Genomic DNA, 56,004 nt, shown 5'->3' with positions numbered 1-56,004 from the left:
ATCGCCGCCGGGTCGACGGGCTGTGGATGGACCGCGACAGCGTCGACCGCATGGTGGAGAGACTGGTCGGCTGGGATTTCCAGCAGCGTGTGGCCAATCCCTGCATTGGCGCCGATCGCGCCGATCTGGTGCTGGCCGGCTGCGCCATACTGGAGGCGATCCGCGCGGTTTGGCCGTCGGAGCGGCTGCGTGTCGCCGACCGTGGCCTGCGCGAGGGCATACTGAGCGAACTGATGGCCGATGACGGCGTCTGGCGCAATGATGGGCGTGGCAGAGCATGATCATGCTCGGACAAGAAATCAAGCGATGACCAAGAAACCGGAAAAGCCAGGAACGGCCGGCATTCGCGTGCTGAAGACGCGTATCAAGAAGAAGAGCGGCCTGAAGGAGTCCTCGCGCCGCTGGCTGCAGCGCCACATCAACGATCCCTATGTGCAGAGGTCGAAGGCTGATGGCTATCGCTCGCGCGCGGCCTACAAGCTGATCGAGATCGACGACAAGCATCATCTTCTAAAGCCCGGCATGAAGGTGATCGATCTTGGCGCTGCGCCCGGCGGCTGGTGCCAGGTGGCAGCCGCGCGCACGAAATCGACGGCGGAAAACCCGCATGTCGTCGGCATCGATTATCTGGAAATGGATGCCGTGCCTGGAGCGCCGGTGCTTTTGATGGATTTCCTGGACGTGGATGCGCCGCGCAAACTGTCCGAGGCGCTGGGTGGCGATCCCGATGTCGTGCTGTCCGACATGGCGGCACCGACCACTGGCCATAAGCGGACCGACCACATCCGCACCATGCATCTGTGCGAGGTGGCGGCCGATTTCGCGCTGTCCGTGCTGAAGCCGGGCGGACATTTCCTCGCCAAGACTTTTCAGGGCGGCGCGGAAAACGAGCTGCTGTCGATGCTCAAGAAGAATTTCCGCTCCGTCCACCACGTCAAACCGCCGGCTTCGCGCGATGAGTCGGTCGAACTCTATTTGCTGGCGAAGGATTTTAAGGGGCGCTCCCTTCCTTCTCCCCTTGTGGGAGAAAGTGGCGCCGAAGGCGACGGATGAGGGGTGTTCCAAGGAGCACCAATGTCTCACTCCGTCCAACACCCCTCAACCGTCTCGGCGCTCCGCGCCCGATCCGCCTTCTCTCGCGAGGGGAGAACGAAACGGCCGGACTCACTCCCCCGGCGATCTCGCCGGCTGCAGGTCCTTCGGTGTCGTCAGCCGGCCATGGCCCGACACGGCGTTGCCGGCATCCGGCGCCAGCCGCATGAAAGAGAGCGCCGCGGCGGCTGAGATCGCGGCGACGATGAAGAAGGCGGTGTGGAAATCCGTCAGCGTCAGCGGTCCGCCATGGACGCTCGTCGACACTTCCAATATGCCGCCGGCCACCGCCACGCCAAGCGCGATCGACAATTGCTGGAACACGGCGGTGATCGGCGTTGCCTTGCTGGTGTCCTCGGCCGAAACCTCGGCATAGGACAGCGCATTGACGCCGGTGAAGAACATCGAGCGGATGAAGCCGCCGACCAGAAGCACGGACAGCATCAGCAGGTAGGGCGTGTCGGGCGTGAACAGGCCGTTGATGGCGATCGATCCGGCGGCGACCAGCGAGCCCACGATCAAAACGCGGCGGAAGCCGACGACGCGGAAAATCAGCGCGGTGACGAATTTCATGCCGATGGCGCCGATTGCCGAGACGAAAGTGATCATGCCGGACTGGAACGGCGTCAGCCCGAAGCCGATCTGGAACATCAGCGGCAAAAGAAACGGCACCGCGCCGATGCCGATGCGGAACAGCGAGCCGCCGAGCACGGAGGATCGGAACACCTGGTTGCGGAACAGTTCGAGCGCCAGCAGCGGGTTTTTGGCGCGGCGCGCATGCATCAGGTAGAGCGCGCCCGACACCAGCCCGACGGCCACGGTGATGAAGCCGGTCGCCGGCGGCAAATAGGGCAGGCTGACCACCGACAGGCCGAACACGATCCCGGATGCCGCCAACCCGCTGAGCACGAAGCCGATGAAATCGAGCGGCGGCGTCTCCATGGATTCGGTCTGGGGCAGGAAGCGGGTGGCCAGCCAGATGCCGATCAGGCCGATCGGCACGTTGATCAGGAAGATCCAGTGCCAGGTGAAGTAGGTGGTGATGAAGCCGCCGATCGGCGGGCCCACCAGCGGGCCGACCAGCGCGGGAATGGTCAGCCACGACATGGCCGCGACCAGTTCGCTCTTGGGCGTCGCACGCACCAGAACCAGGCGCCCGACCGGCGTCATCATGGCGCCGCCGATGCCTTGCAGGAAGCGTGACACAACGAAGGCCGGCAGCGAACCTGAGAAGGCGCAGGCGACCGAACCGGCGATGAAGACCGCGATCGCGGCGCGGAAGATATTCTTGGCGCCGAAGCGGTCGGCCATCCAGCCGCTGATCGGAATGAAGATCGCCAGCGACACCAGATAGGCGGTCAGCGCCAGCTTGAGCGCGATAGGGCTGGTATGGATGTCGATGGCGATCGCCGGCAGCGACGTCGCGATCACGGTCGAATCCATGTTTTCCATGAAAAGTGCGACCGCCAGGATGAGCGGAATGGTGCGGTTCACGAGCGTGCCTGTTTCAGATTCTCTTTCCGGCCGGGGGCGAGCCGATACGAGGGGCGGGTATCACGGCCGGGCACCGATGTCGTGTTAATTTGCTGTCACTTTTGTGCGACCGCAAGGATGCCGACTTTCGCTTTGACATGCCCATGCCGGCAGAGATCATATCCGTTCCAGGCAAGGGACACCTTGCAGGGAGCGGTACACATCATTATTGTAGTGAATATAACTACTATGGGACATTATCATGGACAAAGCTGTTTCGGCAGCCGATGCCAATCGCAGGTTTTCTCTCCTGCTGCGCGGCGTTCGCGAAGGACAAAGCTACGTGGTGACCAGTCACGGGCGTCCGGTCGCTCGGATCGTGCCCGCGGATCATCAGGAGGGTGTGGCTGCCCGATCGCGCGCGGCGTTGTTGTCGCGCCTTGAGCGCCAGCCTGTCATGGATGCCGGGCGTTGGACGCGTGATGAACTCTACGAGGACGAGCATTGAAGATCGCGCTCGATACCAATGTCCTTGCTTACGCGGAAGGGGTGAACGGTGCGGAGAAGCGCGACGTCGTTCTCGAATTGCTGCGCAATGTCCAGCAAGATGACGCCGTTATTCCTGTTCAGGTTCTTGGTGAACTGTTCAACGTTTTGGTCCGCAAGGCAGGAAGACCGCCCGCGGAGGCACGGGATGCCCTTCTGAGCTGGAGCGACGCATTCTCCGTTGCCGCGACGACGCAAGATGTGATGATGATGGCCGCTGATCTGGCTGCCGATCACCGATTCAGCATTTGGGACTCGGTCATTCTCTCCACGGCCTCGCAAGCTGGTTGTCGGCTGCTGGTCTCGGAAGATCTGCAAGACGGCTTCACATGGGGCGGGGTCACTGTCGTCAGTCCTTTTGCAGCGCCACGTCATGCATTGCTTGATGCTCTGGCGGGGAAGTCTGGCGACTAGAACGCGGAACGCCGCAACGATCGGCTTTTCATCGGCGCCGCGACGTGTTACCAGCCAGCGCCAATCCTGAAAGGGAAGATGAGAGTCGGCGCTGCCCATTCTGGTCCAGCGCTTTTTCCGCATTCAAAGGGCTGGCCATGGCAAAGATCATCGAAACGTCCACCGGCGCGCTGGCGCTGACCTTTGACGACGTGCTGTTGCAGCCCGGCCATTCCGAGGTCATGCCCGGCCAGACCGACATCCGCACCCGCATCGCCGGCGACATCGACCTCAACGTGCCGATCCTGTCGGCGGCGATGGACACCGTCACCGAAGCGCGTCTCGCCATCGCCATGGCCCAGGCCGGCGGCATCGGCGTCATCCACCGCAATTTTTCGCCGGCCGAACAGGCCGAGCAGGTGCGTCAGGTCAAGAAATTCGAATCCGGCATGGTGGTCAACCCGGTCACCATCGGCCCCGACGCCACGCTTGCCGATGCGCTGTCCCTGATGCGCACCTACTCGATCTCCGGCATACCGGTGGTCGAGAATGGCGGCACTGGCGGCCACAAGACCGGCCGATTGGTCGGCATCCTGACCAATCGCGACGTGCGCTTTGCCTCCGATCCGGGGCAGAAGGTCTACGAACTGATGACCCGTGAGAACCTGATCACGGTCAAGGAGAATGTCGACCAGGACGAAGCCAAGCGGCTCCTCCACCAGCACCGGATCGAAAAGCTCGTCGTGGTCGACAAGTCAGGAAATTGCGTCGGCCTGATCACCGTCAAGGACATCGAGAAGTCGCAGCTGAACCCCCACGCCACCAAGGACGCGCAGGGTCGCCTGCGCGCGGCGGCCGCCACCAGCGTCGGCGACGACGGCTTCGAGCGCGCCGAACGCCTCATCGAGGCCGGCGTCGACCTTCTGGTGATCGATACCGCGCATGGCCACTCGCAGCGCGTGCTGGATGCGGTCGCGCGCGCCAAGAAACTCTCCAACTCGGTTCGCATCCTGGCCGGCAATGTCGCCACCGCCGAAGGCACGCAGGCCCTGATCGATGCTGGCGCCGACGCCGTCAAGGTCGGCATCGGCCCGGGCTCGATCTGCACCACCCGCATCGTTGCCGGTGTCGGCGTGCCGCAGCTTTCGGCCATCATGTCGGCGGTCGAGACGGCGCACAAATCGGGTGCCTCGGTCATTGCCGACGGCGGCATCAAATATTCCGGTGATCTCGCGAAGGCGCTCGCGGCCGGCGCCAGCGCCGCCATGATAGGCTCGCTGCTGGCCGGAACCGACGAAAGCCCAGGCGAGGTCTATCTGCACCAGGGCCGCTCCTTCAAGGCCTATCGCGGCATGGGTTCTGTCGGCGCAATGGCGCGCGGCTCCGCCGACCGCTACTTCCAGGCCGAGGTGCGCGATACGCTGAAACTGGTGCCGGAAGGCATTGAAGGGCAGGTTCCCTACAAAGGACCTGTGTCTGGCGTGCTGCACCAGCTTGCAGGCGGCCTGAAAGCCGCTATGGGTTATGTTGGCGGTCGCGATCTTGCCGATTTCCGCGAACGCGCCACCTTTGTGCGCATATCCAACGCCGGACTTCGTGAAAGCCACGCCCATGACGTCACGATTACCCGCGAAAGCCCGAACTATCCCGGCGGAGCCTGATTCCGACGGAATCGGGCGAAGCCTGACGGCGGCGGTCCTGCGGCTGTCACGTCACGCTGCCGCCCTCTGTTTCCTGTCGGCGGCGGTTTTCATTCTCATGACGGTGCTGGAGTTCTTCTATTTCCGCCAGTTGAGCGGCGGCCTGCCGTCGCTCGACATGCGCTATTTCGGTTTTACGCCCGATGAAGGCATGGCCTGGCTGACGGCGCTCGGCCGGCGCGGCGGCGAGATCATTCTGGTCTGGCACTATCTGACCTTCGACCTCTTGTTTCCGGCATTGCTATCGCTGACGCTGGTCAGCCTGATCCTGACGACCGGTCGTCGCCTGAAGAATTTCCGGGTGCTGCCAGGGCAGGTGCAGTCGATCTTCGCGCTGGTCCTGGTGCTGCCCTACACGATCGCCGACTATGCCCAGAACGTCACTGTGGCGCGGCTTCTGTCTGACTTTCTGTACGCCAACCCGGATTCGCTGGCCTTAGCCTCGGCGCTGATCGTCACCAAGTTCGCGCTTCTCGCCGTCCCGGTTACCATAATTGCCGTTTTTTGGGTGGCGGGCCTGAGACGCCAGGATTGATGACGCCAGAATTGATGCCGAACAGGGCAGGGACCACTTTATGAACCAGACGGCGATCTTCTGGCCGATGCTTGCGCACGTGCTGCTGATCTATATCGTTTACGCGGTCCTCGGCCGCCGCAGATTTTTTGCCGTCAACTCGGGTGAAGCCAAGGCCGGCCAATACAAGGTGCGCTCGACCGAACCAGCCTCCAGCGTTGCCAGCAATCTCATCAACCAATTCGAATTGCCGGTGCTGTTCTATGTGCTGTGCCTGGCGTTGCACCTGACCAATGGCGTCAACTATCTTACGCTGGCGCTGATGTGGATTTTCGTCCTGACGCGCTATGTCCAGGCCGGGATCCACCTGACGGGCAACAACCTGCTGCTGCGCAACCGTTCTTTCGTCCTCGGGGCGGTGGTTCTTTTGCTGGGGTGGATCTGGTTCGCCCTGCACCTGCTGCAAGTGGTTTGAGCCGCGCCGGCAGGCGCCTACAGATCGAACACCGCGATCTTGCGCTTGTCGAACTTGATGCCGATTTCGCCGCGCACCAGTTTCAGCGCCGCTTCGCCGAACACGGCGCGGCGCCATCCCTGCAGGGCCGGCACATCGGCATCTTCCCCTTCGGCCGCGATGCGGTCGATATCGTCGCTGGAGGCCAGCACTTTCGAGGCCACGCCCTGCTTTTCGGCAACGATCCTGAGCAGCACTTTCAACAGTTCCGCCGCGGCGCTTGAGCCTTCGGGGGGCTGAAAATTCTTCGGCAGTTTCGGCATCTGCTCCTTGGGCAAGGCCAGTGCCATATTGACCGCGCCAAGCAAGGCTGTCGCCGTCGAGGAGCGTTCCCAGCCCTTGGGCGTGGTGCGCAGCTTGGCAAGGGCCGCCGCATCGCGCGGCGCCTGCTGTGCCACTTCGTAGATCGCATCGTCTTTGAGCACGCGGCCACGCGGCACGTCGCGTTCCCTGGCCTCGCGTTCGCGCCATGCCGCCACGGCCTGCACGATCGCCAGCTCCTGCGGCTTGCGCAGCCGCATCTTCAGCCGCTTCCAGGAGTCTTCGGGATGCGGATCATAGGTCTCGCGCGAGGTCAGGATGTCCATTTCCTCATTCAGCCAGTGGGCGCGGTTTTCCCGCGCCAGCTCGGCGCTGAGGTGCTGATAAACCTCGATCAAATGGGTGACGTCGGCCAGCGCATAGTCGAGCTGCTTGTCGGAAAGCGGCCGGTGGCGCCAGTCGGTGAAACGTGACGATTTGTCGAGCCGCGCGCCGGTGATGCGCTGCACGAGCTGGTCGTAGGAAACACTGTCGCCGAAGCCGCAGACCATCGCCGCGACCTGTGTGTCAAATACCGGATGTGGGACGAGGCCGCCGAGATGGACGATGATTTCGATGTCCTGTCGGGCGGCATGGAAGACTTTGACCACTGCCTCGTTGGCCATCAGCCTGAAGAACGGGGTGAGGTTTATGTCGGGCGAAAGCGGATCGATCAGCGCCGTCACGCCGGGGGCCGCCATCTGGATGAGGCACAGGATTGGCCAGAAGGTCGTTTCGCGGATGAATTCGGTGTCGACGGTGACAAAATCCGACTTTTCGAAAGCGGCGAGAACGGTCTCGAGTTCTTTCTGGGTGGTGATGACGTGCATCAAATCGCTTTTGGCAGGAGTAGGGTCTTCCTAGATTTCAGCCGGGAAGGCTTTCGTCAAGCGTCGGCATTGGCGTCGTGAAGCGGCTGGGGCGCCGGAATCGCCGTTTTTCCCAGTCGGCCGAGCGAAAACTGGCCGAGATGCACAACAGAGCGGCGAAGCGAAAGACTTGGCCGCAGGAACATCCCCCGCCAAATTGATTTTCTGCCGGGAGGCGGTCACTCAATCTGTGTCGACATTCAGCGTCTTCACCGATGCCGCATACGCGACGAACGCTTCGATATTTCAGGCAATGCCGCTCAAGGTCCGGCAATGGCCCAAAGCCATCCGCTTGCCTTGACAAAGCCGGCCTCTCATGCGCTTTTCGCGCCAATTTCGAGCCGGGCCTCGGCCCGCACCCAGCATCCGGACTTTACCAATGACCATGCACCGCTACCGCAGCCATACCTGTGCCCAGTTGAGAAAGAGCGATGTGGGCAATTCCGTACGCCTGTCGGGCTGGGTGCATCGCGTGCGCGACCATGGCGGCCTGCTCTTCATCGACTTGCGCGACCACTATGGTTTGACCCAGATCGTCGCCGATCCCGATTCGCCTGCCTTCAAGGTCGCCGAGACCTTGCGTGGCGAGTGGGTCGTCCGCGTCGATGGCGAGGTCAAGGCACGCTTGCCCGAGACCGTCAACGCCAACCTGCCGACGGGAGAGATCGAGATTTTCGCCCGCGAGATCGAGGTGCTGTCGGCCGCCAAGGAATTGCCGCTGCCGGTGTTCGGCGAGCCCGACTATCCCGAGGACATCAGGCTTAAATATCGTTTCCTCGACCTGCGCCGCGAGACGCTGCACAGGAACATCGTGGCGCGCACGAAGATCATCGCCGAGATGCGCAAGCGCATGACCGATGTCGGCTTCACCGAGTTCTCGACGCCGATTCTCACCGCCTCCTCGCCGGAAGGCGCGCGTGACTTCCTGGTGCCGTCGCGTATCCATCCCGGCACGTTCTACGCGCTGCCGCAGGCGCCGCAGCAGTACAAGCAGTTGATCATGGTGTCCGGCTTCGACCGCTATTTCCAGATCGCGCCCTGCTTCCGCGACGAGGATCCGCGCGCCGACCGTCTGCCCGGTGAATTCTACCAGCTCGACCTCGAAATGAGCTTCGTCGAGCAGGACGACGTGTTGTCGACCATGGAGCCGGTGATGCGGGGCGTCTTCGAGACCTTCGCCAACGGCAAGCCGGTAACACAGAAATTCCAGCGCATTCCCTATGATGTCGCCATGCGCAAATACGGCTCCGACAAGCCGGACCTGCGCAACCCGATCGAGATGCAGGCCGTCTCGGAGCATTTCCGCGATTCCGGCTTCAAGGTGTTCGCCAACATCCTGGCCAACGACCCGAAGGCCGAGGTGTGGGGCATTCCTGCAAAGACCGGCGGCAGCCGCGCCTTCTGCGACCGCATGAATTCCTGGGCGCAAGGCGAGGGCCAGCCGGGGCTGGGTTACATCTTCTGGCGCAAGGAGGGCGAAAAGCTCGAAGGCGCCGGCCCGCTCGCCAAGAACATCGGCGAGGAGCGCACCGAGGCGATCCGCCGGCAGCTCAGCCTCGCCGATGGCGATGCCGCCTTCTTCGTCGCCGGTGATCCGAAGAAGTTCGTTTCCTTTGCCGGAGCGGCACGCACCCGCGCCGGCGAGGAGTTGAACCTCGTCGACCGCGAGCGCTTCGAACTGTGCTGGATCGTCGATTTCCCGTTTTTCGAATGGAACGAGGACGAGAAGAAGATCGACTTCGCCCACAATCCGTTTTCGATGCCGCAGGGCGGCATCGATGCGCTGAACGGCGAGGATCTGCTCGGCATCAAGGCCTTCCAGTACGACATGGTCTGCAATGGCTTTGAGATCGCCAGCGGTGGCATCCGCAACCATCTGCCTGAAACCATGGTCAAGGCGTTCGAGACCGTCGGGCTGGACCGCGCCACGGTGGAAGAGCGCTTCGGCGGCCTTTACCGCGCCTTCCAGTACGGCGCACCCCCGCATGGCGGCATGGCCGCCGGTGTCGACCGCGTCGTCATGCTGCTGGTTGGCGCCAAGAACCTGCGCGAGATCACCATGTTCCCGATGAACCAGCAGGCCTATGACCTGTTGATGAACGCGCCCTCGGAAGCCTCGCCGCAGCAGCTTCGCGAACTGGCCCTACGTGTCGCGCCGATCAAGAAGGACTGACGGCAGCGTTGCAACTGCCATTTCTCCCCGTCACTATACGAGGGAAATGTCCGGCAGGACAATGAGGGGCTGCGCGGGTGCTGGCGATTTGCGAGCGGTCGTAGCAGCTGAGGCCTTTTGACAGGCAATCGTTTCATTTCAGAATCGAATTCATATTCGCAAGCGTAGGCGCTGCCCCTCATCCGCCTGCCGGCACCTTCTCCCCGTATAGTGACGGGGAGAAGATAGCTAATTCGATCAGTCCTCGTTGGCCTTGACGGCCACGCCGAGCGTCTTCGGCAGGTCGAGGGGGTTGGACATGGCGCCCGCCATGATCAGCGCGAACGGCACCGATGCCGGCGGTTCGGCCGAGATTTCGAGGCTCTTGGGGTCGTCGAGATATTTGCTGACCGCCGCCGTAACCTGCGCCGTCAATTCGGGATTGTTGAGCTGCGCCATGCCGAACGGCACGATCGCCTTGGCCTGGTTGGCGACGTCCTTGGCCGACATGCCTTGCTGCTTGCCGACATAGTCCAGCACCTTGCCGGTCAGCGAATCGTCGTCGAAACGGATCGAAGCGCTGTTGAACGAAAGCTGCTGCAAGAGGCCGAGCATGGCCATGCCTTGCGCGGAATTGTCGGCGCCTTGGGGCTGTGCCGCCATCTTCTTCTGCATCTCCTGCAGTGACTTGATGAAGTCCAGCGTGTAGCCGCCGAGGTTGAAGGTCATGCCGAGCGTGCCGGCATTCTCGACGGAGATGTCGTATTTCGACAGGTCCATCTTGCCGTCGGTTGGCTGCCAGGTGCCAGCCATCTCGAAATTGCCCGAGATGTTCTGGTAGCCAAGCGCATCGATCACCTCTTTCGACTTGGGGTCATCGACCAGCGTCAGATCCGCGTGGAACTTTTCCGTGGTGCCGGTGAATTCCATAGCCTTGCCGTCGGCCGGTGGCGTAATCTCGATGGCGAGCCCGTCCATCGAGAAGGCGGTCTTGTCGGCGACCTTGACCGTCATGTTCGAAAGTTCGGCGGACTTGTACATCATCAGGGAGCCGAGCGGGCCCGTTGCGCCGTCGGCGGGAACCGCCATGTCATGGATGACGAAGGGGCTGAGATCGAGGGTGACGCCGTCCTTGCTGTGTTCGAAGGCCGATGTCGAAACGGTGGCGATGTCAAAGCCACCATTCGCCGCGGTAATGCCTTCGAGTTTGACGTCACCGATGGTGAGGGGCTCCTTTTCGGCCGCTGGCTTTACCGACACGCCCTGCAACACCATGCTGGTGTTGTCGCCGGTCACGCCGGTCCAGGAGACGTCGATGCCCTGCGCGGCCAGCGCCGCCTTCAGCCGATCGGCGACCGCCGTGTCCTGGGCAAGGGCCGCATTCAGCGGCAGTGTGAGCAAGAAGGTCGAAAGAGCGAATTTCCGGAGAGTTGAGCGTCTGATTGTCATCGCGGAGTTCCCTGAGATCCTGAAATTATTTTTCAATTCTTTGCGCCATCACCATTCCGTGACGAACTGGTCCGGAAAAAGGCATCTCCCGCCACAATGGTCAAAAATCACGGCGAAAGGCAAACCTGCCTCCGACGTCATCCGACAAAGCAGTGAATTTGGCATGAAGATCGGGCCACCCGGTATCATCGCGCTTCGCAATAGATGCGGCATGTAACAGATTGATGTTGGTCGGCAAGCCCGCCGTTGCCGTCCCGTGTTGCAGAAAGCGCGCAAGGCGGTCGGCGCGGTTCGCGCCTCTTGCCGCGAATCACCCGCTCGGCTAGTTCCAGCCCATGGGAAAAAGGCTTTTGCCACCTGAAGATGGCGGCGGCGACAACATTGAACCGGTCGATCTGAAGAAGGCGCTGGAAGAGCGCTATCTCGCCTATGCGCTGTCGACCATCATGCATCGGGCGCTGCCCGACGTGCGCGACGGACTGAAGCCGGTCCACCGCCGGATCATGCACGCCATGCGGCTGCTGCGCCTCAATCCCGACCAGGGCTTCGCCAAATGCGCCCGTATCGTCGGCGAGGTGATGGGCAAGTTCCATCCGCATGGCGACCAGTCGATCTATGACGCGCTGGTGCGGCTGGCGCAGGATTTTTCGATGCGCTATCCGCTGGTCGACGGCCAGGGCAATTTCGGCAACATCGACGGCGATAACGCAGCCGCCATGCGCTACACCGAAGCGCGCATGACGGACGTCGCGACCGAACTTCTCGCCGGCATCACCGAGGATGCCGTCGATTATCGGCCGACCTATAATGAGGAAGACGAGGAGCCGGTGGTGCTGCCCGGCGCCTTTCCCAATCTGCTCGCCAACGGCTCGTCCGGCATCGCGGTTGGCATGGCGACATCGATCCCGCCGCACAACGCGGCCGAACTCTGCGACGCCGCACTGCACCTGATCGAGCACCGGGACGCGCCGGTGGCAAAGCTGATGGATTTCGTCCAGGGCCCGGATTTCCCGACCGGCGGCATCATCGTCGACAGCCGCGCCTCGATCCTCGAAGCGTACGAGACCGGCCGCGGCGGCTTTCGTGTCAGGTCGAAATGGAGCCAGGAGGATCAGGGCAGGGGCACCTGGAGCATCGTCGTCACCGAAATTCCTTACGGCGTGCAAAAGGCCCGGCTGATCGAGAAGATCGCCGAACTGTTGATGGCCCGCAAACTGCCGCTGCTGGAGGATGTCAGGGACGAAAGTGCCGAGGACATCCGCGTCGTGCTGGTGCCGAAGAGCCGTTCCGTCGATCCGGGCATCCTGATGGAATCGCTGTTCAAGCTCACCGAGCTCGAAAGCCGGTTCCCCCTCAACATGAACGTGCTGTCGCGCGGCAAGGTGCCCAATGTGCTGTCGCTGAAGGGCGTGCTGCAGGAATGGCTCGACCACCGTCGCGACGTGCTCGTCCGTCGCTCGAGGCATCGCCTGGGCGAGATCGAAAGACGGCTGGAGATCCTTGCCGGTTACCTGATCGCCTATCTCAACATCGACGAGGTGATCAAGATCATCCGCGAGGAGGATGAGCCCAAGCAGGTGATGATGGCCCGCTGGTCGCTCACCGACACGCAGGCTGAAGCCATCCTCAACATGCGCCTGCGCGCTTTGCGCAAGCTGGAAGAATTCGAAATCCGCAAGGAATTCGACGGCTTGAGCGCCGAGAAGAAGCAGATCGAGGCGCTGCTGGCGTCCGATGCGAAGCAGTGGTCGACGATCAAGTGGGAAGTCGCCAATCTGCGTGAAAAATTCGGCCCGGAGACCGAGCTCGGCAAGCGGCGCACTCAGTTCGCCGATGCGCCCGAGCACGACCTGACCGACATCGCGCACGCCATGATCGAGCGCGAACCGGTCACCGTGGTGGTTTCGGAGAAGGGCTGGCTGCGGGCGATGAAGGGCCATCTGGCCGACCTTTCGATGCTGACCTTCAAGGAAGGCGACAGCCTCAAGGTCGCCTTCCATGCCCAGACCACTGACAAGGTGCTGGTCTTCACAACCGGCGGCAAGTTCTACACGATCGGTGCCGACCGGCTGCCGGGCGGGCGCGGTCATGGCGAGCCGATCCGCATCATCGTCGACATGGACAATGACCAGGATATCGTCACTGCCTTCGTCCATGATCCGAAACGCAAGCTGCTGCTGGCCTCGTTCGAGGCCAACGGCTTCATCGTGCCGGAGGAGGAAGTCGTGGCCAACACCCGCAAGGGCAAGCAGGTGATGAACGTCAAGGCGCCAGACGAGGCCAAGCGCTGCGTGCCGGTCACCGGCGATCACCTGGCTATCGTCGGTGAGAACCGCAAGATGCTGGTGTTCCCGCTCTCCGAGATTCCGGAGATGGGCCGCGGCAAGGGCGTGCGGTTGCAGAAATACAAGGATGGCGGCTTGCTCGACCTCAAGCCGTTCACGCTGGAGACCGGCTTGTCCTGGCAGGATTCGGCTGACCGCACCTTCACCCGTTCGCGCGAGGAACTGGCCGAATGGATCGGCGCCCGTGCGTCGGCCGGGCGCATGGTGCCAAAGGGATTCCCGAGGACGGGCAAGTTCGGATGACGCGCTGATCTCCCCCCTCGAGGGGGAGATGTCGCAGAAGGCGACAGAGGGGGCCGGTACGACCTGCCGTGATGCCCTCTTTGTGGTAAGAGAACAGGCCAGCACTTCCGCGTGGCCCTATGGCCTGCCGGCCATCTCCGCCCCGACGGGGCGATTTCCAATCATTTTGGAGTATCGTCACGATTGCTGCACTATATCAGTGCATAACTGACCGGATGGGCCGGGGAGAGCAGGGCATTTGAAGGAAGCGAGAATCCAAAAACCGGAACGGCAGCAGCGCCTGTTCGGCCTGTCGACGCCGCTGCGGTCAGCTGTCATTCCGCCGCTGTCGGCGGCACGCTGGCTGCTGGTGCTGATTGTCGCCGCCGGCGTCTATTTCTTCCACGGTTTCCTGTTCCCAGTTCTGGCGGCGCTCGTCATCGCTTTCGCAAGTTGGCCGCTCTACCGACGCCTGCTGGTCGGCGTTGGCGGCAACCGCACCATAGCCGCCACCTTTGCCATCCTGTTCATTCTCGCCTTCCTGGTCATACCGATCGCGCTTGCCGGCACCTATGCCATCAACGAGGTGCGCGAATGGGTCGGCTGGGCCATCGAAACCAACCGCCATGGGGCCGTGACGCCGCACTGGATCGCCACCATGCCTGTCGTGGGCGAATGGCTGAACGAGCAGTGGACCACCAATTTGGGCCATCCCGGCGGCATCGGCGAACTGATCCAGCTGGTCAGCGGCGCCAATATCGGCAGCATCTATCGCGGCGCGCTCGCCGCCGGCGGCAGTGCCTTCGGGCTGCTTTTGACGCTGCTGTTCATGATGATCGCGCTGTTCTTCGCCTACCGCGACGGCGAGCATTTTGCTGGCCAGGTCGACCGTCTGGGCGAGCGTATCTTGCCGACACGCTGGGAGCGGATTTCGCGCGTCGTGCCCGCGACCATCTCGTCGACCGTGACCGGCATGACCGTCATCGCGATCGGTGAGGGGCTGGTGCTGGGCATCGCCTACTGGCTGGCTGGCGTGCCGTCGCCGGTCACGCTCGGCGCCTTGACCGGCGTCATGGCGCTGATCCCCGGCGGGGCCCCGCTGTCCTTCACCCTGGTGTCGATCTACCTCGCCGCCAGCGGCTCGCCGATGGCCGGCCTGGCGCTGTTCATATGGGGCACGGTCGAGCTGTTTATCGTCGACAAGACGTTGCGTCCGAAGCTCGTCGGCGGGCCGATAAAACTGCCCTTCCTGCCGACCTTTTTCGGCCTGATCGGCGGCGTCAAGACCATGGGCTTCCTGGGTCTCTTCATCGGCCCGGTGCTGATGGCGCTGCTGGTCGCGATCTGGCGCGAGTGGCTGCGCGAGGTGGAACTTTCCGACGAGATGGCCGCCGACTCGGCGGCCGAGATCGAGGCCGGTCCACAGATCGAGATCTTGCCGGAAGCTGGCGCGGCCAAGAAGGCCAGCGCCTGACCCAAAGCCAGATACCCTTATACTGGCCCGGTTCTCCTACACCGGATGGTGCACAGCGAAGTCTACGCGGCGCTTGCGGCCGTCATGCAACTGCCAGAGCGAATGCGCGACCAGCGTGACGGTCAGGATTCCGCCGCCGATCAGGCTGTTGCGGGTCGGCGTCTCGGCAAAAATCATCCACACCCAGACTGGCGCCAGCACGGTTTCGAGCAGGTAGAACATCGCCACTTCCGGTCCTGAAATGTATTTCGGCCCGGCCGCGAGGCAGAAGAACGAGATCGGCATGATGACGGCGCCGTTGAAGATGATCCACCATGGCGCATTCACATGAAAGCCTTCGCCGGTGACCATGAAGGCTGCCAGCCCAAGCGGCAGAAGGACGCCGACGAGTGAGGTGAAACCCATGTCCTTGCCGCTGGCGCGCGAGATGGTGATGGCCACCGCGACGAAGAAAGCCGAGCAAAGCGCCATGAAATCGCCGAAGAGGTGACCGGTGCCGATCGAGCCGCCGACGATGACCAGCACGCCGAGGATCATGACAGCCATGGCAATGATCGTCGCCAGCCGCGGTGTTTCCCCGAGGAATATCCACGACAGCAGCGCCGCGAAGACCGTGTTGAAGGCCAGGATGAACACCAGGTCGGCGGTTGATGTGTGGTACACGGCAGTGATGAAGGTAACGCTGGTCAGCCCATAGCATATTGCCACGATCAGCCCCGACCAGCCGGGGATGAGCGGCGGGGCGTTCCGGCTCAGGGAGCGCCAGACCGACCAGATGATCATGGCCGCGACGAATGTGGTGCCGGTGCGCAGCAGCATGATCGTCCATGCGCCACCGTCGGCGAGGCGGATCAATGGTATGTCGACAGTCAGTGTCAGGCCGCCGATGGCGGTTATCAAAAGACCTTTCTGGTGATCGTAGGGAGAGGACATGCAGGAACTTTCGCAATGAAATACAGGCTGGTGGCTGGCCGGTGCAATGGCGCACTCTCTCCAGCCAACCGGCTGAAAGACCAGCATCGCCCGCGTTGAAACAGTTTAAGCGTGGATCGTGGAAAAACTCAGCGTGAAACCGCTTCGTTGGTGTAGCGTTCCCAGCCTTTCGGGCCGAGATGCTCCTGCGGCATGAAGCGCATCTTATAATTCATCTTGCGCGAGCCATTGACCCAGTAGCCGAGGTAGACATGGGGCAGGCCCATCGCCTTGGCGCGGGCAATGTGGTCGAGGATCATGAACGTGCCGAGCGAACGCTCCTCGAAATCGGGATTGAAGTAGGAATAGACCATCGACAGCCCGTCGGCCATCTTGTCGGTGAGCGCCACCGCGATGAGTTCGCCCTGGCCCTTGCCGGTGATGAAGGTATCGGGTCCGCGCCGCCGGTATTCGATCACCTTGGTGTCGACATGGGTGTCCTCGACCATCATGGCATAGTCGAGCACCGTCATGTCGGACATGCCGCCGCGGCGATGGCGGGCGTCGAGATAACTGCGGAACAGCGAATATTGTTCGGTCGAGGGCTCGGCATCGTGCATCGCGCCGACGAGATCGGAATTGTGCTGCAGCACGCGCTTCATGTTGCGGCTGGCAACGAATTCCTGGGCGAGGATGCGCACCGAAACGCAGGCGCGGCAGGTCTCGCAAGCCGGCCTGTAGGCGATGTTCTGCGAACGCCTGAAGCCACCTTGCGTCAGGAGGTCGTTCATTTCGGAGGCCTTGTCGCCGACCAGATGCGTGAACACCTTGCGCTCGAACTGGCCGTCGAGATAGGGACACGGCGACGGCGCGGTCAGGAAGAACTGCGGCGACTGGGTCGGATGCTGCGTCATCGAGCCTTGGAAACACTCCTTCGAGTCGCTCTACCTTTGGCGCGGAAAGCGAAAAATTCAACAGGATTGTGAAGGCGCGGGCAAGCGGACGCCTTCACATTTGCGCTGACGCGACGGGAGCGCTTCCGAAAAATGCCTTTAACGGCCGGTGCGGCTGACCACCGTGCCGAGCAGAAGGTCATGTAGCGTGCGCTTACGATCAGCGACCAGGGTCACCAGCAGGACCAGCGGCGACAGGATGACGTTGCCGGTCCAGAACAGCACGGAGTGGACGACCGCGGTGAGGCCATCGATCGGCCTGCCGTCGAGTCGGTCGAGGCGAATGCCCATCATCTTCATGCCCGTGGTGGCTTGGTCGGCGCTGCCCAGCGTGTTCCAGATATAGAGGATGGCGACGGCCGGCACCAGGAAGCCGAACAGCATCCAGCCAAGCCCGAGGGTCAAGAGTCCGAGGAAGAACACCAGTATGGCGAAGGGAATGGTGAGCAATGCGACGATGACGTAGTCGAGCACGAAGGCCAGGATGCGCCTCGTGCGCACGCCTTCATAGGCCCTGACATCGTCGAGCCGGGTATTGATGATTTCGCCGTCGAGAACGCGCGCGTTCATGTCATTTCCTCGTAACGAGGCCCGACATAGGGTGCGGGCCACTCGATGATGAGATGGTGAAGTTCTGTATCGGAATCAAGGCCAGGACTATCACCGGGGCGCAAGGCTCGAACCGCGACGAGCATAATCCGAACCGGTTGAATTTGGCACGCGGATGGCATTAGCTTGTTGCGGCGCAACAAAAGCACTCTGGGAAAGAGGCGAGGGACGGGGCGATATGGACTACGACATGCTGGTCATTGGCAGCGGCCCTTCCGGCCGCCGCGCGGCGGTGCAAGCGGCCAAGCTCGGCAAATCGGTGCTGGTGGTCGACCGCGGCCGGCGCCTGGGCGGCGTCTCCGTGCACACCGGCACGATCCCCTCGAAAACGCTGCGCGAAACGGTCCTTAACCTGTCAGGCTGGCGCGAGCGCGGCTTTTACGGGCGCGGCTACCGGGTCAAGCAGGACATCTCGGTCGGCGACCTGATCGAGCGCCTGCACAAGACGCTCGACCACGAGGTCGAGGTGCTGCAGCACCAGTTCATGCGCAACGCGGTCAAGAGCGCGCGTGCGGCGGTGAAGTTCCTCGGCCCCAACAAGGTCAGCCTGACATCGGACAATGGCGATTACAGCGAAGTCGGTTTCGCCAATGCGCTGATCGCGGTCGGCACCCGGCCGCACCGGCCGAGCGACGTGCCTTTCGACAAGACCCGTGTCTTCGACAGCGACGAGATGCTGGAGCTCCACCGCCTGCCCCGCACGTTGACCGTGATCGGCGCCGGCGTCATTGGCGTCGAATATGCCACGATCTTTTCCGCGCTCGATGTACCCGTGACACTGGTCGAGCCGCGCAACTCCATCCTCGATTTCGTCGACCGCGAGATCGTCGACGATTTCATCCACCAGATGCGCGATCGCGGCATGACGATCCGGCTGGGCAGCGCGGTGAAGGAAATCCGCTCCAGGCCCGAAGCCGCCGAGGTGGAATTGGCCGACGGCCGCACCATTCGTTCGGAGGTCGTGCTCTACGCCGCCGGCCGCACCGGGAATGTCGGCAGCCTGGGTCTCGACGTGATCGGCATCGAGGCCGACTCCAGGGGCCGCATCAGGGTCGATCCGCAGACTTTCCAGACCAGCGTGCCGAACATCTACGCCGCCGGCGATGTCATCGGCTTTCCGAGTCTTGCCTCGACATCGATGGAGCAGGGTAGGGTGGCGGCCTGCCATGCTTTCGGCGTGACGTTGCCACCGCCGCCGGAAACCTTTCCCTATGGGATCTATGCGGTGCCGGAGATCTCGACGGTCGGCCATTCCGAGGAGCAGGTGCGCCAGAGCGGCGGTGTCTATGAGGTTGGTGTCGCGCGCTTCCGCGAGACGTCGCGCGGCCACATAATGGGCGTCGACACCGGCTTCCTGAAGCTCCTGTTCTCGATCGAGACGCGCCGCCTGCTCGGCGCGCATATTGTGGGCGAGGGCGCCACCGAGTTGATCCACATCGGCCAGGCGGTGATCAACCTCGGCGGCACGGTCGACTTCTTCGTCAACAACACCTTCAACTATCCGACGCTGGCCGAGGCCTACAAAATCGCCGGCCTCGACGCCTGGAACAGGATGGGGCGGTAGGCTCTATCCGTCCAACTGCGACAGCAGCGCTAGCATCACGTCGGCCGAAGGCATGGGCAGCACTGCCTCGATTTCCGCCGGTCGCACACCGGCAATGGTGTCGCTGCCGGCCGCGACCGTGCCGAGCGGCCCACGGAAACCGTGCTTCGACCAGGCGAGCTCCTGCAGCTTCGGACTGGTCAGTGCTTCCAGCAACCTGTCGACGGTCGGGTCTATGGTGATCAGCGGGTGCGCCGAATAGACCGTCGGGCGCGGGTAGAGGATTTCAGGCTTGGCGCCGGCGCCGGCCTGCACGCGTTGCCAGCGGGCCGGGTCGGCAAGCGCCCATTCCACCAGCTGGTTCTCATAACCCACCACCATCGGCTCGGCGCCAAGACCGCCGGCAATGTACTGGTCGAACAGTTTTCCCGACGATGAGGATTTCAACCCCATGCTACGGAAGATCGCCTTGGCCTGATCGCCATGCTGGGCAAGCAGCTCCTGCGTCGCCACGTCGCCGCTCATCAGGCTCAGCACCAGGCCGGCGAACATGAAGCCCGAATTCGAACGGTTGGGATCGGTGGAGACGGTCCGGGTGCGGCCATAGAGCTCGGCGATGCCCAGATCCGACCAGTTCTTGCCGGCAAGGATGGCCTCGAGCAGCGCCTTGAGGTCGAGCTGGTTGTAACCGCCCTTGGCGGCGACCGTGACCAGCCCGCTCTTTTTCAGTCCCTCGACCACCGGTCCCCAGGTGTAGACTACGATCGGTGAATTGAGCACGACCTGGTCGTTGCGGATCGCCACGCCGCTTTCACGCGCCAGATCGACCATGATCGACGAGGACGGCCACAGGAACTGCGGCTTCTGCGACAACAATACCTGTTCGCGGACCATCTCGACAGAGCCCGCGACACGCGCGTCGAGCTCCAGCCCATATCCGCCGAGCGCATGGACGACATCCGGATCGGCGAGGAAGGCCTGCTTCTCGCCGCCGATGAAGCCGAACAGATGTGCCCGGTTGCCGAGATAGCCGCGAAATTCCGGCCGGTCTTTCAGCGTCAGATAGCCGCCGGTGCCGGCCGCGGCGGCACCCAGCAGTCCCAGTCCGAAAGCGCGGCGTGAAATGGCCATCAGCGACCGATATCCTCTTTGAGCGATTCCTGAATGAGTCGCAGGTCAACGTCGAGCGTGCCGAGTTCGCTGTCGGCGAGGCTGTCGGCATAATGGACGAAGGCATCCTGCAGCTTGGCGATGACAGCACCGACATTCGCAAGCCGCGCCTGGCTTGGCGCCCGCCGGTTCGCCAGCGTCGCGTAGCCCTCCGCCACCTCCGCCGCCTGCGGCACATAATAGGTAAGGAAGCGCCGCACCGAAGGCGCGGTCTCCGGTTTTTGTTCGACCTTGGAAATCACGTCGGCGGCAATGTCGGACAGGTTCTTCACCTTGGCCTTCATGTCCCTGTCCGCAATCGAACCGGCAGCTGCCGTGAGCCGGTCTGCGGCCGGCTGCGCCTGCGCCAGGAGTTCGCGGGCAAACGCAACGCGGCTGCCGCTGATCGAGCTGAGATCGAGCCCTTCGAACAGCTGACGCGGCGCCAGCACGAACACCAGCCCGGCGAAGACCAGCGCTGAGATCACCGCCGAGACCAGGAACGGGAACTGGGTGAGGGCGCTCAGACCGATCAGCAGCGCGGCGGAAACCAGGCCCGCCACAATCCAGTTCCAATCATTGCCAAAGCCGCGCATGTCCTGCCTTAATTGTAGCCGCGAGCGGCGCGGAAGGCGCCTGCCAGATCTCCGCTGCCATTGAAGACGCGCGCCGATGTCGCCTTGGCGAGGCTGTCGAGCTGGCTCTTGTCGGCGTCGCCGAAAGTGATGCCGAACACCGGCACGCGCACCGGCGCCTGATGCCATTGCTCGAGGAAGCGGTCGGCGCTACCATCGGTGCGGCCGTCGGTCATGATGACGATCGCCGGTAGGTATTTCGCAAGCTCGGCGGTTGCGGTGATCTTCTGCAGCGCCTGTTCGGCACAGGCATACATGTCCGTGCCGCCGCCGGCATGCTGCTCCGCGACATCGCCGAGCAACTGGCTCTGCCCGGCCGGGTCGCCGCTCGCCTCGAAAACGGTGCGCACCGTGCCGTCGAAGGGCAGCACGAAGATGCGGTCCGCGGGCGTCCATTGCGCCAGGACCTCGCTCGCCTTCTCCGGTGTGAACAGGAACTGTGCGGCCGCTTGGAGCTGCTTCTCGCCTTCGTTCTCCATCGAGCCGGAGAAGTCGAAACAGAGCGCCGTCAGCGACGGCTTGCGCAAGGCCTGCTGGTAAAGATCCAGCGCCTTACGGATCACCGCCGGCTCCGGCATGCGGATCGAGGTCACCAGCTTGCCCGGATCGAAATTCCAGTTCGGTTCAGCCGCGGCCTGGATCGCCGAGCCGCCAAGCGGCAGCCGCCGGCCGGTGTCGGCGATGCGTTTGCGCACCGCGTCCGATTGCAGGTAGGCGAGCAGATCGGTGAAGAATTTTTCGACATCCGGGCCGTGGCCATGGTCGATGAAGCCGAGCGGCGAATCGCCGACGGCGACCCCGTCGGCCGGATAGATCGCATAGAGCGGCTCGTCGCCCATCTGCTTTAACTTATCGTTGGCCTCCTTGAGCGTCGCTTCGTAGTTCCACATCGCGTCATAGATCGTGCCCTGACGCGCGGACTCGACATAGAGGTCGGCGAGCCAGCCGGACGATCCGGAAGACCTCTCGACGCCCTGCAGCAGGGCGCTGACCGTGTCGTGCACGGCCGGATTGTCGAGATCGCCGGGCTCGATCACCTGCTTGCCGCCAAGCGCGCTGGACAGCATGGCGAGATAGGCGCTGGCGCCCGAATTCGACTGCGTGGCCGAGGTCATCAGGAATTTCAGCTTGCCATCCTTCACCGCGGCGAGGATGTCCTTCATGAACACTTGCTTGCCGACCCAACCGAGTTCGGCGGCCCTGGATTTGCGCACGCCCAAAATGACCGGCATCTGCGCGATCGAGGTCAGGTTGCGCACCTTGCGGCCGGAATCGAACAGGTCGACCCAGACGCTCGATGCCGGCCACACCGCGTCCTGCTCTAGGCCATCAGGCTTTTGCAGGCCGAGCCCGATGTCGAGCGACCCCTGGTAGGAGATGGTGCAGGTCGCACCCTGCTTGGCGCAGAACTCCTGCACGATCGGCTCCAGCACCGTGTTTTCGGAGCCGGAGACGATCGAGAATTTCACATTGCTGGAATTGCAGGCGGCCAGCAGCAGGGAGACCGCAAGGACGAGAACCGACGTCAGCGTCTTCGGCATCAAGCCTCCGTCAGCCCTGGGTGAGCGCTTTCTTGAGATCGGCGGTCATCTGGTCCATCTGCTTCTCGGCGTCGGCCCGTTTTTGCCGGCCCTCCTGCTGGACCTTGAGCACGCCTTGCACGGTGTCGATGAGATCGCGGTTGGCCTGCGTCAGCGTTTCGACGTCGACGATGCCGCGCTGCGCCTGCTCCTCGATCGAGATCGCCTGATCCTTCATCATCTTCGATGTCTGGCGGATCATCTCGTTGGTGGCGTCCGTCACCGTCTTCTGCAGCTCGAGCGCCGATTTCTGGTTGGTCAGGCCAAGCAGGATGACCATTTTCTGCTTCCAGGCGGGCACGGTCAGCGCCGAAGTCGCCTGCAGATTCTCGATCAGCGTCTCATCACCGGACTGGACGATGCGGATCTGCGGCAGCTGCTGAATGCCGAGCTGGCGCGCCTGGACGAGGTAGAAAACCCGCTTTTCCAGCCGGTCGAGCGCTTGCACCGCGTCCTGATAGCCTTGCGCCTCCAATGTGCCGCCCGCGTCGCTGCCCTTGGCGTCGGCCGCCGCCTTCAGCTTGGGCAGTTCGTTGGCGCGGTAGTCGTCGACGAATTTTTTGCCGGCCTGCACATAGGCATCGAGCTTGAGGATGGAGTCCTTCGTCTGCTCGTGCAGGTCGTCGAGCACCGCGATGTCGCGCCGCAGCGTGTCCTTGTGGCGGTCGAGTTCCAGGCCGATGCGGTCGATCTGTCCAGCAACGTCCTCGTATTTTTCCTTGAAGCGCTCCAGCCGCGCCTTGAACGACGAAAACAGATTGCTGAGGAAACCCTGGTCTTTCAGCGAGGCCGGATCGAGGTTCTTGGCCTTCATGATGATGTCGGTCAGGAGGTCGCCGGTGTCGCCGAGATCGCGGTTGCGGATCTGCGACAGGATCCTGTCGGCATAGTCGCTGACGGATTGCTGGGCGCGGTCTCCAAAGACCGAAATCGCGGCGCGATCGCGCACATCGATACTGTCCTCGATCCTGGCGATTTCGGCTGGATTGGCAGCGATGACGGGCAATTGCGAAGTGTCGTCGAGCAGAGTGATGCTGTTCTTGTCGGCCATGCAGACCTCCCCCTCAGTGAACAGTATCTCGATAGACAGTCTGTAACAGAGATATGTCGCCGCTGTGGAGAAAGGAAGCCCCAGGCCATTTTCGGGGATAATTCCGGGTAAATAGCGCCACCTTTCAGCCTACGTGCGCCACGGCAGCCGGCCCCGCCAGCCATTGCCCGACGATCGCGGCGTCGGGATCACCGATTTCGTGGCCCGATGGGATGATCCGGGCCTCGATCTCGCTACCGTGGCGGCTGAGCAGCGTCACCAGCGCCGGCGCGAAGGGTCCGTAGGTTTCGTCCGCGGCCCCCGCGATGATCAGTGCGCGGGTTCCCTTCAGGTCCGTCGCCGGCGTTTGGTCGAGCACGGGCATTGGCCTCAGCAGCGCCGCCCTGTGCACGATACCCGGATGGAGCAGCATCAGGCTGGAAATCAGGTTGGCGCCATTCGAGTAGCCGAGGAAGGTCGCGTGATCGAGGTCGAGCCCATGGCGCTTGGCGGCCTGGCTTGCGAATGCCGCGAAGGCAGCTGTTTCCGCAAGAATACTCTTCTGTTCGAAACGCGTCGGGGTTATCCGCTCGAACCAGCGAAAACCGTCCTCCTGGGGGATACGGCCACGTGCCGCGACCAGCACGGCGCCGGGCGCGATCCGTCTTGCCAGCGGCACCAGGGTGGTCTCGTCGACGCCCGATCCATGCAGCAGGAAAAGGCATTCACAGCCGTCCCTGCCTTCCCCCAGGAGACGATAGGGAAAGGCCAGATCCATCCCTAGCGGGCTGTTTTCGACGCTGTCGCCAGTCATCCCGCATCCTCTTGATTATATGACGTCTCGCTCAATTTGCCGGCTTCAAAACGCAATATTTTCATGCTCCGCGAAAGTTGATTGAACCAGGCGCATTCCAGCCCGTTTCAGCGCCGATATACTCCCGTTGGGAGGAATCGAAGCGGTGCGCCGGGGGTCGCATTGCTGGACATGAACAACCAGCTTTGAGGCCTTTTGTCGATGACTACCCCTGTTTCGCCCGAACGCGACACGCGTATCGATGTACTGCGCGCGCTGGCGCTGCTCACCATTTTCATCGATCATGTGCCAGGCACGGCTTTCGAGACCCTGACCTACAAGAATTTCGGCTTCTCGGACGCGGCAGAGGGATTCGTGCTGATTTCGGGCATCTCGGTCGCGCTCGCCTATGGCACGAAGTTCCGGCCGGGCGGCCGGCTTCTCGCGACATTGAAGATGTGGCGGCGGGCTGGCGTGCTCTATAGCGCCCACATCGTCACGACGATGATGGTGATGGCCCTGTTCTGCGCCGTGGCGGTGCTTGCCGGGCGGCCGGAACTGCTGAAGATGATCAATATCGAGCCGCTGATGAAGAACACGCCGGAAGTGCTGGTCGGCATCGTCACGCTTGGCCACCAGCTCGGCTACAACAACATCCTGCCGGTCTATGCCGCGCTGCTTTTGATGGCACCGGCCTTCGTCCTGTTCATCAGCTACAGGCCCGCCGTGGCACTTGCCGTGTCCGGTGCGCTGTGGCTCGTCGCCGGCATCTGGCAGATCGCCCCGCCCAACTATCCCGAGCCCGGCTTCTGGTTCCTGAACCCTCTGTCCTGGCAGTTCCTGTTCAACATCGGCGTGGCCGCCATGCTGCATGTCAGGCGCGGCGGTGTCATTCCGGTCAACCGCTGGCTGGTCGGCGCTGCCGCCGCCTATGTGCTGGCGGCACTGGTATGGGTGCACAGCCCGCTCTGGGGGCACATAACGTGGTTTAACCTGCCCGTGGTGATCGGCGGCTTCGACAAGACGTTCCTGTCGCTGCCGCGACTGCTGCACATCCTGGCGGTCAGCTATCTGATCGTCGTCTTGCCGGCGCTTTCCAGCCTGTTCCGCACCAGCCCTGACCATCCGTTGGCGATATTGGGCAAACGCTCGCTGCCGGTCTTCATCGCCGGCACGGTGATCGCCATGGTCGCGCAGGTGATGAAACTGGTCAATCCGGGCGGGCTTGCCTATGACAGCCTGTTGCTATCAGCCGGCATCGCCATGCAGTTCGCGCTCGCCTTCTATCTCGAATGGCTGTCGACCATCGGCGGCGCCGGCAAGGTCCGCATGACGCAAAAGGATGTCACGCCGGTGCGTGCGCCTTTCGGTATCTCCGCCGTGGCAAGGGCCAATCGCTGAGGGGAATGCGGTTCAGCCGCGCGGCGGAGCCGACGAGCCTCGCACGATCAGTTCGACCGGCAGTTGCTGCCGGCTGACCGGCCCGTCGCTCTCCAGGATCGCCCTGACGGCAAGGCGGCCCATCTCGGCAATCGGCTGGGCGATGGTGGTCAAGGGCGGCTCGGACACCGATGCTTCCGGAACACCATCGAACCCAACGACGGAAACATCGTCGGGGACGTTGAGCCCGCGCGCGCTCAGCCATTCGAGCGTCACCAAGGCTATCCTGTCCGACATCGCCAGGATGGCTGTCGGCGGGTGGTCGGAGGCGAAGATGGTTTCGAGCCCCGCCTTCGTGCTCGCCGCATCGTTGCTGGTCTCGTAGACGGGCACTTTGGACGCGTCGACGCCAACGCGGGAAAGCTCCTGGAGATAGCCGGTGAGCCGGTCGCGCGTCCCCGCATAAGTCGCGGCTCGAACCTGCCCGGGTGAAACAAGACCTGTTCTGCCGTCAGCGAAAGGCAGCGCCAGAACCGCGAAGCGGCGATGTCCGAGATCGGTGAGATGGCGCGCCGCCATGCTGGCGCCGGCGATGTTGTCGACACCGATCGCCGCGACGGACCCATCCTCGGAATCCAGGTCGAGCGCCACAAAGGGCAGTTTGCGCTCACGCGCCAATTCCACCAGGCGCGAACCGCCTTCGATGCAGAAGACGATGAAGCCGTCGACCAGGGCGCTCTGGATGTTCCAGGCAAGCTGTTCGTTGTTGGCGGCCGAGACCAGGGAGATGCCGGCTCCGGTCGCATCGCAAGCCTGCGAGATGCCCGCCATCATGACGCGCGCAAAGGGATCGTCGAAGAAATAGGAGAGGGGCTCGGCGGTGGCCACGCCAATGGCGTTTACCTTGCCGGCCCGCAGCAGCCGACCCTTTGGATCAGGCCCGCCGTAGCCCATCGCTTCGGCTGCTGCCCGAACCCGTTCGCGGACTTCTTCGCGCACGATCTCGGGGCGGCTGAAAACATTGGATGCGGTGCCGTGCGAAACGCCGGCCGCTTTGGCGATGTCGGCCAGCCGGACGGGTCTTCGGTTGCCTGCGGTGAGTGACGCCATTGTGCGTGCCTCCTGACATGCATTTAGCACGTTCCGGATTTGCAGCCAGTACTTTCGTTGGATCGATTCAAATTTCCCCTTGACTCAGCAAGGATTGCAAGTTTATGTTTGAATCGATCCAATCAAAGCGGATTCGCTTCTGTTTGATGGCTTGAGTGGAGCGTTATGGCTCCCATCGGCTACCTGTTCGAAGACGTCTATCGCAACGATTGAAGCATCGGATCGACCGGCCACAATCCAGGCGCCGGGCTAGAACCGGCCTATGGATTCGCGACCTTCGCTTCCTGGTGGAGCGCAGGCGGAGCTGATCGGTTCAGCTTTCTGCGCCCATTGATTGGATCGATCCAATTCAATTCAAAGGGAGAAAAGCTATGCATCCCATCAAGCATCTGTTCGAAGACATTTACCGCAACTATTGGGGCATCGCGCCGGCCGCGGAACGGCCGGAGGCGCAACGCCGGACAAAGCCCGCAACGCGCAGTCGCGAGGTGGTGGCCCGCCACGAACGTCGTCGGGACTGAGCCTTTCCTGGTTCCCTAAGGACGTGGGCGCGTCAGGGCAGAAATTGCTATCCCCAGCCAGCCTGCGATGAGCAGTGTGCCGCCGATCGGCGCCGACATCGGAAACAGTCTCGATCCGAGGAAATCGCGGGCGAGGAGATCGCCGGCGAAAAGCAGGAGCCCGGCAAGCAGGGCGAAGCTGGCGATCCGCAGAAAGCGATTCGCGCCGATGAGGCCGATGGCCAGGAACACCGGCGCGTGCATCAAAAGGAATGACGCGGCCGTGCCGGTGAAGGCGCCGCCGCGATGCGCGGCCGCTGCCGACAGCGCCACGCCCGCCGCGCCGACGAGACCGCCGGCAAACACAAGCATCCGGCTGCCGTTCGGATCGGCGAAGGTCATGTCGAGGCTCCTTCTTGCGGCGGGCCAGGCCCGTCTCAGGGCTCGCCCGCCTCCAGCACCATATGCCGTGTCCGCCGCGACTGGACAATCCAGTTGTAGACGGCACCGCCGGCCATCAGCACCGATGTTCCGAGAAACACCGCCCGCATGCCGAAGTGACCGCCCACGAAGCCACCGGATAGCGGCCCCGCGACCTGGCCGACATATTGTGCCGAAATCGCCAGGCCAAGCACGTTGCCGCCCACGCCATCGGGGATGTTGTGGCGAATGACGCTGGTGATGCAGGGCAGCAGGCCGCCGAGCGCCAAGCCCATCAGAAAACGCAGACCGATCAATTGCCAGCCATCGGTGACGAAGGCCTGCGGGATGAGCAGCAGGGCCGAGGCGGCCAACGCCCCAACAACGACATTCCAGTGGCCGACACGGTCGGCAAGCTTGCCGAGCCATGACGCCGACAGGATCGTCCCAAGGGCCGCCGCCGACATCACCACGCCGGCGACCATCGTCACATGGCTCTGATCCTCGATGAGCTGCTGGACATAGACAGTGATGATCGGCTCGATCGACATGTTGGCGAAGGCGAGCAGCATGCCGGTCGCCAGCATGGCCACCACCGGGCGTTTGTCCGGGATCTGCGACCAGCCGCTTTTCGGCTTTGTGCCCGACGCCGGCTTGGCGGGCTTCGGGCGCGGGTTCTCCTTGATCAGGAAGGTCGTCGCCAGGAAAGCAAGGAAGATAACGCCGCCGGACAACAGGAAGGTGGCGCGGATGCCGATCACCGGCGGCAGCGCGCCGCCGAGCAGGGGGCCGACCAGCGAGCCGGCGGTGATCCCGGCCGACAGGACGCCCAGCGCCCAGCCGGAGCGGTCCTTGGGTGTCTGCATGGCCACCAGAATGGTCGAACCGGAGGAATAGCCGCCGGCAAAGCCGATCAGCAGGCGCAGCAACACCAATTGCCAGACCGTCTCGACCATACCCGTCAATGACATGCAGATCGCCATGCCGAAGCTGGCGCGCACCAGCACCACCTTGCGGCCATAGCGGTCGCCCAGCCGGCCCCACAACGGCGCGACAAGGGCGGCGGCGAAAAAGGTGGCGCCATAGGCGATGCCGGACCACTGCACGATCGCCACATGGCCCTGTGCGCCGAGCTGTTCGACGTAAAGCGGCAGGAAGGGCAAAAGCAGCGTCATGGCGATGAGCGTGCTGAACGAGCCCGCGAAACAGACGGCAAGATTGCGCCGCCAGTGGATGCTGTAACCGCTTTGTTGAGCGTCTTCCTGTGTCATGCCCTGCCTGCTCGGTGTCAGCACTTGTTGCGGATACCACTTTGGGATACCAAATCGGTATCCGTCATGAACTCCGACCCGGCCGCTGTCAATGCGGCTTCAGAAAAGGCAGCGCGATGTCGCAAATGCAGAATGTCGAACGACAGTTGCGCGAAATGATCCTGGGGCTCGAAATCGGTCCCGGCGAGAAATTGACCGAGCGATGGGTCGAAGGCCGCTTCGGCGCCTCGCGCACGCCGGTCAGGGCAGCACTGCTGCGGCTGGAGACCGAGGGTCTTGTCGGCAGGGACGGGCGCGGCTGGACGGTCTCGCCTATCAACCTGGCCGAGCTTGAGCAGATCGCGGTCTATCGCGAAGCGGTCGAGGTCGCGGCCCTGAGGTTGACATGCGCGTACGACGAAAGGAGCGCCATCGACGTCATCGAGGCGATGCTCGATTCCTGCGACGAAAACACTTCGCGCGAGGAATGGCACCGTGTCGGCATGGATTTTCACATCGAGCTGGCGCGGCTGTCGGGCAACGAATTCCTGTTCAGGGCGGTGCGCGATGCCATGACGCGCCTGTCGCGTGCTCGCTGGCTGGAGGTGCGCGACGAAGCAGCCCTTGGCCGCGCCTGGGCCGAACATCGCGCCATTCTGGCGGCAACACGGCTTGGCGACGCCGATGAAGCGGCGCGCCGGCTTTCAGCCCACATCATCGGCAGCCGCGACCGGCTGGTAGCGTCGCTTGCCAACGATCGGCGCGGTCTTCGCGCCAGGGGATTTGCAGTCGTCGCCGCTTAGCGGCCTGACCGGCAGGGCACTCGCCGGGCAAAAAGCGGTGTCCGGACGCGGAGTGCACTTTCGGCCTCGCTTCATGGGCGCCGATGGCGTAAGAGCGGCGATGGAAAACAACCGATTTGAAACGCCGGTGACCGTCAAGTCCGTCACCGCAGGAAGCACTCAGCTCTTGCGTTCGGCGAGGGAGGCTTCCGATTACCTCCTCAACAGCTGGCCCGGCAAGCGCAGTCCCAAGCATCGCGCGGCACTTCAGGCCTGCCACGACGCGCTGGCCGGCGACAAGCCGGCCATGAATGCCCGGCGCGCCTTCATCGCCGCGGCGCGTGAAGTGGATGTATTCATCAGCGACAAGGCGCCCGCCTGACGCGGCGCGACATGCGTTAAGACGGAGCCGGCAATCGCGGGCCTGTTGCCGTCATTCCCCTGTTTCGGCTTCGACTTTGGCCTCGGGCTTCGACCGCTCCCGCGCGGCAACCTTGGCCGCCAGCTTCTCGGCCTTTTTGGCCGCTTTCTGCCGGTCGCGTTCCTTGCGTTCCTGATCGTAGTTCGGTGCTCGCGCCATATCGGCTCCCTTTGACCTGCCTTGCGGCTCTGAACCTGCCTAGGAGCATTAGCCGTCAAACACAACAGCTGAAACGACAGTGCGTGGGTGCTGACGTCGAAGATATGCCGGGGCTTTGCCAGATGGGCGCCACAATGATGTAGGAAACGCCAGGGCGCCAGCGTCTTGAGAGCTGCCCGTTTGATCAAGTGAACCATGGCCACAATTGCGCGGACGTCGGCAAAGGTCTTCTTTTATGCGCGAAACGTTGCGCGCGATGCCGTTCCGCAAGCATTGTTCAGACGCAGGTTGGGCATTCGCCTGGAAAAGGCGAGGCTTTCCGATGAGGCGGCGCGCCGGCGGTTGAACTACTACAACAAGCTGCAGGATGGTTTCACGCCAAGCGCGAATGCGGTGCGCGTCGGCAAGCTGCCCTTCACGCCGACCATGTACTATTACGACCTGAAGGAATTTGCCCGCTACTTCGATCCCGGATTGCTCATCGACCTGGAGTTCGGCGACGTCAGGAATGTGCCGAAGGTGCCGTCGATCGTGAAGGACCGGCCGATCCGTGATGATGACAAGAACGCGGTCATCATGAAGCTCGACAAGTTTCGTCACTTCCAGATGCCGGCCGACGCCATTTCGTTTACCGACAAGCTGCCTGCGGTGGTCTGGCGCGGCGATCTCAACAATCCGATCAGGACAAGATTTCTGAAGGCTGTGTGCGAGCTGTCGTTCTGCGATGCCGGCTCGCACAAGCCGAACGCTCCGGCCGAATACGCCAAGCCCTTTCTCAGCATCAGCCAGCAGCAGCGTTATCGCTACATCGTCTCGCTCGAAGGCAATGACGTGGCGACTAATCTCAAATGGATCATGAACTCGAAGTCGCTCTGCCTGATGCCGCCGCCGACCTATGAAACGTGGTTCGCGGAACGGCTGCTCGAGCCCAATGTCCATTATGTACCGCTTGAAGCGGATTTCTCGAACCTGGCCGAACATGTGGCCTATTTCGAACGGCACCCGGCGAAGGCCGAGCGCATCATTGCGGCCGCGAACGCCTATTGCCGGATATTCGACAACGAACAGACGGAGCAGGCGATCTCGCTGCTGGTGCTCTACAAATATTTCGTGCTCAGCGGCCAGATCAAGCCCGATGCCGAGGTCTGGCGTTACATAACGGGCTAGTCGCCGGCGACATTGGCGTCGACGCCATTGGTCTCGCGTTTGGATGACACCGGGTTGCGAAATGCCTGGCACAATGACGTGTGAGCATGGCGCGGGAACTATCTCGGGCTGCCGGGTGTTTTGGTCGCGTTTGTCCTGATATCAACGTGGTACGATGGCCACCATAAAACGAACGACGCAGAAGGTTTTCTACTATGCGCGAAACGTCATGCGCGATATCGCCCCCCAGGTCCTCTTCCGACGACGGCTGGCGGCCCGCCTGGAGCAGGCCAGGCTCTCGGATGAGGCCGTGCACCGGCGGTTGAATGACTACAACAAACTGCAGGGCACCTTTATGCCAAGCCCGGATGCGGTGCGCATCGACAAGATGCCGTTTGAGCCGAGCATGTACTATTACGACCTGAAGGAGTTCGCCCGTTATTTCGATCGGGCATTGCTCCTCGACCTGGAGTTTGGCGACGTCAGGCATGTGCCGAAGGTGCCGACACTCGTCAAGGATCGGCCGATCCGCGCCGACAACAGCAACGCGGTCATCCTGAAGTTCAACAAGTTCCGCCACTTTTACATGCCGGACGACGCGGTCGCCTTTGCCGACAAGCTGCCGGTCGTGATCTGGCGCGGCGATCTCAACAATCCGATCAGGACACGGTTTCTGGACGCAGCGCGCGACCTGCCTTTCTGCGACGTGGGTTCGCACAAGCGAAGTGCTCCGGCCGAATACAGCAAGCCCTTTCTCAGCATCAGCCAGCATCTGCGCTACCGCTACATCGTCTCGCTCGAGGGCAATGACGTGGCGACCAACCTCAAATGGATCATGAATTCGAACTCGCTCTGCCTGATGCCGCCGCCGACCTACGAGACATGGTTCGCGGAGAGCCAACTCGAAGCCAATGTCCACTATGTGCCACTCGATCCGGATTTCGCCGATCTCGGCGAAAAGGTGCGCTATTTCGAAGCGCACCCGGCGGCGGCGGAGCGCATCATCGCCGCAGCCAACGCCTATTGCCGCAAATTTTCCAATGAGCGAGACGAGCAGGCGATCTCCCTGCTCGTGCTCTACAAATATTTCGTGCTCAGCGGTCAGATCGAACCCGACCCCGAACTCTGGCGGTTCATCGAAGGTTAGGCGTCACGCGCCTTCGGTCAGCCGCAGTGGCTGCAATCACGCCTGGGTTGCAATAAAACCGTCATTGCCGGCCTATATTGAAGTCGGCTCAGGTGTTTCCATCAAGGCCGCTGGGCCAGCAATGGGAACACCGTCCGGAACCGACAGGGTTTGCAAGCGGAGCAGCTGACATGACCGAGCTAAAACAGAATTCTCCCGCCAAGGACTGGCTCGAAGCCGAGCTCGCCGACACGCTCGACGAAGATTATGAACTCGAAATGTCGGAGCCGGCGCTGTCGATGGAGATCGCCAAGATCTACAAGAACTCGCATCCGCCTTCGATCGATCGCATGCAGTATTTTCGCGACCTGATCACCCTGCAGTCCGAATTGATCAAACTCCAGTCCTGGGTCGCCTATCACAAGAAGAAGCTGGTGGTGATTTTCGAGGGCCGTGACTCCGCCGGCAAGGGCGGCGTCATCAAGCGCATCACCCAGCGGCTCAATCCGCGCATCTGCCGCGTCGTGGCATTGCCGGCGCCGACCGAGCGCGAGAAGTCGCAATGGTATTTCCAGCGCTATGTCCCGCACCTGCCGGCAGGCGGCGAGATCGTACTGTTCGATCGCTCCTGGTACAACCGTTCCGGCGTCGAACGGGTGATGGGCTTTGCTTCGCACGAGCAGGTCGAGGAGTTCTTCCACGACGTGCCGGAGTTCGAGCGCATGCTGGTGCGCTCGGGCATCACCGTGGTCAAATACTGGTTCTCGATCACCGATGAGGAACAGCAGATGCGCTTCCTGATGCGCATCCACGATCCGATGAAGCAGTGGAAGCTGTCGCCCATGGATCTCCAGTCGCGTGTGCGCTGGGAGCAATACACCAAGGCCAAGGAAGAAACCTTCGCCCGCACCAACATTCCCGAAGCGCCCTGGTTCATCGTCGAGGGCAACGACAAGAAGCGCGCGCGGCTCAACTGCATCGATCATCTTTTGAAGCAGATGCCGTATGAAGATGTGCCGCACGAGGAGATCACACTGCCCGAGCGCGTGTTCAACCCGGAATACGAGCGCCAGGTTCTGCCGCGAGAACTTTACGTGCCGGAGAAATATTGAGGCGCATTTCCGTCTCTCCCCGTATAGTGACGGAGAGAAAGAGGCTTGCACCTGCGGGTTTCGCCAATGACCGGAGTTGCGGCTATGCCCGTTTAATGACCACATGCATGGCGTGCGGCGAAGCGACCTGTTCGCTGCATTGATAGCCGAGTTTCGGCATGTCGAGGCCGGCCAGAAGGTTTTCGCCTGCGCCGATCAGCACGGGCGAGATCGCCAGATGCATCTCGTCGATAAGTTTCTGCTCCAGATATTGCCTGATTGTCGCGACGCCGCCACCGACCCGCACATCCTCTCCATCAGCCGCGGCCTTCGCTTGCTCAAGCGCCGAATGAATACCCTCGGTGACGAAGTAAAAGGTCGTGCCGCCTTCCATGACGACGGGCTCACGCGCATGGTGGGTCAGCACGAAGACCGGCACGTGATAGGGCGGGTTGTCGCCCCACCAGCCCTTCCAGCTCTCGTCCTTCCAAGGGCCGCGGATGGGTCCGAACATGTTGCGGCCCAAGATCCAGGCGCCGACATTTTCGAAGCTGCGCGCGGCGAAATCCTCGTCGACGCCGGTGGCGCCGCCTTCCTCGCCGAACATCTTGCGGAAGGTCCGCGTGGTGAACGCCCATTTGTGCAGCGATTTTCCGCCGACACCGAGCGGATTCTCCAAGTCCTGGCTGAGACCGGCCCCAAAGCCGTCGAGCGATAGGGAGAATGCATTGACACGCAGCTTGGAGATGAAATCTCCTCGATAATCAGTTGTGTTATGCAAGCAGTTTTTTGTAGCAAACCGATTGCAAATTGCAAGTGGTATCTTCGAGATGCGAATAATGCGTGTCCGGACCCGCGGTCAAGCGATGTCCGGACTTGCCTCGTGACGATTAATGATGGCAAGCCGCCGCCGACGGTTGCCACACCAACTCATTCGCTGACGAGCTCCATGAAGCGGATGTGGTTGCTGAACGGGTCGATGACCTCCACCGTCAGCCGCCCGTCCTCGTCTTCCAAGCCGGGTTTCATATAGCGGTAATCCTTGCCCGCAAGCTCCTCATGGAAGTCGCGGACGCCCTTCATGTAGACAACCATGTTGCCGCCCGGCGTCGCGTCGCCGGCGTGTTCGGACAGGTGCAGGACGAGATTGCCACGCGACACCTGAGTGTACAGTGGGAAATGGTCGCCGTAGCGGTGTTCCCAGTCCACGGTGAAACCGAGGAAGCCGAGGTAGAATTCGTGCGCCTTCGCGACGTCGAAGATGCGCACGATTGGCGCCGTCCGTTCGAAGATGATCGTCTCCTGCCTCGCGAGCGGCGCTTCGATCTTTGCCGACAGGATATTCCAGTTCGCCAGTCCGAACTGGCGCGCGACGATTTCCAGGGCCTCGCTGTGGCTGATCGTCAGGTCGTGGTCGGCAAGCGCGTCCCGCATGGCTTTCGCCATGGTCATGGCATCGCGATAGGCAAGCATGTCCGTTTCCTCGGGTCACGGCGAAGTCTTCGTCAGTGCCCGCATTGCCCAACGCCTTCGCCCGACGGTGAAACGGGTCAGGAAGCATCCTCTGGAGGCGTTCGCCATGCCTCTTGGCGAGCTGCGGGCTGCCGGCCGCCTCCGGCCGTGTCGGCATCATAGCCGCAACTGGTCCACTTTGTCAGCGGGAATTCGCCAGAGATGCCAGCCGGCTCCGAAGCGATGCCGTCATGGCAAGACCTGGAAGGTCGCGGTGCGGTGGCTGAGGGGCGAAGTTACCCCTTCAGCATCACGGCCACTTCGGGCGCGAAATAGGTCAGGATGCCGTCGCAGCCTGCACGCTTGAAGGCGAGCAGCGATTCCAGCATCGCCTTCTCGCCATCGATCCAGCCATTGGCGCCCGCTGCCTTGATCATCGAATATTCGCCCGAGACCTGGTAGGCGAAGGTCGGCATCTGGAATTCGTCCTTCAGCCGGCGGATGATGTCGAGATAGGGCAGGCCGGGCTTGACCATCAGCATGTCGGCGCCCTCGGCGAGGTCCTGCTCGGCCTCGCGTACCGCCTCGTCCGAATTGGCGTGGTCGATATAGTAGGTCTTCTTGTCGCCCTTGAGCAGGCCGGCGGTGCCGACCGCCTCGCGATAAGGGCCATAGAAGGCCGACGCGAACTTGGTCGCGTAGGACATGATCGCCACGTCCTGAAAGCCGTTGGCGTCTAGCGCGTCGCGGATGGCACCGATGCGGCCATCCATCATGTCGGATGGCGCGATGATATCGGCGCCCGCCGCCGCCTGGATGACGGCCGCCGCCGCGACCTGTTCCACCGTTTCGTCGTTGACGATGATGCCGTCGCGCAGGATGCCGTCATGGCCGTGGCTGGTGAACGGATCGAGCGCGGCGTCGGTGATGATGCCGATCTCGGGCACTGCGCTCTTTATGGCGCGGGTGGCGCGGTTGATGATGTTTTCCGGGTCGAGGATATGCGAGCCGGTCTGGTCGCGCAGGCCCAGCTCGACATTGGGGAAAGTGGCGAGTGCCGGTATGCCGAGCTTGGCCGCGCGTTCGGCCTCCTTGACGGCGAGATCGACCGACAGGCGGAAGACGCCTGGCATGGCGGCGATCGGCTCGCGCACATTACTGCCCCCGACGACGAAGATCGGCCAGATCAGGTCGTCGACTGAAAGCCGGTTCTCCTGCACGAGCCGGCGCGACCAGTCGGCCTTGCGCATGCGGCGCAGGCGGCGGCTGCCGGTGACGTCGTCGACGCTGCGCGCGCCGGCTGGCTTTGTCGGGGTGAATTTGTTCATTGCCAAAACTCCGGATAGCCGGCTTTTACCACGAGCGCTTGGCCCTGACCAATGCGACACGTTTGTGCCAGCTTTTCGTTTCTCCGTTCGCGGAGAAAGTGCCGGCGCTCAGATAAGGGCGCGGATCCCTCAAGGCTGCCCGTTTCCGGACAGAATCTGCGCCGCACCGCTGATGGCCACACGAAACGCCTCGTCGAAGCTGACGCCACGTACCTGCCAACGATAGGTCTTGCCGTGATCGGCCAGTCGCCAATCGGCGATCCAGCCGAGCTCTTTGTCGCTCCATACCATGCTGCCGGCGAGCGCTTGGGTGCCGCCGGTCTGTTTGGCCAGTCGGTCCAGCCTTGCCATATCGGCGGAGCCCAGCGCTGTTTCGTCCAGGCCGGCAAGCTGCGCAGCCTTCGGAAACACGACATGCATCAGCATCGGACCGGCGGCATCGGCGAAGGATTCGCGCATCGTCTCGCCACGCTTTTCCCCGGCGCTCAGCACGAAATGCCGAGCGCCCTGTTCGGTGGCGAGAAAGACGGTGAGTGTCGGCCGCTCACCAAGCCAGGGTTTGCTGCCAAGCGACGCCAGCACCTTGTCGAGGATATCAGGCTTGTAGAGACAGGTGAGATCGTGTGGCCGGTCATGCGTGCCTTGCTCGTCATGGATCGGAATGCCTTGCAGCCGGTCGCGGTAGCGGAAGGAATCGACGAAGCTGCCAGCCTTGTTGCGCAGATCCGCCATTTCTGGTTTTTTCAGCAGCCGCTGATCGCCTGAAACCCTGACTAGAACCCGATCCAGGCAGTCTCTGAAGCCTATCTGGCGGTTCGCTTCGCCCTGGCCGGTGACGATGGTCTTCGACTGGTAGAGTTCGTCGGCCGTGACGGCGTATGCGGCGCGCGGTACAAGGCCTGCGATCACAAGTCCGATCGTGAAAAGCGCGGTACGAAGAAATCCGGACATGCCCAACTGTCCCCCGATCCCGTCTGCGCGCTTGATATCGGCGCGTCGCTTTGAATGGCGGCGATCTTCGTAGCATCGGCTGCCGCCAGCCGCCAAGACCGCGGCGAAGAGGCTGCTGCCATTGACGCACCCATGCGCCGCCTTTAGCACTTCAGTCCCGCAGGCGCGGGGAAGGGATTCTCTGGCAATGGATTTTGGTGGAGGCGACGAAATTCGCTTCGAACGGTTGGGCAGAGCCGGTGTCGTGACGCTGACACGGCCGCAGGCGCTCAATGCCGTCACCCATCGCATGGTCAAGGCACTGGGCAAGGCGCTGCATGCCTGGGAGCGCGATGACGGCGTGGACGTCGTCGTCATCAAGGCAGAGGGCAGGGCGTTTTCGGCCGGAGGCGATATCCTCCACATCTACGAAGCCGGCCGGGCTGGAAAGCCGCCGGTCGAGTTCTTCGCCGATGAGTATCGGCTGAACGCCCGCATCAACAGCTTCCGCAAACCTTATGTGGCGCTCATCGACGGCATCGTCATGGGGGGCGGCGTCGGCATTTCCTTTCACGGTTCGCACCGGGTGATGACGGAGAATGCCCAGTTCGCCATGCCGGAGGTCGGCATAGGTTTTTTCCCCGATGTCGGCGCCAGCCATTTGCTGCCCGATCTTGGCGGCTCCTTCGGCATGTATCTGGCGCTGACCGGCAACCGCATCCGCTATGGCGATGCGCTGTGGTCGGGTCTGGCCACCCACACCATCAAGGCCGAGGACCAGGTAAGCTTCCTCGACCGGCTGGCGCTGACTGGCGATCCGGAATCGGTGCTGCGCGGTTTCCTTGTTCCGGCGAAGCGGGAGACCGAAAGGCCGATCCTGGGAGCGATATCGCGCCATTTCGCCCAGCCGTCGCTGCAGGATGTCATCGACAGCCTGGACCGCGCGGCAAGCACCGACGAATTCGCGGCAAAGACGCTGGCGACGATCCGCACGCGCTCGCCGACCAGCCTTCGCGTCGCCTGGCGGCAAATCAGCGCCGGGCTGACATTGTCGATGGACGACTGCATGAAGATGGAGTTCCGTATCGTCAACCGCATGCTTGCCGGCCACGATTTCTACGAAGGCATCCGCGCCGCCATCATCGACAAGGGATCGAAACCGCAATGGCGGCCGCCAAGTCTTGACGCGGTCCGTGAGGCCGATATCGATGCCTATTTCGCCCCGCTCGGTGAACGGGAGCTCCTGACATGAGCGAAGTGACGTCGAGACGCGTCGTGCTTCAGCCCTCGACGGTCGAGGTGATCTTCGCCTGGTTCCAGCGCGTCATCGCGGGCTACTGCCTGCTCTTCGGCATACTGTACTGGATCAAGCTGATCGGCTTCTATCCAGGCTCGCTGTGGCGCTTCGATCTCATGCCGGTGCACTGGCAGGTGGCGACGGTGATGCTCGCCGTGTTTTTTCCCTTCGCCGCCGCGGGGCTGTGGATGCTGGCCTCCTGGGGCCCGGTGATCTGGTTCATCTGCGCGGTCACCGAGACCGTCATGTATGCCGGTTTTCCCGAGCTTTTCGGCCATCGGCTGCTGATCGTCGTCTCGCATGCGGCGGTGGCGCTGCTCTACATCGTCTTTCGCGTCGTCATCTACCTGCAGAAACGCCCCGTACGGCACTAAGCCTTTGCGGCCATTGATGACTTGGCGGCCGCCTGAATCCAGCCCCGCGATCATTGCCTAAATCTTTAGGTTAATCATCCTTGCTCGGGTGACCGTTCGTTAAGCCTCTTTCGAAACCTCTTACCGGTAAGCTCTTGTTAGCCCTAGCGTTTAAGTCGAATTTTATGAGTATTCGATAGTGTCGCGATCAAGGTGAAAAACAAAAAATCACCAGGGCGACAAACGAGAGGCAAAGACAATGATCAATTCGCGTCCGGCGGCGAAGACCGCCAACGTATCCGACGATCGCCGCGAGGCTATCCGTTCCCTGTACATGGAATCGCTGCAGCTGGTCGAGCGGCTGCACCGCCGTCTGCTTGACGTGATCAAGGACGAATTTGACCGCAACGGCCGTTCCGACATCAATGCCATCCAGGCGCTGCTGCTCTTCAACATCGGCAATTCCGAGCTGACCGCCGGCGAGTTGCGCTCGCGTGGCTACTATCTCGGCTCGAACGTGTCCTACAATCTGAAGAAGCTGGTCGATCTCGGCTTCATCAACCACCAGCGCTCGCGCATCGACCGCCGTTCGGTCCGCGTTTCTTTGACGCCGAAGGGCAACGAGGTGGCGGATGTGGTCGCCGGCCTCTATGAGCGCCATGTCGGCTCGATCGAACAGGTCGGCGGCATCAATACCGACGAGTTCAAGCAGATGAACCGCGCCCTGCAGCGGCTCGACCGCTTCTGGAACGACACCATCGCCTACCGGATGTAAGGCGCCACACAGATCTGGCCCGCGCCAAAGAAGCGCGGCCGAAACAGCGACCTCCAGTCAGGGCCGGTGCCGAAAAGCACCGGTCCCTTTCTTTTCAGAGCGAAGGCCGGTCCGATTTGGGCGCAAGGCCACGTTGCCGCCATATTCCAGTGGAACCGAGGATCGCAGTGATGCAGTGGTGAAGGCCTTGCGTCCACCCGCAACCGTGTCGCGCTCGTGCGTTTATCGCCAACGTGATACGGACCATGGTTGGCTAATTGTTAAGATTGCCAATTTTAGAGTGCGGGCGAGATCGCCCGATGATCAACGCAGCAAAGTGATCGAACCGCTACAAAAATGTCTGGAACGTCCATGATAACCAGCCGCCGTTTTTTCCTTTCCGGAGCATCGTTGCTCGCTGCCGCCATGGTGGCCGGGCGTGCGAATGCGCAGGATGTGATCGGGGATATCTTGAAATCCTCGGCGCGCGGCAATTGGGACGACCAGTTCGATGCCCGCGCCAGCGAAGGCGGCAAGGTGGCCTCGACGTTGCCGATTTTCAGCCCGCAGACGGTCGCCTTCACCGAGCAGGCCGTCGCGCAGTATCAGAACATCGTTGGCCAGGGTGGATGGCAGCCGGTGCCGGACACCAAGAAGCTGCAGCTCGGCGTCGACGACCCGGATGTGGTGCCGCTGCGCAAGCGCCTGATGATTGCGGGCGACCTGTCGCAGAATGCCGGCATCTCGACGGCTTTCGATTCCTATGTCGACTCGGCGGTGAAGCGCTTCCAGCTGCGCCACGGCCTTCCCGCCGATGGCTCGATGGGCAAGTACACCTATGCCGCGATGAACGTTTCGGCGCAGATCCGGCTTGGCCAGTTGCAGACCAATCTGCAAAGGCTGAAGGAGAAGGCCGGCACACTCGGCAATCGTTACGTGCTGGTCGACATTCCTGCGGCTCAGATCGAGGCGGTCGAGAATGACCGTGTCGTGCTTCGCCACACGGCAATCGTCGGCAAGATCGATCGCCAGACGCCGATCGTCAACTCCAAGATCAACGAGATCATCGTCAATCCGTACTGGAACGCGCCGGTGTCGATCGTGCGCAAGGACATCATTCCGCTGATGCGGAAGGATCCCAACTATCTGAAGAACAGCCATATCCGCCTGTTCGCGCCGGATGGCAGCGAAGTCGATCCGATGAATGTGGACTGGTCGACGGATGATGCGGCCAAGTACCGGTTCCGCCAGGATCCGGGCTCGGAAAACGCCATGGCTTCGGTGAAGATCAATTTCCCCAGCCCGGATGGCGTCTATATGCATGACACGCCGCAGCAGAGCCTGTTCGGCAAGATGATGCGCTTCGATTCCTCGGGCTGCGTGCGCGTCCAGAATGTGCGCGACCTCGTCACCTGGATCCTGCGCGACACGCCCGGCTGGGACCGCCAGCATTTCGAGGCGGCGATCAAGACCGGCCAGAACACGCCGATCCAGGTCACCAATCCGGTGCCGGTACACTTCCTCTATCTCTCGGCATGGTCGACGGGACCCGGCGTCGTGCAGTTCCGCGACGATATCTACGCGCTTGACGGTGCCAGCGAGCTGCAGATCACCTCTTCGCTCTAAGTGATTGATAATTTCACGGAAGGCCGCCTTCGAGGCGGCCTTTTGTTTTGCCGAGGACGTGTTCAAATCAGTCTCTAGTCGACCAGCCGCACTGCCGCCTTGATGCGGTTGACGGTCATTGCCGCGCGGCGCCTTGTCTGGACGCGAGACCGACGATTGCGCATGGTTCGTGAAACAGCCGGAATCGCGCCATGCAAGCCGCTATCTTTGTCCTCCTGGTGCTCGTCTTCGTCGCCGTTTCCGGCGCATTGGTGCGCCTGGTGCGCGTGCCGCTGCCGGTGCTGCAGATCGCGATAGGCGCCGCGCTTGCCTGGCCGGTGCGCGGCATCCATATCGAGATCGATCCGGAACTGTTCCTGCTGGTGTTCATTCCGCCGCTGCTGTTCAGCGATGCCTTTGGTGCGCCCAAGCGCGAGCTGGTGGCATTGCGCTGGCCGATCCTTGCCCTTGCCATAGGCCTCGTCTTCTTCACCATCGTCGGCTTCGGCTATGCCTTGCACTGGCTGGTGCCCAGCATCCCGCTGGTCGTTGCATTCGCTCTTGCCGCGGTGCTGTCGCCGACGGACGCGGTGGCTGTCTCCTCGATCGTCGACAGGAACGTCGTTCCGGCGCGGCTGATGCACATTCTGGAAGGCGAGTCGCTGCTCAACGACGCGTCGGGTCTGGTCATGTTCCGCTTTGCCGTCGCAGCAGCGCTTACCGGCAGTTTTTCCCTGGCCGCTGCCTCACTGAGTTTTCTCTATGCGGTGGTGGTCGGTATCCTGGCCGGGGTGGCGGCATTGTTCATCGCCGCCAAGGCGCTGCAACTGCTTGACCGCATCGGCGGCGTGCCGGCCGAGGCGCAGGTGCTGATCACCATCCTGCTCCCCTTCGTCGCCTATCTCGGCGCCGAGCACTTCGAGGCCTCGGGCGTCCTAGCCGCCGTGACCGCTGGCCTCTTGACCGGGAGCACCGGCATATTCCGCTTTCTCGGTGTCTCGGCGCGCATGCAGACGATCTCGCTGTGGACGACGTTTTCCTTCGTCTTCAACGGCGCGCTGTTCATTGTGCTCGGCCTGCAGCTTCCCGAAATTATCCGCAAGGTGCCGCCGGAGCTCACCGGCCACTATCCCGCCATCCAGCCGGTACTGACCGTGGTTGCGCTAACCCTGTGCCTGATCGCGATCCGTTTCGTCTGGATCTGGATCGGCGATATCGCGGCGGCGCTCGCCGCACGGCTCGGCAAGCGCAAGGCCGAACCGTTCGGCCTGCGCGTGCGGCTCGCGGGATCGGTGGCCGGCGTGCGCGGCGCCATCACATTGGCCGGCATATTGTCGCTGCCATTGACCTTGCAGGATGGTTCGCCATTCCCCGCGCGGGACCTGGTCATCTTTCTCGCCGCCGGCGTTATCATCTGCTCCCTGGTCATCGCCAGCCTTGCCCTGCCGGTTATCGCACACGGGCTGGTGGAGCCAGGCGAAGACACCGGCGCTGCCGAGGAACGCATGGCGCGTGTCGGCGCGGCGAAGGCGGCAATCGCCCGTCTTGAGAGCATCGTGCAGACGGATGAAGAGGGAGGCGGTGTGCCTGGCGCCAGGCTTGCCGCCGCCAACGGCATTGTCGCTGCCTACCGGCGACGTATCGCTGCGTCCGACGAGGCCGACGAAGCGCGCGCCGAAGTGCGGGAGGCAGGCAGGCTGGAGGTCGACCTGAGGCTCGCCGGCATCGCCGCCGAGCGTGACGCCTTGCGCGCCATGCTTCGCCGCGGCGAGATCAACGACCACACAGCGCAAGCGCTGTTCACCGAGACCACGCTTACGGAAGCTCTTTTGAACGGCAGGCAGATGCGGAAGTAGGACTGGCGACGCCCAGGTGCCGTGGATTCGCAGCCTCTGGCGCAAACCGGCCAGCAAATTTCGCGCTGCAAACGTGGCGGGTTGAAAACAACTGTGTTAATGGCGCGGCGAACTCAATGCATGTCGCCCAAAAGTGTGCAGCGGTTTGGGACAACGACATGCTCAAAACAAAAACTGACCTCGAACCCTGGGGAATTCAGGCCATGGCAACAGCAGCGGCAGCGTCGAACAAATTCGAATCCTTCTTCGAAACCACGCTGGAAGATGCCGATCCGGAGATTTTCGGCGCCATCCGCAACGAACTCGGTCGCCAGCGCCACGAGATCGAACTGATCGCCTCGGAAAACATCGTCTCGCGCGCCGTGCTCGAGGCGCAGGGGTCGATCATGACCAACAAATATGCCGAGGGCTATCCGGGCAAGCGCTATTATGGCGGCTGCCAGTTCGTCGACGTCGCCGAGGAATTGGCCATCGAACGGGCGAAAAAGCTGTTCGGCTGCAACTTCGCCAATGTCCAGCCGAACTCGGGCAGCCAGATGAACCAGGCGGTGTTCCTGGCGCTGCTGCATCCTGGCGACACTTTTATGGGCCTCGATCTCAATTCCGGCGGCCATCTCACCCACGGTTCGCCGGTCAACATGAGCGGCAAGTGGTTCAAGGTTGTGTCGTATGGCGTGCGCAAGGACGACCATCTGCTCGACATGGACGCGATCGAAAAGACCGCGCATGAGACCAAGCCGAAGCTGATCCTGGCCGGCGGCACCGCCTATTCGCGCATCTGGGACTGGAAGCGTTTCCGCGAGATCGCCGATGCGGTCGGCGCCTATCTGATGGTCGACATGGCGCACATTGCGGGCCTCGTCGCCGGTGGCGTGCATCCCTCGCCACTGCCGCACGCGCATGTGGTGACCACCACCACGCACAAGTCGCTGCGCGGCCCACGCGGCGGCATGATCCTGTGCAACGACGAAGACATTGCCAAGAAGATGAATTCGGCGGTGTTCCCCGGCCTGCAGGGCGGTCCGCTGATGCATGTCATCGCCGCCAAGGCAGTGGCCTTCGGCGAGGCGCTGAAGCCGAGCTTCAAGGTCTATGCCGAGAGCGTGGCCGCCAACGCCAAGGCGCTGGCCTCCAGCCTCAAGGAAACGGGTCTCGACATCGTTTCCGGCGGCACCGACAACCATCTGATGCTGGTCGACCTGCGTCCCAAGAACGCCACCGGCAAGCGGGCCGAGGCAGCCCTTGGCCGCGCCAACATCACCTGCAACAAGAACGGCATCCCGTTCGATCCGGAAAAGCCCTTCGTCACCTCGGGCGTGCGGCTGGGCACACCCGCCGGCACCACGCGCGGCTTCGGCCAGGCCGAGTTCCGGGAGGTCGGTAAGCTGATCGCAGAAGTGCTCGATGGCCTCAAGGTCGCCAATTCCGACGAGGGCAATGCCGCGGTCGAGGCGGCGGTCAAGGCCAAGGTGGTGGCGCTGACCGATCGCTTCCCGCTCTATCCTTATCTCGGTTGACCGGACGCGTAGCGTCATCTTTTATCCGCCGTGGTGCATCACCCTCGATCGGGTGATGCATGGAACCGGAGAATTGATGATGCGCGATTTTCGTTCTGGCTTGCTCGGCGTTGTCGGCTGGCTGGCCGTTTGCGGCGCCGCTTTGGCGCAGACCCAGCCCGCCCCGGACATGCCTGCCACCAGCACCTTCGGCCGATGGACAACCCTCGTCGATGCGCTCGACACCGGCCAGGATGCTCGCAAGACCTGCGCGGCTTCGACGGCGTTCTTCGATGCGAGTGGCAATTCGGGCACGCTGACATTGTCGATTTCGACCGGCGATGCCCTGCCACCTGACGCTTATCCGGCCGTAATGCTGACCATCGACAATCGCAACCTGCCGACCGGCGATAAGATCGCGGCGACTTTCGGCGACCCCGGCGTCAAGGTTTCGGCTACGGTCTCTTCCAGCGATGCCGTCAACGGCCGCCCGAGCTGGACGGTCGACAATCAGGCCAAGACCAGTCTCGCGCTGCTGCGTGCCATGCGCCAGGCCACCTCGCTCGATGTGGCTTTCGGCAAGGAGGCAGTCGCCAGCATCCCGATGGACGGCTTCACCAAGGCCTACCGCAATCTCGGAACATCTTGCGGCTTTCCAACCAAGGACGTCGCGCCGTGATGCGGACGGCCGGGTGGGAGTGGGGGCTGCGAATGAGCCTTGCATGGAGGGTGTGGTCGGCGGGCTGGTTGCCGCGCTGGCAATCTTGCTTGCGCCTCGCTATCTCTGATGCGGCAGGCCGTCGAAGAAACGGAACTGCTTCAATCCCGACCGGAAAGGCTCTAAGCCTTTCGCCTCATCAGATTCGCGAACCCGAGGCTTTTTATGCGCTGTCCCTATTGCCAGTCCGAAGATACGCAGGTGAAGGATTCGCGCCCCGCCGAGGATGGCGCGGCGATCCGCAGGCGGCGTGTCTGCCCCGACTGCGGTGGCCGTTTCACCACCTTCGAACGCGTGCAATTGCGCGATCTGGTCGTGGTCAAGAAATCAGGCCGGAAAGTGCCGTTCGACCGCGACAAGCTGTTACGCTCGGTCGAGATCGCGGTGCGCAAGCGCAATGTCGATCCTGAACGCATCGACCGTGCGGTGACCGGCATCGTGCGCCAGCTCGAAAGTTCGGGCGAGACGGAAGTGGCTTCCGGCGAGGTCGGCCGGCTAGTCATGGAAGCGCTGAAGTCGCTCGACGACGTCGCCTATGTCCGCTTCGCTTCGGTCTACCGCAATTTTCGCGAGGCCAAGGACTTCCATGAACTGCTGGGTGAACTGAAGGGTGACGAAGACAAGAGCGAAGAGGACGCCGGCTGACCATGGCAGCACCGCAACGCAGCGAGGCCGAACAAGCGGCCCTTGATCGCCGTTTCATGGCCGCCGCTCTGCGGCTTTCGCGCCGGAATGCGGGCAGGACCTCGACCAATCCTTCCGTGGGCACGCTGGTCGTGCGCGATGACGGCGCGGGGCCGATGATCGTCGGCACCGGCGTCACCGCGATCGGCGGCCGCCCGCATGCCGAGACCGAGGCGCTGGCCGAGGCAGGCGAATTGGCGCGCGGCGCCACCGCTTATGTGACACTGGAACCCTGCGCCCATCACGGCCGCACGCCGCCTTGCGCCAATGCGCTGGTCAATGCCGGCATCGCGCGGGTCGTTGGCGCGGCGAGCGATCCCGATCCGCGCGTTTCCGGCAAGGGCTACGCCATTCTGCGCGCCGCCGATGTCGAGGTGGTCGAAAAGGTACTGGCGGCGGAAGCCGCCGAGCAGATGGCAGGCTATCTCATTCGCTCGCTCAACAAGCGTCCGGAAGTGACTCTTAAGCTTGCGCTTTCCAGCGATGGCAAGATCGGCAGGGAAGGCGCCGGTCAGGTCGCGATAACAGGCGATATTGCGCGCCGCGAAGTCTACATGATGCGGGCCGAGGCCGACGCCATCCTGGTCGGTATCGGCACGGCGCTGGAGGATGATCCGGCGCTGACCGTGCGTTTGCCGGGGCTGGAGAATCGCTCGCCGGCTCGTATCGTCCTCGATCGTCAGATCAGGCTCCCGGAGAGCTCGAAACTGGTCTCGGGCGTGGATCGCGTGCCGCTCTACGTCGCCGCTTGCCTGGAGGCCGATCCGCGGCGCCGGGCGACGCTCGAACGTGCCGGTGTGCGCTTCATCGGCACCGAAACGCATCAGGGTGGCGTCGCGTTACCGGAACTGCTGGAAGATCTGGCGGCGCTCGGCATGGCTACCGTGCTGGTCGAGGGTGGCGCCAAGGTAGCCAGCGCTTTCCTGGCGGATGGATTGGTCGATCGCATCGTGCTGTTCCAGGGGCCGGAAGCGATTGGCGAGGACGGCATTGCATCGCCCCTCGACGCTGACCATATCCCGGCTGGCTTTCGCAAGTTGCGCGAGATGCAGTTCGGCGAAGACAGCTACGCCGAGTGGATAAGGGATTTCTGATGTTTACCGGAATTGTCACTGATGTGGGCGCGGTTGCCGTCGTGAAACCGCTCAGCGAAGGCGTCGGCTTACGCATCGATACTGCTTATGACCCCGAGACCATCGCCATCGGTGCCTCGATCTCCTGCGGCGGTGTCTGTCTGACGGTCACGGCCTTGCCCGACAGCGGCTCGAACGCGCGCTGGTTCGAGGTCGAAGCGTGGGAAGAAGCCTTGCGGCTGACCACGGCCTCGGGCTGGAAAACAGGCACGCGGATCAATCTGGAGCGGGCGCTGAAGATCGGCGACGAGCTGGGCGGCCACATCGTATCTGGCCATGTCGACGGCACCGCCGAGATCGTCGAGCGCAAGGACGAAGGCGACGCCGTGCGCTTCACGCTGGAAGCGCCGCGCCATCTGGCGAAGTTCATCGCGCCGAAAGGCTCCATCGCGCTCGACGGCACCTCGCTCACCGTCAACAAGGTCGATGGCACCCGCTTCGACGTGCTGTTGATCCACCATTCGCTGACCGTCACCACCTGGGGCGAGCGCAAAATCGGCGACCACGTCAATCTTGAAATCGACACCATGGCCCGCTACGCGGCGCGGCTGGCGGAAGCGGCCAAAGAGGGGCTATGAACGTCGCCGGCCTGACCCTCTACCTCGACTTAATCGGATTTAATCGCTACGATTAAATCTGATTGTGAGGTTAGATGGACACAAAAGTAATCACCGCTCACGTTCCGCTGCCGCTGGCGGAAAAAGTAGACCAACTGGCTGCTCGCCTTGAGCGCCCGCGCGGCTGGATTGTCAAACAAGCTCTTTCTGCGTGGGTGGATTTGGAGGAGGAGCGCCAACGGCTCACGCTTGAAGCACTGGCCGATGTGGACGCAGGACGGGTCATCGATCACCAGGCCGTGCAGGCATGGGCTGAGAGTCTTGGCACCGAAAAGCCGCTGCCGGTGCCACGCTGATGGAGTTGAAATGGACCAGTAAGGCTTTGTCCGATCTGGTCCGGCTCCATGACTTCTAGCGCCGGCAAATGGTCCGGCTGCCGCACGAGCCGTACAGTCGCTTGCCGCCGCGCCGGCACGGCTGGTTGAGTATCCACGCATAGGTGAGAGACTGGAAGAGTTCGAACCACGCGAGGTGCGCCGCATTTTGGTAGGCAGCTACGAAATTCGTTACGAAATACAGAGCACGACAATCTTCGTGTTGCGCCTATGGCATACGCGGGAGGATCGATAGAGCAGGCGTCCATCGAGCAATCTTCTGCTTGCGATCACCCCGGCTTCGGCCTAAGTCACCGGCAACCCCCCGGAGATATCTATGGCTGGCACATCCCAACACGGCAGAGCCTTCATTCGTCCGAAGGCGAAGGCGCATCTGCTCATCGTCGAAGCGCGCTTTCACGACGATCTTGCCGACGCGCTGCTGGAAGGCGCGACAAGCGCGCTCGATGAAGCGGACGCAACCTATGACGTTGTCACCGTTCCCGGCTCGCTGGAGATTCCCGCGGTGATCACCTTCGCGCTGGACGGTGCCGCCGAGGGCGGCACGCACTATGACGGCTTCGTTGCGCTCGGCACCATCATCCGCGGCGATACCTATCATTTCGACATCGTCGCCAATGAATCCAGCCGCGCGCTCATGGACCTGTCCGTGCAGGACTCCGTCTGTGTCGGCAACGGTATCCTGACCACCGAGAATGACGCGCAGGCGTGGACCCGGGCAAAGCGCTCGGAAGGCGACAAGGGTGGTTTCGCCGCGCGTGCGGCATTGACGATGATTGCCCTCAAGGAACAACTGGGAGCGCGATCGTGAGCGAACCTGCTTCACCCGGCCAGCCCGCGGCACGCCAGGCCAACAAGCGCGGCGCTGCTCGGCTCGCCGCCGTGCAGGCTCTCTACCAGATGGACGTGGCCGGTAGTGGTGTCTTCGAGATCACTGCCGAATATGAGGCGTTTCGCCTCGGCAAGGAAGTCGACGGCGCGCTCTATCGCGAGGCCGACGCGCAATGGTTTCGCGCCATCCTTACGGGGGTCGTCGAGAATCAGAAGACCATCGATCCGATCATCCGCCAGGCGCTGACGGATGACTGGCCGTTGTCCAGGCTCGATTCGACGCTTCGCGCCATGCTGCGTGCCGGCGTCTATGAGTTGATGAAGCGCGAGGATGTGCCCGTCGCCGTCATCGTCACCGAATATGTCGACATCGCCAAGGCCTTCTACGAGGAAGACGAACCGAAGCTGGTCAATGCCGTGCTCGACCGCGTATCGCGCCGGGTGCGCGGCGAGGGACGTGGCAAGGACGCATCGTGACGGCCATCGCTGTCGAGACGGGCAGGGAAGGGCGACGCACCGCGTTGATCCTCGCCGCCTCGCAGGCGGTTATCGGATCGGCGGCACCCATCGCCATCTCCATGGGGGCGCTGGCCGGGCAATATCTGCTCGGCGCCGACAAATCACTGGCGACAGCGCCAATCACCGGCTTCAACCTTGGCGTGGCGCTCGGCGCTTTGCCCGCCGCGGCTATTATCCGCCGGATGGGCCAGCGCGGCGGCTTCATGACCGGGACCGTCGTCACCGCGCTTGGTGGCCTGATAGCGACACTGGCGCTTTTCCACGGCAGTTTCTGGATTTTCGCGTTCGCGCTGCTCGTGATCGGCACCGGTGGTGCCTTCGTCCAGCAGTTCCGCTTCGCCGCCGCCGATAACGCACCGCCGGAGTTCAAGGCACGCGCCATTTCCTTCGTGCTGGCCGGCGGCATCGTCACCGCCATCCTTGGGCCGCAAATTGTCATCTTCACCCGCGAATTGTTCGCGCCGGTGATGTTTGCCGGTTCGTTTGCATCCATCCTTGTGCTGGCGGCCGTCGGCGCCGCGATCCTGTCGCTGCTGAGATTGCCGGCAAAGACCGCCGCCAAGGTCGATGTTGCCGACAGCGATGCCAGGCCATTGGTCGAAATCATCACGAAGCCGCGCTTTATCGCCGCGCTGTCTTGCGAGGTCGGCAGTTACGCGCTGATGAGCTTCGTCATGACTGGCGCGCCACTGGCCATGGTCGGCTGCGGCCTGTCGGAGGATAATGCGACGCTCGGCATTTCCTGGCATGTCATGGCGATGTTCGCGCCGAGCTTTTTTACCGGCTCGCTGATTCATCGCTTCGGCGCCGAGCGCATCGTGGCGGCAGGTCTGGTCCTGCTCATCGGCTGCGCCATCGTCGCCTTGTCGGGCTTGGCGCTATGGCAATTCTGGACGGCGCTGATCCTGCTCGGGCTTGGCTGGAATTTCAGTTTCATCGGCGCCACCGCCATGGTCGCGGCCAGTTACCGGCCCTCTGAAAAGAGCAAGGTGCAGGGTTTCCACGATTTCGTCCTATTCGGCTCGGTCGCCTGCGCGTCGCTGCTCTCGGGCATGGTCTACAACGCCTGGGGTTGGACGATGCTCAACTGGATGATCTTTCCGGTTACAGTGCTGTGCTTCGTCGCGCTCGGTGCGCTCAAGCTGACGAATTCACGCAAGGCCAACGCCTGGTCCAGATCGCTGTCGCCCTGACAGGATGCTGTCGGCATGCTTCGGGTCGAACGCGCCGCGCCGAACAAAAATATTGCGCCTGTGCCTGTTGTTATGAAACCGTATGCCCCGACGGGCCGTTCGAGCCATGCTCATATTCGGCTGCCGAATCTCGGTGGATAACAAGGGGTTTTCAAAATGTTTTCAGTCAAGATTTTGGCCAGCGCGGCATTGGCTCTGGCCGTCACGGCGGCTTCTGCCAGTGCACAGGTGGTTGTCTCCTCCAAGATCGACACCGAGGGCGGCGTGCTGGGCAACATTATCCAGCTCGTTCTCAACGCCAACAACATCAAGACCACGGACCGCATCCAGCTCGGCGGCACGCCGGTGGTGCGCAAAGCGATCACCGCCGGCGAGATTGACATCTATCCCGAATACACCGGCAACGCGGCTTTCTTCTTCGAAAAGGCGGACGACCCGGTATGGAAGGATGCCGCCAAGGCCTATGAGACGGCCAAGAAACTTGACTATGACGCTAACAAGATCGTCTGGCTGTCGCCTGCGCCGGCCAACAACACCTGGGCGATCGCGCTGCGCAAGGAAGTGGCCGACAGCAACAAGCTCGCCACGCTTTCCGACTTCGGCAAATATGTTGCCGGCGGCGGCCAGGTTGTGTTGGCGGCTTCGGCCGAGTTCGTCAACTCGGCCGCGGCCCTGCCGGCCTTCCAGACCACCTATGGCTTCACGCTGAAACCGGAGCAACTGATCACGCTGTCGGGCGGCGATACGGCGGCGACCATTGCCGCGGCCGCCAACCAGACCAGCGGCGCCAACGCCGCCATGGTCTACGGCACCGACGGCGGCATCGCGCCGTCGGGCCTCGTCGTGCTCAATGACGACAAGGGTGTGCAGCCGGTTTATCAGCCGGCGCCGATCATCCGCGAATCCGTGCTCAAGGAACATCCGGAGATCGAGACGCTGCTGAAGCCGGTCTTCGCCAAGCTCGACCTCGTCACGCTGCAGGAACTGAACGGCCGCGTGCAGGTCGGCGGCGAGCCGGTCAAGGGCGTCGCCGAGGACTTCCTGAAGAAGAACGGGTTCTTGAAGTAAAAGCCTGCCTTGAAGAGCGCGATGCCGGTGCGAGGCACCCCCCTCTGTCCTCTCGGATATCTCCCCCTCAAGGAGGGAGATTGGCGGTTGCTGCGCCCCGCTTCCTTCTCCCACCGCGGTGATTGGCGAAGGCGCTCGGCAAAGCTGATCTCGCCCCTTGAGGGGGAGATGGCCGGCAGGCCAGAGGGGGGCGCCTCGCGCAAACGCGCGTCATGACCCTGCGCTTCGACAAGCTCGGCGTGGTCATAGCCGTGATCGTCGCCTATGCAGCTCTGCTCGCGCCCTTCGCAGCCTTCCGTGCCAACCGCATCGTTCCCGGCCAGGCGCGATCGATCCTCGAGGCTCTGCCGCCAACGACCGGATTGTTGCTGCTCGCCATCATCGTCGCCGCGGCGCTCATCGCACTGTTCAGGACGCCGCTTATGCTGCGCCTTGCCGCCAGCGTGGCGGCACTTGCCGCACTTGCGCTGCTGATCGGCGTCGCCGGCACATTTCTGACGCCGGCCGGCAACACCTTTGCCAGGGTGTCGCCGGCCTCCGGTTTCTGGATTCTCATCTTCGCCTTCACGCTTTTGCTGGCGGACGTGCTGACGCGCCTCAACTTGTCGCCATTGGCTCGTGTCGGCGTCCTGGCCGCGGCTGCCATGGCCATTGGCCTGCTTTTGACATCGGGAAATTGGAACGATCTTTCCATCCTCAAGGAATACGCCAACCGCGCCGACAGTTTCTGGGCCGAAGGCTCCAAGCACGTCACGCTGGCGCTGGGTTCGCTGGCCGCCGCCGTCATCGTCGGCCTGCCGCTCGGCATCCTGTGCCATCGTGTTGAACGGTTGCGCGCCGGCGTGCTCAACGTCCTCAACATCATCCAGACCATCCCTTCGATCGCGCTGTTCGGGCTGCTGATCGCGCCGCTCGGCTGGGTGGCCACGCATGTGCCGGGGGCTGCCGTGCTCGGCATTCGCGGCATCGGCACGGCGCCCGCTTTCGTCGCGCTGTTCCTCTATTCACTGCTGCCGGTGGTGGCCAACACGCTGGTCGGGCTCGCCGGCGTGCCGCGTGCCGCCAACGACGCGGCGCGCGGCATGGGCATGACCGATCGCCAGCGCCTGTTCGGCGTCGAGTTTCCGCTGGCCTTTCCGGTCATCCTCACCGGCATCCGCATCGTACTGGTACAGAATATCGGGCTTGCCACGATCGCCGCGCTTATCGGTGGCGGCGGCTTTGGCGTGTTCGTCTTCCAGGGCGTCGGCCAGACGGCGATGGACCTGGTGCTGCTTGGCGCGGTGCCGACGGTGGCTTTGGCCTTCGCCGCCGCTATCATCCTCGACGCGGCGATCGAAATGACTGCCACCAAGCGCAGGGTTGAAACGGCATGATCCAGATCGAAGGCATTACCAAGCGCTATGATACGACAACGGTGGTCGACGACGTATCGATGGTCATCGAGCCGCGCACCATTGCCGTCATTGTCGGCACCTCAGGCTCCGGCAAGACGACGCTGCTTCGCATGATCAACCGGCTGGTGGAACCAACCGCCGGCGTGATCAAGCTCGACGGCGCCGACAATCGCTCGGTGCCAGGTTACGAACTGCGCCGCAGCATCGGCTACGCCATCCAGGGCCACGGCCTGTTTCCGCATCGCACCGTGGCGCAGAACATCGCCACGGTGCCGGTGCTGCTTGGCTGGGACAAGGCACGCATCAAGACCCGCGTTGATGAACTGATGACGCTTTACCAGCTTGACCCCCGGGAATTCGGGCCGCGCTATCCGCATGAATTGTCCGGTGGCCAACAGCAGCGCGTCGGCGTGGCCCGCGCGCTTGCCGCCGAGCCCAACGTGCTGTTGATGGACGAGCCGTTCGGCGCGCTCGACCCGATCATCCGCACCAAGGCGCAGGAGGATCTGCTGGCGATCCAGAAGCGCTTCGGCACCACCATCATCCTCGTCACCCACGACATGGAGGAAGCCGTGCACATGGGCGACAAGATCGCCGTCATGGATGCCGGCAAGCTCGTGCAATACGCCAAGCCCGCCGAGATCCTGGCAAACCCGGCCAGCAGCTTCGTCGAGACCTTGGTCGGTGCAAGCGAAAGGCCGTTCAGGCTGCTGTCGCTCGGACGGGTGCGTGATGCGGTGGAGAACGGCACCGCCGATGGCGAAGCGATCCCCGGCGATGCCAGCCAGCGCGATGCGCTGGCCGAACTCCTGTGGTCGGGCCGGCCGGCGCTGCCAGTAAAGGGCGCCGACGGCAAGCCGCTTGGCCGTGTCACCGTGGACGGGCTGGTCAAGCGGGCGGCGAGGCCGGCATGAAAGCCTGGCTGCCTCTGCTGCTCAGGCTTGTGCTGGTGGTGTTGCTCGTGGCCTTCGTCACCAGCCCAGGCTGGTTCGAGCCGCTGCTGAAGCCGCTGACCGAGAACAACGCTCCCGCGATCTACAATCAGGGCAGCTTGCTGACGTTGACGCTGCTGCATTTGCGCACCGTGCTGATCGCCACTGTCGCCGCGACCATCGTCGCGGTGGCTTTGGCCATCCTTGTCACCAGGCCGGCTGGTGCCGAATTCCTGCCGCTGTCGCGCAGCCTAGTCAATATCGGCCAGACTTTTCCGCCGGTGGCGGTGCTGGCGCTCGCCGTGCCGGCGGTCGGTTTCGGCGAGAAGCCGACGCTGATCGCCCTGTTTCTCTACGGCCTGCTGCCGATCTTCGAGAACGCGCTGACCGGACTGACGACGCTGCCGGCCAACGTCGTCGAGGCGGCGCGCGGCGCCGGCATGACCGGGTGGCAAAGACTCACCAAGGTCGAACTGCCGCTCAGCGCACCGATCATCCTGGGCGGCATCAGGCTCTCGGTGGTCATCAGCCTGGCCACCGCCACGATCGGCTCGACGGTGGCCGCCAGGACGCTGGGCGAGGTGATCATCGCCGGCCTGTTGTCCAATAACCTTGCTTTCATCCTGCAGGGCGGCCTGATCGTGGCGGCCCTGGCCGTGCTGATCTATGACGGGCTGTCGGCGGTTGAGCGTTACGCAGCGCGACGCATGGGCAGGGACGTCGAGTAGCGCGCCTCATCGCCGGGATCGATTTCAATCGATCTAACCGCAAGGCGAGTAGGGCGCACACTGTCCAGTACGGACGTTTTGGGCGAAAGCCGGGCAAAAACCGAACAATATCTTGACGTTCGCAGCCCTGTTTCGCATACAGCGCAGCGAAGAGGTGGATTCCGTGCGCGGAATCCGGTCTTGTCTCAACGGCCCAGGGAGGGGTTCTTTTGGGCCAGCAATCGAGGAAAATTCGGCAATGACCATACTTTACGCCGTCATCGCCTGCGGCCTGCTTTCTGTCCTCTACGCCATCTGGGCGACACGTTCGGTCCTCGCGTCCGATCAGGGCAATGCACGCATGCAGGAAATCTCCGCCGCCATTCGCGAAGGCGCGCAGGCCTATCTGGCGCGCCAGTACACCACCATCGCCATCGTCGGCGTGGTGGTGCTTCTGCTCGCCTGGTGGCTGCTTTCGATCACCGCTGCCATCGGCTTCCTGATCGGCGCCGTTCTGTCTGGCGCCGCCGGCTTCATCGGCATGCATGTTTCGGTGCGCGCCAATGTGCGCACGGCGCAGGCGGCATCCAACAGCCTCGCCGCCGGCCTCGACATAGCCTTCAAGTCGGGTGCCATCACCGGCATGCTGGTTGCCGGTCTGGCGCTGCTCGGCGTCTCCATCTACTACCTTATCCTCACCCATTTCATGGGCCTTCAGCCAAACGACCGCGTCGTCATCGACTCTCTGGTCGCGCTTGGCTTCGGCGCCTCGCTGATCTCGATCTTCGCCCGTCTCGGCGGCGGCATCTTCACCAAGGGTGCTGATGTCGGCGGCGATCTGGTCGGCAAGGTCGAAGCCGGGATTCCGGAAGACGATCCGCGCAATCCGGCCACCATCGCCGACAATGTCGGCGACAATGTCGGCGACTGCGCCGGTATGGCCGCCGACCTGTTCGAGACCTATGCGGTCACGGTCGTCGCCACCATGGTTCTCGCAGCCATCTTCTTCGGCGGCACCGCCGTGCTCGGTGCGGCGATGCTCTATCCGCTGGCTATCTGCGGCGCCTGCATTCTGACCTCGATCGTCGGCACCTTCTTCGTCAAGCTCGGCTCCAACGGCTCGATCATGGGTGCGCTCTACAAGGGCCTGATCGTCACCGGCCTGCT

General features: G+C 62.8%; 56 protein-coding genes and 1 pseudogene (2 of these 57 cut by a window edge). 38 read left to right on the top strand and 19 right to left on the bottom strand.

What is annotated here, in order from left to right; translation table 11 throughout:
• Together FJ938_RS08340 and FJ938_RS08335 are read left to right on the top strand one after the other, a co-directional pair.
• Positions 1–281: the 3' end of a Ppx/GppA phosphatase family protein gene (locus FJ938_RS08340; RefSeq protein WP_140610005.1), read on the top strand. 1,081 nt of this gene lie to the left of the window's left edge; only the last 281 of its 1,362 coding nucleotides appear in the window; its start codon lies beyond the left edge, outside the window; its stop codon occupies positions 279–281.
• Between the two features lie 25 nt (positions 282–306).
• On the top strand, positions 307–1,053 hold the full coding sequence (locus tag FJ938_RS08335) for an RlmE family RNA methyltransferase (RefSeq protein ID WP_140609952.1): 747 nt from the start codon (positions 307–309) through the stop codon (positions 1,051–1,053).
• A gap of 111 nt (positions 1,054–1,164) precedes the next feature.
• Here FJ938_RS08335 and FJ938_RS08330 read toward each other — a convergent pair whose 3' ends face one another.
• Positions 1,165–2,586, bottom strand: coding sequence for an MFS transporter (locus FJ938_RS08330; RefSeq protein WP_140609953.1), 1,422 nt, complete (start codon positions 2,584–2,586; stop codon positions 1,165–1,167).
• 241 nt (positions 2,587–2,827) lie between these two features.
• Between FJ938_RS08330 and FJ938_RS08325 the strand changes: the two genes are divergently transcribed.
• The 5 genes from FJ938_RS08325 (at position 2,828) to FJ938_RS08305 (ending at position 6,193) form a co-directional block, all read left to right on the top strand.
• Positions 2,828–3,073 carry a type II toxin-antitoxin system prevent-host-death family antitoxin gene (locus FJ938_RS08325; protein WP_140609954.1) on the top strand — a complete coding sequence of 82 codons (246 nt, stop codon included), beginning with the start codon at positions 2,828–2,830 and terminating at the stop codon, positions 3,071–3,073.
• Positions 3,070–3,525: a PIN domain-containing protein gene (locus FJ938_RS08320; RefSeq protein WP_140609955.1), complete on the top strand. Its 456-nt coding sequence runs from the start codon at positions 3,070–3,072 to the stop codon at positions 3,523–3,525. The genes FJ938_RS08325 and FJ938_RS08320 overlap by 4 nt, the downstream gene beginning before the upstream one ends.
• 137 nt (positions 3,526–3,662) lie before the next feature.
• Entirely contained in the window at positions 3,663–5,165 is a 1,503-nt protein-coding gene (gene guaB / locus FJ938_RS08315) for an IMP dehydrogenase (protein ID WP_140609956.1), read from the top strand.
• On the top strand, positions 5,116–5,739 hold the full coding sequence (locus tag FJ938_RS08310; RefSeq protein ID WP_140692810.1) for a hypothetical protein: 624 nt from the start codon (positions 5,116–5,118) through the stop codon (positions 5,737–5,739). The genes guaB and FJ938_RS08310 overlap by 50 nt, the downstream gene beginning before the upstream one ends.
• 40 nt (positions 5,740–5,779) lie before the next feature.
• The gene (locus FJ938_RS08305) at positions 5,780–6,193 is read left to right on the top strand and encodes an MAPEG family protein (protein WP_140692742.1); all 414 of its coding nucleotides are present in this window, start codon (positions 5,780–5,782) and stop codon (positions 6,191–6,193) included.
• A gap of 17 nt (positions 6,194–6,210) precedes the next feature.
• Here FJ938_RS08305 and rnd read toward each other — a convergent pair whose 3' ends face one another.
• A complete protein-coding gene (gene rnd, locus FJ938_RS08300) occupies positions 6,211–7,362 on the bottom strand; it encodes a ribonuclease D (RefSeq protein ID WP_140609959.1) in 1,152 nt (383 codons plus the stop codon).
• Positions 7,363–7,786: 424 nt separating this feature from the next.
• Here rnd and aspS point away from each other — a divergent pair, with 424 nt between their 5' ends.
• Positions 7,787–9,574, top strand: coding sequence for an aspartate--tRNA ligase (gene aspS / locus FJ938_RS08295; RefSeq protein WP_181169035.1), 1,788 nt, complete (start codon positions 7,787–7,789; stop codon positions 9,572–9,574).
• Positions 9,575–9,811: 237 nt separating this feature from the next.
• On the opposite strand, the gene FJ938_RS08290 is transcribed toward aspS, so the two are convergent.
• Positions 9,812–11,002: a hypothetical protein gene (locus tag FJ938_RS08290; protein WP_140692737.1), complete on the bottom strand. Its 1,191-nt coding sequence runs from the start codon at positions 11,000–11,002 to the stop codon at positions 9,812–9,814.
• Positions 11,003–11,337: 335 nt separating this feature from the next.
• On the opposite strand from FJ938_RS08290, the gene parC reads away from it, so the two are divergent.
• Positions 11,338–13,590, top strand: coding sequence for a DNA topoisomerase IV subunit A (parC, locus tag FJ938_RS08285; protein ID WP_140692734.1), 2,253 nt, complete (start codon positions 11,338–11,340; stop codon positions 13,588–13,590).
• 238 nt (positions 13,591–13,828) lie between these two features.
• Positions 13,829–15,043 (top strand): AI-2E family transporter, encoded by a 1,215-nt coding sequence (locus FJ938_RS08280; RefSeq protein ID WP_140692731.1) that lies wholly within the window; start codon positions 13,829–13,831, stop codon positions 15,041–15,043.
• Positions 15,044–15,079: 36 nt separating this feature from the next.
• Here the strand turns inward: FJ938_RS08280 and FJ938_RS08275 are convergent, their stop codons facing one another.
• The 3 genes from FJ938_RS08275 to FJ938_RS08265 all read right to left on the bottom strand — a co-directional run bounded on the left by FJ938_RS08275 (position 15,080) and on the right by FJ938_RS08265 (position 17,478).
• Positions 15,080–15,976 carry a DMT family transporter gene (locus FJ938_RS08275; RefSeq protein ID WP_140609964.1) on the bottom strand — a complete coding sequence of 299 codons (897 nt, stop codon included), beginning with the start codon at positions 15,974–15,976 and terminating at the stop codon, positions 15,080–15,082.
• A 128-nt stretch (positions 15,977–16,104) separates the two neighbouring features.
• A complete protein-coding gene (locus FJ938_RS08270) occupies positions 16,105–16,869 on the bottom strand; it encodes an arginyltransferase (RefSeq protein ID WP_140609965.1) in 765 nt (254 codons plus the stop codon).
• A gap of 138 nt (positions 16,870–17,007) precedes the next feature.
• Positions 17,008–17,478, bottom strand: coding sequence for an RDD family protein (locus tag FJ938_RS08265; protein WP_140692728.1), 471 nt, complete (start codon positions 17,476–17,478; stop codon positions 17,008–17,010).
• Positions 17,479–17,695: 217 nt separating this feature from the next.
• Between FJ938_RS08265 and sthA the strand changes: the two genes are divergently transcribed.
• Positions 17,696–19,081, top strand: coding sequence for a Si-specific NAD(P)(+) transhydrogenase (gene sthA / locus FJ938_RS08260; RefSeq protein ID WP_140692726.1), 1,386 nt, complete (start codon positions 17,696–17,698; stop codon positions 19,079–19,081).
• Positions 19,082–19,084: 3 nt separating this feature from the next.
• Here the strand turns inward: sthA and FJ938_RS08255 are convergent, their stop codons facing one another.
• The 5 genes from FJ938_RS08255 to FJ938_RS08235 all read right to left on the bottom strand — a co-directional run bounded on the left by FJ938_RS08255 (position 19,085) and on the right by FJ938_RS08235 (position 24,268).
• Positions 19,085–20,191: a substrate-binding domain-containing protein gene (locus FJ938_RS08255; RefSeq protein ID WP_140692724.1), complete on the bottom strand. Its 1,107-nt coding sequence runs from the start codon at positions 20,189–20,191 to the stop codon at positions 19,085–19,087.
• Positions 20,191–20,805, bottom strand: coding sequence for a 5-bromo-4-chloroindolyl phosphate hydrolysis family protein (locus FJ938_RS08250; RefSeq protein ID WP_140692721.1), 615 nt, complete (start codon positions 20,803–20,805; stop codon positions 20,191–20,193). Before FJ938_RS08250 ends, FJ938_RS08255 begins: the two co-directional genes overlap by 1 nt.
• Before the next feature lie 8 nt (positions 20,806–20,813).
• The gene (locus FJ938_RS08245; protein WP_140692719.1) at positions 20,814–22,385 is read right to left on the bottom strand and encodes a substrate-binding domain-containing protein; all 1,572 of its coding nucleotides are present in this window, start codon (positions 22,383–22,385) and stop codon (positions 20,814–20,816) included.
• Between the two features lie 10 nt (positions 22,386–22,395).
• Positions 22,396–23,475, bottom strand: a complete 1,080-nt coding sequence (locus tag FJ938_RS08240; protein WP_140692716.1) for a toxic anion resistance protein — start codon at positions 23,473–23,475, stop codon at positions 22,396–22,398.
• A 124-nt stretch (positions 23,476–23,599) separates the two neighbouring features.
• Positions 23,600–24,268 (bottom strand): alpha/beta hydrolase, encoded by a 669-nt coding sequence (locus FJ938_RS08235; protein WP_140692714.1) that lies wholly within the window; start codon positions 24,266–24,268, stop codon positions 23,600–23,602.
• Between the two features lie 201 nt (positions 24,269–24,469).
• Between FJ938_RS08235 and FJ938_RS08230 the strand changes: the two genes are divergently transcribed.
• On the top strand, positions 24,470–25,648 hold the full coding sequence (locus FJ938_RS08230; protein WP_140692711.1) for an OpgC family protein: 1,179 nt from the start codon (positions 24,470–24,472) through the stop codon (positions 25,646–25,648).
• Between the two features lie 12 nt (positions 25,649–25,660).
• Here the strand turns inward: FJ938_RS08230 and FJ938_RS08225 are convergent, their stop codons facing one another.
• A complete protein-coding gene (locus tag FJ938_RS08225; RefSeq protein ID WP_140692709.1) occupies positions 25,661–26,737 on the bottom strand; it encodes a substrate-binding domain-containing protein in 1,077 nt (358 codons plus the stop codon).
• A gap of 371 nt (positions 26,738–27,108) precedes the next feature.
• Between FJ938_RS08225 and FJ938_RS29355 the strand changes: the two genes are divergently transcribed.
• A complete protein-coding gene (locus FJ938_RS29355; RefSeq protein ID WP_181165594.1) occupies positions 27,109–27,258 on the top strand; it encodes a hypothetical protein in 150 nt (49 codons plus the stop codon).
• Between the two features lie 15 nt (positions 27,259–27,273).
• On the opposite strand, the gene FJ938_RS08220 is transcribed toward FJ938_RS29355, so the two are convergent.
• Positions 27,274–27,639: a DUF423 domain-containing protein gene (locus FJ938_RS08220; RefSeq protein WP_140692706.1), complete on the bottom strand. Its 366-nt coding sequence runs from the start codon at positions 27,637–27,639 to the stop codon at positions 27,274–27,276.
• 35 nt (positions 27,640–27,674) lie between these two features.
• The gene (locus tag FJ938_RS08215; protein ID WP_140692704.1) at positions 27,675–28,928 is read right to left on the bottom strand and encodes a multidrug efflux MFS transporter; all 1,254 of its coding nucleotides are present in this window, start codon (positions 28,926–28,928) and stop codon (positions 27,675–27,677) included.
• Between the two features lie 116 nt (positions 28,929–29,044).
• On the opposite strand from FJ938_RS08215, the gene FJ938_RS08210 reads away from it, so the two are divergent.
• Positions 29,045–29,710: a GntR family transcriptional regulator gene (locus FJ938_RS08210; protein WP_140692702.1), complete on the top strand. Its 666-nt coding sequence runs from the start codon at positions 29,045–29,047 to the stop codon at positions 29,708–29,710.
• Positions 29,711–29,810: 100 nt separating this feature from the next.
• Positions 29,811–30,071, top strand: a complete 261-nt coding sequence (locus tag FJ938_RS08205; protein ID WP_140610007.1) for a DUF982 domain-containing protein — start codon at positions 29,811–29,813, stop codon at positions 30,069–30,071.
• Between the two features lie 51 nt (positions 30,072–30,122).
• Here the strand turns inward: FJ938_RS08205 and FJ938_RS08200 are convergent, their stop codons facing one another.
• A complete protein-coding gene (locus FJ938_RS08200) occupies positions 30,123–30,269 on the bottom strand; it encodes a hypothetical protein (protein WP_140692699.1) in 147 nt (48 codons plus the stop codon).
• A 195-nt stretch (positions 30,270–30,464) separates the two neighbouring features.
• Between FJ938_RS08200 and FJ938_RS08195 the strand changes: the two genes are divergently transcribed.
• From FJ938_RS08195 to ppk2, 3 genes are all read left to right on the top strand, one after another.
• Positions 30,465–31,436 (top strand): glycosyl transferase family 90, encoded by a 972-nt coding sequence (locus tag FJ938_RS08195; protein WP_140692696.1) that lies wholly within the window; start codon positions 30,465–30,467, stop codon positions 31,434–31,436.
• Positions 31,437–31,590: 154 nt separating this feature from the next.
• On the top strand, positions 31,591–32,562 hold the full coding sequence (locus FJ938_RS08190; protein ID WP_140609979.1) for a glycosyl transferase family 90: 972 nt from the start codon (positions 31,591–31,593) through the stop codon (positions 32,560–32,562).
• Positions 32,563–32,732: 170 nt separating this feature from the next.
• Entirely contained in the window at positions 32,733–33,653 is a 921-nt protein-coding gene (ppk2, locus tag FJ938_RS08185; protein ID WP_140609980.1) for a polyphosphate kinase 2, read from the top strand.
• 82 nt (positions 33,654–33,735) lie between these two features.
• On the opposite strand, the gene FJ938_RS08180 is transcribed toward ppk2, so the two are convergent.
• The 4 genes from FJ938_RS08180 to FJ938_RS08165 form a co-directional block, all read right to left on the bottom strand.
• On the bottom strand, positions 33,736–34,380 hold the full coding sequence (locus FJ938_RS08180) for a dihydrofolate reductase family protein (protein ID WP_140692809.1): 645 nt from the start codon (positions 34,378–34,380) through the stop codon (positions 33,736–33,738).
• A 182-nt stretch (positions 34,381–34,562) separates the two neighbouring features.
• On the bottom strand, positions 34,563–35,105 hold the full coding sequence (locus tag FJ938_RS08175) for a glyoxalase superfamily protein (protein WP_140692694.1): 543 nt from the start codon (positions 35,103–35,105) through the stop codon (positions 34,563–34,565).
• 275 nt (positions 35,106–35,380) lie between these two features.
• Positions 35,381–36,412, bottom strand: coding sequence for a porphobilinogen synthase (gene hemB, locus FJ938_RS08170; RefSeq protein WP_140692691.1), 1,032 nt, complete (start codon positions 36,410–36,412; stop codon positions 35,381–35,383).
• Between the two features lie 129 nt (positions 36,413–36,541).
• The gene (locus tag FJ938_RS08165; protein ID WP_140609984.1) at positions 36,542–37,363 is read right to left on the bottom strand and encodes a DUF2066 domain-containing protein; all 822 of its coding nucleotides are present in this window, start codon (positions 37,361–37,363) and stop codon (positions 36,542–36,544) included.
• A 187-nt stretch (positions 37,364–37,550) separates the two neighbouring features.
• On the opposite strand from FJ938_RS08165, the gene FJ938_RS08160 reads away from it, so the two are divergent.
• The 20 genes and pseudogenes from FJ938_RS08160 to FJ938_RS08060 all read left to right on the top strand — a co-directional run.
• Positions 37,551–38,594, top strand: coding sequence for an enoyl-CoA hydratase/isomerase family protein (locus FJ938_RS08160; protein ID WP_140692688.1), 1,044 nt, complete (start codon positions 37,551–37,553; stop codon positions 38,592–38,594).
• Positions 38,591–39,013, top strand: coding sequence for a DUF6163 family protein (locus tag FJ938_RS08155; RefSeq protein ID WP_140609986.1), 423 nt, complete (start codon positions 38,591–38,593; stop codon positions 39,011–39,013). Before FJ938_RS08160 ends, FJ938_RS08155 begins: the two co-directional genes overlap by 4 nt.
• Positions 39,014–39,251: 238 nt before the next feature.
• Positions 39,252–39,767 (top strand): winged helix DNA-binding protein, encoded by a 516-nt coding sequence (locus FJ938_RS08150; protein WP_013896002.1) that lies wholly within the window; start codon positions 39,252–39,254, stop codon positions 39,765–39,767.
• A 351-nt stretch (positions 39,768–40,118) separates the two neighbouring features.
• Complete coding sequence (locus tag FJ938_RS08145; protein ID WP_140692685.1) at positions 40,119–41,372, top strand: murein L,D-transpeptidase; 1,254 nt, start codon at positions 40,119–40,121, stop codon at positions 41,370–41,372.
• Positions 41,373–41,563: 191 nt separating this feature from the next.
• The gene (locus FJ938_RS08140) at positions 41,564–43,207 is read left to right on the top strand and encodes a Na+/H+ antiporter (RefSeq protein WP_140692682.1); all 1,644 of its coding nucleotides are present in this window, start codon (positions 41,564–41,566) and stop codon (positions 43,205–43,207) included.
• 203 nt (positions 43,208–43,410) lie between these two features.
• Positions 43,411–44,724, top strand: a complete 1,314-nt coding sequence (gene glyA / locus FJ938_RS08135) for a serine hydroxymethyltransferase (RefSeq protein ID WP_140692679.1) — start codon at positions 43,411–43,413, stop codon at positions 44,722–44,724.
• A 79-nt stretch (positions 44,725–44,803) separates the two neighbouring features.
• Complete coding sequence (locus FJ938_RS08130; protein WP_181165597.1) at positions 44,804–45,382, top strand: hypothetical protein; 579 nt, start codon at positions 44,804–44,806, stop codon at positions 45,380–45,382.
• 204 nt (positions 45,383–45,586) lie between these two features.
• Positions 45,587–46,066, top strand: coding sequence for a transcriptional regulator NrdR (gene nrdR / locus FJ938_RS08125; protein WP_010915593.1), 480 nt, complete (start codon positions 45,587–45,589; stop codon positions 46,064–46,066).
• 2 nt (positions 46,067–46,068) lie between these two features.
• The gene (ribD, locus tag FJ938_RS08120) at positions 46,069–47,199 is read left to right on the top strand and encodes a bifunctional diaminohydroxyphosphoribosylaminopyrimidine deaminase/5-amino-6-(5-phosphoribosylamino)uracil reductase RibD (protein ID WP_140692676.1); all 1,131 of its coding nucleotides are present in this window, start codon (positions 46,069–46,071) and stop codon (positions 47,197–47,199) included.
• Positions 47,199–47,816, top strand: coding sequence for a riboflavin synthase (locus FJ938_RS08115; RefSeq protein ID WP_140692673.1), 618 nt, complete (start codon positions 47,199–47,201; stop codon positions 47,814–47,816). The genes ribD and FJ938_RS08115 overlap by 1 nt, the downstream gene beginning before the upstream one ends.
• 74 nt (positions 47,817–47,890) lie before the next feature.
• Positions 47,891–48,151 carry a ribbon-helix-helix domain-containing protein gene (locus FJ938_RS08110; RefSeq protein ID WP_140692671.1) on the top strand — a complete coding sequence of 87 codons (261 nt, stop codon included), beginning with the start codon at positions 47,891–47,893 and terminating at the stop codon, positions 48,149–48,151.
• Positions 48,151–48,425, top strand: a pseudogene (locus FJ938_RS08105) (type II toxin-antitoxin system RelE/ParE family toxin). Before FJ938_RS08110 ends, FJ938_RS08105 begins: the two are co-directional and overlap by 1 nt.
• Positions 48,426–48,506: 81 nt before the next feature.
• A complete protein-coding gene (ribH, locus tag FJ938_RS08100) occupies positions 48,507–49,001 on the top strand; it encodes a 6,7-dimethyl-8-ribityllumazine synthase (protein ID WP_140609994.1) in 495 nt (164 codons plus the stop codon).
• Positions 48,998–49,498, top strand: a complete 501-nt coding sequence (nusB, locus tag FJ938_RS08095) for a transcription antitermination factor NusB (RefSeq protein WP_140692668.1) — start codon at positions 48,998–49,000, stop codon at positions 49,496–49,498. Before ribH ends, nusB begins: the two co-directional genes overlap by 4 nt.
• Positions 49,495–50,733: an MFS transporter gene (locus FJ938_RS08090; RefSeq protein ID WP_140692666.1), complete on the top strand. Its 1,239-nt coding sequence runs from the start codon at positions 49,495–49,497 to the stop codon at positions 50,731–50,733. The genes nusB and FJ938_RS08090 overlap by 4 nt, the downstream gene beginning before the upstream one ends.
• 156 nt (positions 50,734–50,889) lie before the next feature.
• Positions 50,890–51,801, top strand: a complete 912-nt coding sequence (locus FJ938_RS08085) for an ABC transporter substrate-binding protein (RefSeq protein WP_140692663.1) — start codon at positions 50,890–50,892, stop codon at positions 51,799–51,801.
• A gap of 212 nt (positions 51,802–52,013) precedes the next feature.
• Positions 52,014–53,177 (top strand): ABC transporter permease, encoded by a 1,164-nt coding sequence (locus tag FJ938_RS08075; protein ID WP_140692660.1) that lies wholly within the window; start codon positions 52,014–52,016, stop codon positions 53,175–53,177.
• Positions 53,174–54,112 (top strand): ABC transporter ATP-binding protein, encoded by a 939-nt coding sequence (locus FJ938_RS08070; RefSeq protein WP_140692657.1) that lies wholly within the window; start codon positions 53,174–53,176, stop codon positions 54,110–54,112. The genes FJ938_RS08075 and FJ938_RS08070 overlap by 4 nt, the downstream gene beginning before the upstream one ends.
• The gene (locus FJ938_RS08065; protein WP_140692654.1) at positions 54,109–54,858 is read left to right on the top strand and encodes an ABC transporter permease; all 750 of its coding nucleotides are present in this window, start codon (positions 54,109–54,111) and stop codon (positions 54,856–54,858) included. The genes FJ938_RS08070 and FJ938_RS08065 overlap by 4 nt, the downstream gene beginning before the upstream one ends.
• A gap of 238 nt (positions 54,859–55,096) precedes the next feature.
• Positions 55,097–56,004 carry the beginning of a sodium-translocating pyrophosphatase gene (locus tag FJ938_RS08060; protein WP_140692651.1) on the top strand. The gene runs 1,234 nt beyond the window's last position, so 908 of the gene's 2,142 nt are visible here — the first part of the coding sequence; the start codon lies at positions 55,097–55,099; its stop codon lies beyond the right edge, outside the window.

The organism is Mesorhizobium sp. B2-4-14, from assembly GCF_006442155.1.
GTDB lineage: Bacteria > Pseudomonadota > Alphaproteobacteria > Rhizobiales > Rhizobiaceae > Mesorhizobium.
This window is presented reverse-complemented; position numbering and strand designations above follow the sequence as displayed.

Bases quoted from the DNA above. Each gene is read 5' to 3' on its own strand.
- FJ938_RS08255 (WP_140692724.1), bottom strand. From the start codon at position 20,191: ATGGCCATTTCACGCCGCGCTTTCGGACTGGGACTGCTGGGTGCCGCC.
- nrdR (WP_010915593.1), top strand. From the start codon at position 45,587: ATGCGCTGTCCCTATTGCCAGTCCGAAGATACGCAGGTGAAGGATTCG.
- FJ938_RS08130 (WP_181165597.1), top strand. From the start codon at position 44,804: ATGCGCGATTTTCGTTCTGGCTTGCTCGGCGTTGTCGGCTGGCTGGCC.
- hemB (WP_140692691.1), bottom strand. From the start codon at position 36,412: ATGAACAAATTCACCCCGACAAAGCCAGCCGGCGCGCGCAGCGTCGAC.
- FJ938_RS08110 (WP_140692671.1), top strand. From the start codon at position 47,891: ATGGACACAAAAGTAATCACCGCTCACGTTCCGCTGCCGCTGGCGGAA.
- FJ938_RS08160 (WP_140692688.1), top strand. From the start codon at position 37,551: ATGGATTTTGGTGGAGGCGACGAAATTCGCTTCGAACGGTTGGGCAGA.
- FJ938_RS08270 (WP_140609965.1), bottom strand. From the start codon at position 16,869: ATGACGCAGCATCCGACCCAGTCGCCGCAGTTCTTCCTGACCGCGCCG.
- FJ938_RS08215 (WP_140692704.1), bottom strand. From the start codon at position 28,928: ATGACACAGGAAGACGCTCAACAAAGCGGTTACAGCATCCACTGGCGG.
- aspS (WP_181169035.1), top strand. From the start codon at position 7,787: ATGCACCGCTACCGCAGCCATACCTGTGCCCAGTTGAGAAAGAGCGAT.
- FJ938_RS08190 (WP_140609979.1), top strand. From the start codon at position 31,591: ATGGCCACCATAAAACGAACGACGCAGAAGGTTTTCTACTATGCGCGA.
- guaB (WP_140609956.1), top strand. From the start codon at position 3,663: ATGGCAAAGATCATCGAAACGTCCACCGGCGCGCTGGCGCTGACCTTT.
- FJ938_RS08265 (WP_140692728.1), bottom strand. From the start codon at position 17,478: ATGAACGCGCGCGTTCTCGACGGCGAAATCATCAATACCCGGCTCGAC.
- FJ938_RS08175 (WP_140692694.1), bottom strand. From the start codon at position 35,105: ATGCTTGCCTATCGCGATGCCATGACCATGGCGAAAGCCATGCGGGAC.
- FJ938_RS08230 (WP_140692711.1), top strand. From the start codon at position 24,470: ATGACTACCCCTGTTTCGCCCGAACGCGACACGCGTATCGATGTACTG.
- FJ938_RS08245 (WP_140692719.1), bottom strand. From the start codon at position 22,385: ATGCCGAAGACGCTGACGTCGGTTCTCGTCCTTGCGGTCTCCCTGCTG.
- FJ938_RS08305 (WP_140692742.1), top strand. From the start codon at position 5,780: ATGAACCAGACGGCGATCTTCTGGCCGATGCTTGCGCACGTGCTGCTG.
- FJ938_RS08205 (WP_140610007.1), top strand. From the start codon at position 29,811: ATGGAAAACAACCGATTTGAAACGCCGGTGACCGTCAAGTCCGTCACC.
- FJ938_RS08235 (WP_140692714.1), bottom strand. From the start codon at position 24,268: ATGACTGGCGACAGCGTCGAAAACAGCCCGCTAGGGATGGATCTGGCC.
- FJ938_RS08240 (WP_140692716.1), bottom strand. From the start codon at position 23,475: ATGGCCGACAAGAACAGCATCACTCTGCTCGACGACACTTCGCAATTG.
- FJ938_RS08220 (WP_140692706.1), bottom strand. From the start codon at position 27,639: ATGACCTTCGCCGATCCGAACGGCAGCCGGATGCTTGTGTTTGCCGGC.
- FJ938_RS08150 (WP_013896002.1), top strand. From the start codon at position 39,252: ATGATCAATTCGCGTCCGGCGGCGAAGACCGCCAACGTATCCGACGAT.
- parC (WP_140692734.1), top strand. From the start codon at position 11,338: ATGGGAAAAAGGCTTTTGCCACCTGAAGATGGCGGCGGCGACAACATT.
- FJ938_RS08200 (WP_140692699.1), bottom strand. From the start codon at position 30,269: ATGGCGCGAGCACCGAACTACGATCAGGAACGCAAGGAACGCGACCGG.
- FJ938_RS08070 (WP_140692657.1), top strand. From the start codon at position 53,174: ATGATCCAGATCGAAGGCATTACCAAGCGCTATGATACGACAACGGTG.
- FJ938_RS08085 (WP_140692663.1), top strand. From the start codon at position 50,890: ATGTTTTCAGTCAAGATTTTGGCCAGCGCGGCATTGGCTCTGGCCGTC.
- sthA (WP_140692726.1), top strand. From the start codon at position 17,696: ATGGACTACGACATGCTGGTCATTGGCAGCGGCCCTTCCGGCCGCCGC.
- rnd (WP_140609959.1), bottom strand. From the start codon at position 7,362: ATGCACGTCATCACCACCCAGAAAGAACTCGAGACCGTTCTCGCCGCT.
- FJ938_RS08065 (WP_140692654.1), top strand. From the start codon at position 54,109: ATGAAAGCCTGGCTGCCTCTGCTGCTCAGGCTTGTGCTGGTGGTGTTG.
- ppk2 (WP_140609980.1), top strand. From the start codon at position 32,733: ATGACCGAGCTAAAACAGAATTCTCCCGCCAAGGACTGGCTCGAAGCC.
- FJ938_RS08165 (WP_140609984.1), bottom strand. From the start codon at position 37,363: ATGTCCGGATTTCTTCGTACCGCGCTTTTCACGATCGGACTTGTGATC.
- FJ938_RS29355 (WP_181165594.1), top strand. From the start codon at position 27,109: ATGCATCCCATCAAGCATCTGTTCGAAGACATTTACCGCAACTATTGG.
- ribD (WP_140692676.1), top strand. From the start codon at position 46,069: ATGGCAGCACCGCAACGCAGCGAGGCCGAACAAGCGGCCCTTGATCGC.
- glyA (WP_140692679.1), top strand. From the start codon at position 43,411: ATGGCAACAGCAGCGGCAGCGTCGAACAAATTCGAATCCTTCTTCGAA.
- ribH (WP_140609994.1), top strand. From the start codon at position 48,507: ATGGCTGGCACATCCCAACACGGCAGAGCCTTCATTCGTCCGAAGGCG.
- FJ938_RS08250 (WP_140692721.1), bottom strand. From the start codon at position 20,805: ATGCGCGGCTTTGGCAATGATTGGAACTGGATTGTGGCGGGCCTGGTT.
- FJ938_RS08140 (WP_140692682.1), top strand. From the start codon at position 41,564: ATGCAAGCCGCTATCTTTGTCCTCCTGGTGCTCGTCTTCGTCGCCGTT.
- FJ938_RS08145 (WP_140692685.1), top strand. From the start codon at position 40,119: ATGATAACCAGCCGCCGTTTTTTCCTTTCCGGAGCATCGTTGCTCGCT.
- FJ938_RS08155 (WP_140609986.1), top strand. From the start codon at position 38,591: ATGAGCGAAGTGACGTCGAGACGCGTCGTGCTTCAGCCCTCGACGGTC.
- FJ938_RS08325 (WP_140609954.1), top strand. From the start codon at position 2,828: ATGGACAAAGCTGTTTCGGCAGCCGATGCCAATCGCAGGTTTTCTCTC.
- FJ938_RS08225 (WP_140692709.1), bottom strand. From the start codon at position 26,737: ATGGCGTCACTCACCGCAGGCAACCGAAGACCCGTCCGGCTGGCCGAC.
- FJ938_RS08075 (WP_140692660.1), top strand. From the start codon at position 52,014: ATGACCCTGCGCTTCGACAAGCTCGGCGTGGTCATAGCCGTGATCGTC.
- FJ938_RS08210 (WP_140692702.1), top strand. From the start codon at position 29,045: ATGTCGCAAATGCAGAATGTCGAACGACAGTTGCGCGAAATGATCCTG.
- FJ938_RS08290 (WP_140692737.1), bottom strand. From the start codon at position 11,002: ATGACAATCAGACGCTCAACTCTCCGGAAATTCGCTCTTTCGACCTTC.
- FJ938_RS08195 (WP_140692696.1), top strand. From the start codon at position 30,465: ATGGCCACAATTGCGCGGACGTCGGCAAAGGTCTTCTTTTATGCGCGA.
- FJ938_RS08275 (WP_140609964.1), bottom strand. From the start codon at position 15,976: ATGTCCTCTCCCTACGATCACCAGAAAGGTCTTTTGATAACCGCCATC.
- FJ938_RS08310 (WP_140692810.1), top strand. From the start codon at position 5,116: ATGACGTCACGATTACCCGCGAAAGCCCGAACTATCCCGGCGGAGCCT.
- FJ938_RS08335 (WP_140609952.1), top strand. From the start codon at position 307: ATGACCAAGAAACCGGAAAAGCCAGGAACGGCCGGCATTCGCGTGCTG.
- FJ938_RS08115 (WP_140692673.1), top strand. From the start codon at position 47,199: ATGTTTACCGGAATTGTCACTGATGTGGGCGCGGTTGCCGTCGTGAAA.